We start from the raw sequence: 57,671 nt of genomic DNA, 5'->3' as shown, positions 1-57,671 counted from the left end.
GCGGCTTAACCGTAGGATAGTTGTCGCGAGAGGTAGCCCAATGACAATGCCGCCGCAAACAGCAAGACCACAAACAAGCACATCGCCATTATCGGGGTAAGCAAGTCCAAAAGCGGGGCGTAGCTGAAAGGCAGCGCCCCGATCATAAAGCAGATGCAATACAGCGCAATGTAGCTGTTGTTCAAATCGACTTTGCTGGGAACTGCATTCGCCACCACGGAGGATGTTAGATACAGCCAAATTCCAAACCGCACCGGTTCAACAGCAGCGTAATCGTAAAGCGCTGACCAATCAGTGAGTGTAGGCGCCTGACACAGCCAATTCAGTAAGCACACAACGAATAAACCACCGAATAGCGGCGCAATACCAACGAAGAGGCGCAGTAAAGGGCTGATAATAGAAGGTCGATACTTGTACTGCACAAAACCGAGGGTGCCGTCCGGCTGGGGGGAAAAGAATGAGATGTGGGTGATGTTAAATCCGACCAAAATGGCGGTCAGCGCATGACTGAGTTCATGGATAAATACACCAGGAGCCGCATAGACGCGAAATAGCCATCCTCGACCAAGTAAGGAAAAGAACCTGTCCCGCATCAGTGACAACAGTGTCAGAGTTACCCCTAAGCTGAGTACAACTAACCAACCTTCAACCATTAACGCTATCCAACGCTATTAGCAATTTCCAACTCTCGAATACAGTAAGCCGTGGCGATGTCGGCGCGTTCAACGGCGTTTTTCGCATCGGCTTCAAGGCGCTCAACCATCAGTTCTAATGTTTCCATTTGCTTGGCACGGCGTAAGCGCAATACATAGGTTTTCACTGTGTCACTAGCACTATTGAAGTTGAACATCTCACGTAACATTGTTTCGTCCCGAGCAAAAGATTTCCAAATGTAATTATGGGGAAGACATTAACACCAAATGATAATTCCCAATATAACCGATGCCAAAATAATTCAATTTAGACCATCATGCTAACTAGGGGGAAGGAATAAGCAAGAGCACGGAGTACACCTGATAATTCCGTTAAACTCTGACGCGCTTATTCTGGCGTTTCCTTGGATATAACTTTTTTAACTCGCTTCACCGTCGAGGTGCTATTGAGTGTTAATCTGGCGATTTTCTCTTGAGTGAGATTGCCTGCCTCCAACAGATCAATCACATATTGATACTGCTTGCGCCATTCCTCGCCACCGACTTTGATGGTTCCCTTGGGGCGCCCAAAACTGCTGCCGCTTTGAATCGTCTGGCGAATCCCTTTACGCACAGCATCTAATCGCTTGGGTTCGTAACGCCAACGCCCTGTGGCAATAAAGCGCTCGTCCTTATCGAAGGGGGCTAAGTCATTGGCTACGCGTGTGAATGCGGCCTTAAGCTGCTTCAATGCTGACGCATCGAGGCTCAGATATTCTTGATGTTTTCCTATCTCTCTCTTTGATAGCCGGTATCGATACAATACATACTGCTCCAGATAACCGCCGTAAGGGATTAACCGCAATACTTTGGTGGAGATGTCCTGGTTAAAGTGGGCTTTCATCTCTGACATGACTTCAGCTAACCTTACGTTCACTTCACGACGTGTCCGGCCCACCTTATAAATGACTTCACCACTGTCTAGGGTTAACTCAAATAAATAGGTGGTAGCCATCATCAGCTGCTGTTGGCGCCAAGCCTCAATCTCAAAGTGTGCTCGATGTAGTTCGTTGTTAGCCACTAACTGCGATTTTCTATGTATCCGGGCTGTGAGTTGGCGGCGAAACCAGTTGCTGAATTTACTCAGCGATAGTTGGCCGGTGATGATTAACGCGGCATCGGTCAGTCGATATTTACCCGTGTAACTGTCGGTCTCAATAAGATTGTGCTTTAACAGATCACGAACATGCTTAGGTTCATACCAAAATACTTCCCCAGGATGGGCTTCGGCGTAATTCTGTAAGACATTAACAAGGAAATCAGGCGCGCAAAGGCGAAAGTGATCCCAGCCTGGTATTTGTGGCAGCTGTTGCAGTGACTCATGGCAGGTTTCGCCGTCATGTCGAAAGTGATGAATATTGACTAGCCCCTTTGCGGCGATCAACGGCACGGCACAAAAGGGGCAGGAGAGGTCGGTTTTACCACTATTTACCACATCGATAGCGATTAACTCTCCGTCTGTGGCTTTTCCGAGTGTTAAAAAGGCATTGGAAGTCATACTTAATTGACCCTGTTAAATGTCGAATAAATGTAGCTCAAATAAGTATGGGGAAGAACGTAAGTTATATCAACCGGTCAGGTCATCAGGTCATCAGGTCATCAGGGCGGCTAGGGTATTCTAATCTCAATTCAATGGCTAAAGTCGATTATTTGCAAAATCTGCCATAATCTTGTCGTCACTAAGATTATCTAAATTTCTCTTCCACTTTCTCAAATATGGCCATCGCCACTTTATTGAGCACTATTAATTATCTATCCAGATACTCAAGAGGTAGGGGTGTACACCTATCTTTGTTAGCCCACATCATTGCATGATGGTCTAAATAAGGTTACAGTAAGACAACAACAAAAATACTTTAAGGTGATAGCTTTGTGTATCATATCGGATAGCTATGAAGTGATCCAATCCTCATTGCGGGAGCTCAATCACCTGCTTGATTCGAATACCCCTATCCGTGCCAGCGTGACACCTGTACCGCCCGTCATAAAATCGGCTGAGAAAGTGCGCGAGCCGGTGACGGTGATTTCGGTACGCGAAACACTGGGTCTTGCAGCAGTAACGAAAGCCAAACTCGCTTACGGTGATTTACACATTCATCCTGATTACTCGCAGCGCTCAGCTCGTAGAACGCCTGGGGTGCTTTGGTACTCCACATCGCCGTTAGTCACTCACAAAGTTATGGATGTCATTGCCCGGATTAACTTGGCTAAAGCGGCCATCGAGAAGGAAATCACCACCAAGTACAGCGCCCGTGCAGACAGATTTGAGAAACTACGAGAGGTTTGCCCTGGTGTCATGGCGTTACATCTCTATCGCCAAATCCGATGCTTTGACGAACCCATGACCTCGGCGCGGCTCAGCTGGTTATGCAAGGATGTGGTGTCGAAGGTCGATAAAGACAAATTGCTACAGCAACTGAACGCGGATATTAAGCGCCTTGGCGATGAATGCCCAAGTCAGCTATTGCTGTTAAAGCAGAACATCTTGAACACCCCCGAAGCGATGATTCGGGCGCGTCGGGATATTCAGCCGCAGCCCGTGGCCAATCTCATGATTAACGGGAAGGTGAAAACGGTTACCGCTACGATGCCGCTTATTGTATTGCAAAGTGAGCCGTTAGAGATCAAGCCACTCACTACGTTTGACGCTTCAGTTAAGCGCGGTACTCGTGCCGATAAGCAAGCAGCTACGCCACTGGGCTCCTTTAATGGCTCCAGCTATGAAGCAAGGAATTAAAGACCGCAAACGGAGAGTAATTAGGTCAATTTTTGCGTAATTCCCATGACGTAATACAGTGCGTAAAGCAATGTAATTTGAAGGCTTATGAATGAACAGTTACGAAGAGCAGCTTAAATCCGTCTTTCACACATCGCAGATGCACTTGTATATGACTTGTGCTGAGTCAGACCGATTTGTGCCAATGCAACGCCGCAATGAGATCCTGATAAAAAGGTTAAAGCCTTTTGTGGATGACAAGTCATACCGTGAAATCAAGAGTCATATTAAGCGTGTTATCCAGCTTGGTCGCAAAGGGCAGGATATGGAGGCCTGCATCAATCAAATGCTATCAGTAATCAATAGCTCCAGCGTGAAATACGATAGGATGATGGCGTTGGCTGAATGGTTAGTTACTACGATTGAGGTTATCGAAACGCCGATTCAATTCCGAACCAGCGAGCAACCAGTAACAGTGGACCACAATGTCTGTGAGATCCGCTTTAATCGCTTAGAGATTGAAAATTGCTTTAATGAAGACGGCCAACAAATTGCTCCGATGATAATTAGAGGTCCGGCCGGTAAAAGCGTTGGAATTAGCCACTTTGCAAATAAGACATTGATTCATTTAGCTTTTCTGACAAAGGCTGGATAAAATCCTTACCGAGATAGCGAATCCTGAAGCTGCTTAAACTGTCCCTGAATCACCGCTTTTTCCTGAAGAATCAACCTGTTCTCATCGGACAGAGCTTCCACTCTATTCTGAGAGACTATCAGATCCGTTTTAGTGGCCTCCAATGCTTGGGATAGTACGGCCACTTGCTTATCGGCATCTGCTTTCTGGCTGGTAAGTGCGGCAATATTATCCGCCAGTTGTTCACTTTTATGTTGCTGCTCCCGGCTTTTTGCCGAGGCGTCGTTAAGTCGATGCTCCAAGTTCTCGATATCGACCACTTGTCTATCCAAGGTGCTTTTGTTCATCGCATTGGCCTGTTCGAGCTCATGCGTTTGTCGTTGTAAGTGCGCATTAGTGTCTATCAGTTCGGACGCGCTTGACTCGGCTTGGATGAGCCGGTGTTGCAGGTCTTGAATCAGGTCTTTCAGGCCCTGGTTAACCACGTGGAATTGCTCGCGTTCCTGCTGCCGATCTTCGGCGGTGCGTTGCTGGTAGTGTTCAAAGTGATCACGAATATCCTTATTTTCCTGCTTGAGTTCTGCAACGCTTTCCTTTAATTCAGCAGTTCGTGAAAGGGCTTCGTCGCGTTGAGCCTCTGCCGTTGCTAGCTTAATGCGTACATCTTCCAGGGACTTGCTTTGCAGGGCTTTTGCTTCGGTAATTTGCGATAGCTGGGCGTTCAGATCCTGTTGGCGGTCGGTAAGCTGCGCGATGCTGTTACGGGCCTCAGTCAATTCTTTCCGGAGTTGATCATTCGATGCCTTGAATTCGTCGCGGGATTGCGCGATGCGCTGGTCGGCCATCTGCTGAACCCGTTCATGTAAGGCTTTTACTACCTCGACGAGATCATTCGGCAACCCGCTCACATCGACCACCTCCCCATTATCTGACCGCCAGCGCTTGAGTAGTGGTGCAATGGTGCTTTTGCTGCCGGTTCCCAAATGCTCGCGGACACGATCTACGGTAGGCTCCTGGTTCTGGATTTTGATAGCCTCTGCGGCTTTCGAGACATCGTAGTAAGTGATTCCGGCGCGAGCCATGACAGTTTCCCTCGGTGATTATTTAGTAACGTATTACATAGCACGTAATATAACATAATATATTGACTTTTATGCAGCCAATAAAAATTAAATAGTAACCTTCGATAATGAATGTTATCGTGGGTTATGAGTGAGAAATGAAAAATTGATGTTTGTAACACCAGTACATTGGTGCCTTCCAGCGACCCACAGAAAAGGGATAACCATGGATAACTACACACCCAAACTCACATCGGATTCGCCATTACGTAGTGAGCAATCAGTTTTGCCGTCGCTGGCAGAATCCGACTCACTGCGCCACTATCTGCAAGCGGCGACCTCCAATAACACGCGAACAGCCTACCGTTCAGCGATTCGGCAGTTCGAAAAATGGGGCGGGCGGTTGCCCACGGATCGGGATACCCTGGTGCGTTACCTGGTGGCCAAGGCCGATGTGCTGAATAGCCGGACTCTCGCCCTTCACCTCACGGCCGTTAGCCAATGGCACCACTACCAAGGGTTGACTGACCCGGTTCGTGATCCGCTGGTATGTAAAACCATGGAGGGCATTCGCCGCACCCATGGACAGCCCAAGCGCAAGGCCAAGGCGTTGCGCTTGGAGCACATCGCCCAACTAGTAAATTACTTGCGGCACTTACCGGACAACAAAAAGAAATACCGGGATATTGCCTTGGTACTCACCGGGTTCTTCGGCGCCTTGCGTCGCAGTGAGCTGGTTGCTCTTCAGGTCAATGATCTGGTTTGGGAGCCGGAGGGGCTGCTCATCCGGTTGCCGCGCTCCAAGACCGACCAGCAAGGCATGGGTTTAATGCGAGCTTTACCTTACGGAAAGGCCGCTTGTTGTCCGGCTACCGCCGTGAAAACTTGGTTAGATGCAGCGGGCATCACCAGCGGTCCGGTGTTTCGTCCCACCAACCGCTGGGATCACATTCAGGAAAAAGCGCTGGCTCCAGGTGCGGTCAATGCTTTGCTCAAAACGCTGGGGCAAGCCTGTGAGTTTGATTTTGTGCCTGAACTCAGTAGCCACAGTTTCCGTAGAGGGTTATCCACATCGGCAGCGCGTGAGCGAGTGGATTTTGAGTTGATCAAGAAACAAGGCGGCTGGAAGAGCGATGCCACCGTCTGGGAGTATATCGAGGAAGGCCAGCAGCTCAGCAATAATGCGTCAATTATCTTAATGGAGAAGATGGCAACCCTGATGGATGCTGAATGATTCGGTCAACATTCGGGGCAGAATCAATGTATCGGGCCAAACCCAAATACCAAAGCTGGTAATGTTACCGCCACGATCATGGATCATTCTGGCCGCTGTACACCATCGATAAAATATTGTAGACTTTCCTACCTTTGTGTAACTAAATCTACAATATATGAAATGGGTATTACTGATCTTATCCCTGCCCACCCAAAACGCGACAGTGCGTATGCGGGTATGGCGAACCCTCAAGTCCTCCGGTGCAGCAGTATTGCGTGACGGCGTTTATCTGCTTCCCCATCGACCAGAACATCAGCAATTGTTCGATGGCTTGCTGCAAGAAGTAGAGGCAAGTGAAGGCTCAGCCTATGTGCTCCTGGTCGATACCGAAGATGCTGGCCAATTCAGCGGCCTGTTTGATCGTCAGGATGATTACGCCCATCTTTTACACGAGCTGCCCCCAATAAAAGAATTGGCCAGTAGTTCCCTGCAAGAAGCAACCAGACAGCTGCGTAAACTGCGCAAAAACTTCACCGCTATCGCCGCAACGGATTTTTTCCCCGGTGAAGCGCAGGCACAAACCCAGCAGGCGCTGCAACAGCTTGAACTTCAGCTCAATCGCCAGTTATCGCCCAACGAACCCCATGAGCACACCGGTGAAATCCCACGGTTGGATATCAGCCTCTATCGCGGGCGGTTATGGGCAACCCGTCAACGTCCCTGGGTGGATCGCCTTGCCTGTGCCTGGCTAATCCGCCGTTTTATCGATCCGGAGGCTCGCTTTGTGTGGTTGCAAGCACCGAAGGATTGTCCCGCCGATGCGCTGGGCTTTGATTTTGACGGAGCCAGTTTCACTCACCTGAATGGCAAGGTCACTTTTGAGGTTCTGCTTGACAGTTTTAGGCTCGATCACCCCGGCTTAACGCGCTTGGGGGCCTTGGTGCATTTTCTGGACGTAGGGGGTATCCAGCCCAGTGAAGCCAGTGGGCTGGAGCAAATCCTGTGGGGATTGCGCAACAGTATTCATGACGACGATCAACTCATCGCCACGGCTAATGGTGTCTTCGATGCCTTACTGGCTGCTTTTACAAATAAGGAAACACACCATGAGTAACACCACCGAATTAATAGCTCACCAGCCGGTTGAAGCGCCTGCGCCGGTCAGTTTTTGGGAAGCCTTCCGTTTCTGGTTAAAGCTCGGGTTTGTCAGCTTTGGTGGCCCGGCAGGCCAAATAGCCATCATGCACCAGGAGCTGGTGGAGCGCCGGCGCTGGATCAGCGAAAAACGGTTTTTGCATGCGCTCAATTACTGCATGGTGTTGCCTGGTCCGGAGGCGCAACAACTTGCCACTTACATTGGCTGGTTAATGCATCGTACCTGGGGCGGTATAGTGGCGGGTGTGCTGTTTTTGTTGCCATCACTCTTCATTTTGATTGGACTCTCGTGGGTATATATCGCTTACGGCGACGTAAGTTGGGTAGCCGGTTTGTTCTACGGTATCAAACCGGCGGTGACTGCCATCGTCGTGCATGCCGCCCATCGCATTGGTTCACGCGCGTTGAAAAATAATGTGATGTGGGCGATTGCTGCCGCCGCGTTTGTGGCCATTTTTGCACTCAATATCCCATTCCCTTACATCGTGATTGCAGCGGCACTGATTGGTTATTTGGGTGGGCGGTTTCTACCTGACTACTTCAACAGCGGCGGTGGCCATGGCAAGGCTGATAAATCCTTCGGCACCGCGTTATTCGATGATCACACACCCACGCCCGCGCACGCCATGTTCCGCTGGTCGCGTTTCAGCATGATCTTGATCTCCGGTGCATTACTCTGGGCTGTTCCGCTGTTTGCACTTTGGAGTTATTTCGGTTGGGATCACACACTGACACAAATGGCCTGGTTCTTTACCAAAGCGGCACTACTCACTTTCGGTGGTGCCTATGCGGTATTGCCCTATGTTTATCAGGGTGCGGTCGGCCACTATGGTTGGCTCACGCCCACGCAAATGATCGATGGCCTCGCGCTCGGTGAAACCACACCAGGGCCGCTGATTATGGTGGTGGCCTTTGTCGGTTTTATTGGGGGATATGTACAAGCCGTATTTGGCACCGACATGGTATTTCTCGCGGGCGCAGTAGCCGCCACCATTGTCACCTGGTTTACCTTCTTGCCCTCGTTTATTTTTATTTTTGCGGGTGCCCCCTTTATTGAAACGACGCACAATGATTTGAAATTCACTGCGCCACTCACGGCCATCACGGCGGCGGTGGTAGGTGTGATCTTGAATCTCGCCCTGTTTTTCTGTTACCACATTTTGTGGCCAGAAGGCTTTGATGGGCGGTTTGAATGGATATCAGCGGTAATTGCTGTTGCAGCGGGTATCGCATTATTTCGTTACAAAATGAATGTGATGAAGGTGATTGGCATGTCGGCGCTTGTTGGGCTTGCGGTGTCGTTAATGGGGATTAATTAAGTCATCTTTCGATCTGCTCGAACTCATTGCTTACACTTAACGGAGGAAAACCAATGAATGATTTTAACCAAAACAAACGTGATTTCCTGGCTACCAGTGCGACCGCTGCCGCAGGGTTGCTTATTGCATCGGCATCAAATGTTAGCGCAGCTGAATCGTCGTCTCAGGCAGCACCTAAAGGAGCAAATTGGATGATCACCGAAATAAAACCAAAACCTTTATCCTTCAATGCCGCAAAATTAAAAGGCCTTTCTGCCAATTTGATCGAGTCGCATTGGACTAACAATTACAGCGGTTCGGTAAAAACATTGAATGCGGTGAATGATCAGTTGAGTCAGGCACTCGCAAACCCCGACACGCCAGCGTTTCTCTACAATGATCTCAAGCGGGAGCATTTGATTCGCACAGGCTCGGTCATTTTGCACGAATTATATTTTGATAACCTGGGCGGTAATGGCAAAGCCGATGGTGAATTACGCTCAGCTTTCGCCAAACAATTTGGTACTTTTGATCGCTGGGAAACCGAATTCCGCAAAATCGCTCAAGGCTTGGGCGGTGGTTCCGGGTGGGTTGTTCTGGGGTATAACACGCATTTCAATAAGCTGGAAAATTATTGGATGGGTGATCACGCACATTTCCCGGTAGGCACAGTTCCGTTGTTGGTCATGGATATGTATGAACATTCTTATCACATGGACTTTGGCGCGGCTGCCGGTAAATATATTGATGCTTTTTTCAATAATATTAATTGGGATGAGGTTGCTCATCGGCTCCAAGCCACTCACACGAAGACAACATCCTAAAAACGCTATTGGTATGCCTTCTCTTAGGGGGCATACCATTCGCTTCGGCGCAACCAATCAAGGACACGGACGTTATTGATCCGGCGCTGAGTGACGTGTGACTAAATTAAGAGAAAACCAAATGGCGACCAGAAACCTGCAACTAGCCCACCTGCGAAAACTGTCCCAACTGAAACTGCCATTAACAAAGTAGCGGATCGATGGCGGCCATTTACCAGACAGCCTATCCGCGGATCAAGTCAGATATCACGCATGTCGAGTTAGGGGATGTCTACACACCGACACCGGAAGAGCAGCAGTTTGCTGTGAAACATTGCAAACGGGCGAGCACTTCCTTTCTGGGATTACTAATCCAGTTAAAGACGACCCAACGATTAGGCAGATTTGTCACATTGGGTGAAATTCCAAACGTCATCATCGCACACATCAAAAGCCAGTGTCGTTCAAGAGCATCATTCAAGGATCTTCAAACCTATTACGTGTCAGGGGCAAAGGATCGTCATGTAAAACTGATTCGACGTTATCTCGATATAAAACCCTACGATGCAGCCAAGACCTCCGGATTAACAAAGAGTTGGGCGCAAGAGGCGGCAACAACTAAAGAAGCCCTGCCGGATATCATCAATGTCACGTTGGAATACTTGGTCAAGGAGCGATACGAGTTGCCAGCGTTCAGCGTGCTTGAGCGAATCTGCCAAACAGCCAGAGCGGAAGTCAACACCCGGTATTACGGTCAACTGTGTGAATTTTTGACGGCTGAAAGTCGCCAGTGCATCACGGATATTCTCCGTTCCAGCACCGGGCCGAATGGTTTTGGCTGGAGCACGCTGAAAAATGAACCGAAACGCCCAACTCCTCGCAATATCCATGCGTACATCCACTACCTGGAATGGCTGACCTCCCTGCAAACACTACTGCCTGCGGATTTGGGGTTGCCACCGGTGAAACACCAGCAGTTTATCGACGAGGCCAAGGCCCTGGATTACGCCGAATTGATGAAGCTAAAGCTGAACAAGCGACTCGCTCTGGTCATCGTTTTAATCCGACACCAATACGCACGAACTCTGGATAATGCCGCCGATATTTTTATCAAACTGCTGTTAAAAATGGATCGCTCGGCGCAGAAACTGTTGGAGAAATACCTTGCAGACCATCAAAAGCAAACTGATCATTTGATTTCTGTGCTGACTGGAACGGTCAAGGTTTATTTGGATAAACCCGAATCGGTGTCAGCTTTTGATCCTGTCCTAGGAAAGAACAGCGATCAGTTGCTGCAAATGTGTGAACACTACATGGCGTTCGCGGGTAACAACTACTTGCCGTTCATGGTTCAACTCTACAAAAAGCAGCGATCAACGTTGTTTCGCACGATTGAAATACTCAATCTGGCTTCGTCCACGGAAGACAAGGATCTGCTGAATGCATTTCAATTTATTTTGAAATACAAACAACGGCGCGCCGAGTTCCTGTCCATTCAAAGTGATCCAAACGATCCATCCTCCAAAAATGTCATCAACATTCGCTGGATTCGCGAAAGCTGGTGGAAACTGGTCACAGGAAAATCGACTAAATCAGCGCAAGTCACCGAGGTCAATAAAACCTGTTTTGAGCTGTGTGTGTTTGAACGGATCGCCGAAGAACTGAGTACCGGTGACTTGTTCATTCCCTACAGTGAAACCTTCGATGATTACCGGGAGCAAATGATCACCTGGGAAGAATACGAGGCGCAGCTGCCTACCTATTGCGAGGAGGTAGGACTTATCGCCGGTGATACTGAATTTGCAAGAACACTGAAGGAGTCCATGGAGGCGAGCTGCCAGAAAGCTGATAGCCAATTTCCAGAGGATGAACTGGTCCGTATAGAAAACGGGAACCTGATTATCGGTAAACCAAAACCGGATCAACCTTCGCCAGAGGTCGAAGAAATTGGAGCGCTCTTGCGCGATCGCTTGGACAAGATCAACCTGCTCGATGTAATCATTAATGTCGAAAAATGGTTGAACTTGAACAAACATTTTGGCCCGTTGTCGGGTTTCGAGTCACGTATCAGCGACCCGGTGTTACGTTTTGTTCTGACGGTGTTTTGTTACGGCACCAATATTGGCCCTACCGAAACCGTGCGATCCGTGCAGGGTGTGTCGCGCAAGCAAGTTGCATGGCTTAACTTAAAGCGCACTACGGAAGCCCGTCTCGATAAAGCGATTGCTAAGATCAACAGCGAGTACAAGAAATACCGGCTCATTGAGTGTTGGGGTTCGGGCAACAGTGTGTCCGCTGATGGCAAGCTCTGGGATCTCTACGAAGATAATTTACTATCGGAATACCATATTCGTTACGGCAGCTATGGCGGCATTGCCTATTACCACGTCTCAGATACCTACATTGCGTTGTTCAGCCGGTTTATCCCCTGTGGTGTCTACGAGGCGATTTATATCCTGGACGGTCTGCTCAACGACGAATCAGATTTTAATCCAGACACCGTTCACGGGGATACGCAGGCGCAATCAACACCGGTATTTGGCCTGGCGTACCTACTGGGCATCAAGCTCATGCCGCGTATCCGAAATATCAAAGATCTCAGCTTCTACAAGCCTGACCGCGCTATGGTGCTTAAGCATATTCAGTCCTTGTTCAAAGAGCCTATCAAGTGGGACCTTATTGAAAAGCACTATGCGGATATGATGCGAACAGCTATGTCCGTTAAAGCAGGAAAAATTACCGCCTCGACAATCCTGCGCCGGTTCGGCACCAAGAACCGGAAAAACAAGCTGTATTTTGCGTTCCGCGAACTCGGGCGAGTGGTCAGAACTATGTTCCTTTTGGAATACATCACCGATGTTGATCTACGCAAAACGATCCAGGCAGCGACCTGTAAGAGTGAGGAGTTCAACGAGTTTGCACGTTGGTTGTTTTTTGCGAATGCCGGAAAAATTCCCGCTAACCTAAAGCATGAGCAAAGCAAAATCGTGAAATACAATCATTTGCTGGCGAACTTCACAATCCTATACAACGTGAACGCGATGACGGAAGTGTTTAACCAGTTGAAGTCGGAGGGCCACAATATCACCCGCGACCTCATGGCCGCATTCTCGCCGTACCATACCGAGCACTTGGGCAGATTGGGAAGCTTTGAGCTGGATTTGACCAAGCAGGTTAAACCAATGTCATTTGAGTTGCTGGTTGATTAAATCTTTATTATTCAGTTAGTTATACTCGAAGTGGCTAATTCCAACACTTTTACCGGCCGGACCTCAATTAACTATCGCTACACTTCAGAGGACAATTTAATTGCACTTAAGAAGGTGTTTAACTCAGATTATCAATTGATTGAATGTATGGTGTTAACAAACAACACTGCCAACTTATTTATCATCGATAGCGCTCATTGGTTGGATGCTCAATAGTGCTCAAATAGCTGAAAGGAACTCTCGGTATGATTCAATTACCCTCTCTCACCTTACATGATGTTGTACGCAACTTATCCGGCTTAGGCTTCTTTTGGGCGTTGTGGATGATATTCCCTTATCGACATAATCACGCAATACCCCTACTTCGGTCTGGTGCCGCTATCGCTTTGATGGCGGCTGGGTTGTATAGGCTAAGTGATACAGGGCTTGTTGAGTTTAACACCCCTGCATTTCTGGCGCTGGCCACATTACTGGTCACTACTAAAATGGATAATACCAATACATTTCCGGCGATGGTTATTCAGAACGTGTTTCTTGGTAGCACGTTAATTTCGTTATTTATTTATGGCATTGGAACCGTAGTTATCACCTGCACTTCGGCTGCGATTTTCTTGTATATCCTCAACAAAGCAATGCCGGAAGACATTCACAATTAATATAGCGAGTGATATTGTCCATCCGTGTACTGCATTGGACGTAACTCTATGAATCCTTTTATCCTGCCAAACAGAGCCCTTAACGCGAGCGAGCTGTTTAATCAACGAGTCCTGAACGACCCCTCTACGTCGAAATGGGTTAGGGAACAGTGGGGGAACCTGTCGAAGCGTGATGTTGTTGATGCGCTGAATGACTTGGAAATTCTACAGTTGATGCTGACCAAAAAATTGCATGGACTAAGCCAATGATTATCGCGAATAAAATTGGCTGACTCATACCCGCAGAGCTCAACGTTGAGACTCCGAAATACTGGGATGTTAAGCCTTATGATGAACCAAACACCCGTAGAATATGGAAAACCTATAGAAATGTCAGGTATTTACAGACGTAAAAGCCGCGGAAGCATTGGTGCTTTCCTTCCTGAACCACTTTAATCGCTGGCAATACCTGCAAGGAAATGAAAATTGAAGATAAATCTCAGAGAGCTTAATGCTCTTCAACCCGCCCCTCTCAGCGATGCGGTTTTAGTAAACCTAACTGAATTAGCATTGGCAAGAGGCTGGGTTATCGATAAGGGCCACATTACCTATGAAACGGTGCCATACGACCTTATTGTTGGACACGAACAAGGGATGATTCCTTCGGTTTCCTGGGGAAACCTGTTAAATGGCCACCATACTTCTATGGGGCATTATTTGGGGATTTTAGAAGATAGCCCAAATTTTTTTACAGACCAATTTTGGCCCAAAGTAGGCGTTACACTCGCAAAGCTGGAAGGTAAGTATTACTTGGTTGGTGGTAAACACCGAGTCACTATCAATTACTTCCTCCGCCATTTCAACCCCGAGACATTCAACCATTCAATCGTGATCCCGAATGTCAAAGTCCAGCATTACACACTTAAATAAAATGAGGCAGCAACATGCAAATCGGCCAAAAATATATAGCGGTGTCTCCAGCTACATCCTTCGATGACGTTGATGGCAGTTTAGTGGAATTTCCCGAGAAACGGCTCCAATTAGAGGTACTTCCAAAGCCAGAGAAAGTGCTGGTGGATGACGGTGAAATCTCCACGATTGAGTCCCTACCAGCACACCTAAAGTCGGAAGATTGGTATTTTGTTCGCAATTTAGACACGGGCCGTAGGCATTGGTTTACACCGCTTGACTATAAGTTGACGTTACTTGAATAAATCATAGAGTCATCGATACCGATACTTGCCTTTAGGTGGATGTGGAGCTTGAGCCGCAATCTCCGATTTTCTTTTCACACTTAGATGGTCATTACACTTAGGGCAGTAGTTGAGTAACGCACTGCCTTCAAAGTCCAACTGACAAAAAACGCAGCGATATATAGCGACTACGTTCAACCTGTCCATTTTGGCAATCTGCTCTTTAATCCGATCACGGGTAGTCTTGGTTTGTTCCAGAACTTGTTGCTGTTCCTGAACAGCTGGAGCTTTAGTCTGTTGATGCTCAAACCACGCATTGCGCCTTGGATTGTAAATCCAAGGCTTGCCCTTAATGGACGTTTCAAGCCATTCGCGCAGTAGTGTTTGAGCTGATTTTAGTTTGTAAAACTCATTAAATATCTTTGAGAAAGGAATCAAATCAAGTCCTAGTACCGCCGTGTGCTGATCTCTTGAGAGGTTGTTATATATCGGCGCAGGGCGACCAGGATGGCTAATGTATAGGCATAGCTTGCGACCTGAGACTGTAAAGATTAAGTCAAACATAATATCCTGCTCATAAATATCAAGCGTTATGTTCTTGGGTTCCACCGTGATTAGAAAACTTTTGGTAATGACGTGCTTTTGGCCGTGATGGTCAATCTCGAGAGGTGGCAACATTAACAAGCCTGTCCCCTGTAGCAGCTGCTTCAGCATGTAGCGTACTGAGACATAAAACGAGTATTTGCAGGCCTCTATCTCTTCCTTACTCGCACCTTTGGAGTCATGGGCAAAGTGGGACGCATTAACGTCACCCTGCCGTGCGATTAAGGCAATACCGCATGATGGGCAAGTACAATCACAGGACTTACCCCGCGTTGCGTCATCTGCATCTATATACACGCCATCATTACGAAGGCCGAAGGGGATTAGATTCATAAGGTAAGCTACTTACAAAGTTTTAAGCCTTCTTGAAGGATCGGTCCGATATTAACGCGGGATACACCCATTTCATCCTGAACTTGTCGAAGAGTTTTATTTTCCTTTTTAGCTATTGCCTTTTGGTATTCCAATAAAGAACTATCCTCTTTCCAAATTGGCTCAATAGCATCATAACCCTTGCTTTGGGCAACACCGTTTACCGCATATTCTTTATCATTTGCGATAAAAAACACGGCCTGTTCGTAGCAGCCAAGTTCTCCGCTTTCGACAGTAAACGGCCAACTTTCCCCATAACTACTTTGATGAATTTCTTTAGCGTTTAAAGTTGGGCTCAATGCAAGTAGTGAGATAATAATCGCTTTCTTCACAGTTCACTTCCCTGTTTTAAATTGTTTAACTTACTGATATTAAGTCAATAATTGTCAGGTTCATATAGAAATGCAGGTAGAATCAGACTACCGTCTTTCTGCCAACATCTTGGCCATCGCACTTTCCTTTGCCTTAATGTCTTTGCCGTACCGCAATACCATCATTGGGCTTTTCCAACGGCCGTTCTCTTGGATTTGGGCTATCGAATAGCCTGCGGCAAGTAAGTCCTGTGCGGCGCCAATCCTGGCACTATGCCCAGACCAAGCAGAATGAAGGTCGATTGCTAAGCTCTCGAATGCCCACAGAAATACTCGGTCCACTGTACGGGTGTTCATCGGCTTGGCTTGAACCGAGACTTTATTGCTCCGGCCAATCGGCTGAAACAAGTAGTCTTCCTTAGTCAGCCCAGCACCTTGGATGTACCGCTGAATCAATTTGAAGCCTAGCGGCGTAATGTTCACAACCTCTTCTTCACCCGAGTCATTGGTTTTGGTGTAAGGCACTGACAACACATAATCGCCTTCAAAGGTGGACTTGAGATGGCCCACTTTGATCCGAAGCAGCTCGGATTCACGAAGCAACGATTCATAGGCGATGTTCAGCAACGCCAAATTGCGCTTGTCTAATAACCTCTCACTTTCGCCATACGATTCTATGAGCATCTGCAGGTGATGAAGTCTAAAAGGCGTTGCCTGCTCTTGCGCTAAGCCGCCTGACTCGAGCTTTACTATTCTGATTTCATTCTGCTTGTCTTGCACGGTCTTACTGCTCACAGGGGACAGCAAACCACACTCCACATGGAAACTGTTAATCGCCCAAGCATATTGAGATAAGGTAGTGTATGACGACGCCTGGTGGTACTCAATAAATGTGGCCACTACCTCGGGGCTCGCAGGCAACGGGGTAAGGTTATTTGTAAGACACCAACTTTCAAACTTAGCCCACCGGCTCATTAGTGCTCGCCATGTATTAGCCCTGCGGGTACGGTGGCCATTCTCAAGAAAGTGCTTGAGTTTTGCCTGAGTAATCTCCCGAATGCGGAGCTTGTCTGCATCGGTTAAGTGAGCCAGAGGCTTTGACAATAGCGACTGTAGCTCGTCAGTAGAGCGCTGATAGCTGTCTTTTAACGAATCGTTAAGCGTTGACGGAGGTTCGCCGTAGGACAGTGCAACGCTGTGATTATTCGTGGTTAACAAGCTCACCTAATGCCTCCCTGTCTGCTGAAAAAGCGGGGTGTTCGTCCTTGTAAAAACTCAGTAATTCATCAATCGCAGCATCCACGGATTTGGCGCCAATCGTATCCTTGAAAAGAACTAGCTTGTCGTATTGGGTCTTGCTGATCACAGGTCGAGTCGTTTTTTGAAGCCGCTCGATTTGAGAGATGCGCCGACGTACCAGCTTCCAACCTGAATCCGAGAAAATGGAATTAAGACAGACATTCAATGAATGCAGCGCGGTTTCCTGTGGTAACGGCTTGGATTTGGTGGGTTCGGTTTCTCGCATTAACTGACGGAATGTCACAGTGAGGGTCGGAGTGCCATTTAAGAACTGCGAAGTAAACCACTCGGTTTTCTCTATCTGGTTGTAAGTGTTACCGATCATGCGCGAGAGTAAATCACGTACTTGTGGGCTTGCAGCTTCACTTGCCGCTAACAGTCTTAATGTGCGTCCCTTGGGTCGCGAACTGACGTCAGAGGGGAGGGCGTGATACGTCCAAGCTGGGCCTAATGAGTCAGATTTGAGTGGGGAGGTAGTGTCATTCATTTTAGTATGGCGTCTCTACACTAATAATTATGTTTTTAGTATAAAGACACACACTAACTAAATCAAACAAGTTTAGTTAGATTTCTGAGCTGCCTACCCATTGAGGTAATACACCGTAAAGTAGATACGCATTCCATGCTTGACCACCTGCCAATGCATCACAGTCCAGCGCTTCAAGGCTGTCATGAGTCCATCCTCCTTGCGGCGCAGGTACTATAGTTATTTGTGTGCCATCTAAGTCCTGAATTTGGAGATCACATTCAACAAGTGCCCCTGTCAAAAAATCTGGTTCATTCGGGCTTGATGGGCGGGTGATGATGCCAGAGACGATTTTTGATAGCTGTTGGCTCACCACCTTCCAGACCAGTGGATTGCTTTGCAAGGCACTAACAATCTTATTCAGCATAGGGATGGCCCCTTGAAGAAGAGCTAATTCAACCGAGTTAATCGGTTCGAAGTCGCCAGACTTGATAGCCTCGATGTCCTCGACGTAGAAATTGGCACCATCCTCAATACCGTTACCTTGGCCAAGGTTAATGCCGTAGGTGAACACGATGGGGGCATGGTCGCTATCGGTCAGCACCTCGGCATTGACCATGACTGCGAGTTCCAGTTTAACCAGCGGGTTAGGCGTATCGACGTAAAAGCTGTATTCTTGATAGTAGCTATCCGCGTCGCCGTTGTCCTCTAGGAACGGCAGGGGAGCTAACAAACTGGTCGCTTGGTCAAGGTAAATACTTGGGCTAATTTGCATCTTATTTCTCTCAGTTATTAATGTAAGATCATCATTGCATAGGTTCAATTTCTGGCAAATTTTGAGTAAATTCTACAGGATTTTAATATTACAAACTTGCTTCAATCATGCCGTAACGGGCATTGCTTCACCGCTAAGGCCAAACCGTTTAATCCCCGCGCTAATGCTATACCTGCTCCATTGCTTGCCGTTTGTATCCCAGAAAGCGACGCAGCCGGAGGGTGAGCACTCTATAAACGCAATCTCGCATAGCTCGGCAAATGTGGCATCCTGACACGCACCAGCAAGTCAAGGGCGCACCCAACCCCCAACGCTAACGACATGATGCAGTTCTTGCATTGGGGGAGAATCGGTAAACGTCCTCACAACCGTTTGGAGCAATCTTGAGCGCTGCCTAGCTAAATCAATTTCATTTGCGAGAAGCCTCTTTAACTGGCCACGCTGACTTAATATCCCGCCTGTAGCTGGGACGATTTGGCTAAATCTGCCAGTTGCTTGATCAGCTAACTCAGAAAAGGCCTTTTGATACCGTTTTGGTAGCATGAGGTATAGAGGGCATCGTAGTTCATGGATTGGATATGGCGCTGGGCTTTGCTAACCAGAACTTTGTTAGCGCCTAACGTCGATACCCGTTCATCAGTCATTACCTGTTCGTAGGGCTCAATCAGCTCCGATGCGTGGATTAACCCATGCTTGGCGCTAAGGAAAAATAGGTTAAAAACCTGCGATAACTCTACTTGTGACCATTGCTTCACGATACTCAGATACCCCGTGCCTTGGTAAAAATCAAAGGCGAGGGCGTGGTGGGGCAGCTTCTTCTCACTACAGAGCAAAATTAGCGTCGGCTTCAACGAAACCAGCTCTTGCTGTAACGCATAGAATTGGCCTGCAACCGCTTGAGTAGTCCACAATAATTCTATTAAAAATCACTCCCCAAATGATTCATACCAAAGTCATGATCAAAGTCGTGACCGCTATCGATGCCTGAATGAGTCAAGTCAGCTCCTAAAGGATTACCTGCCACATCCAAAGCGCCGTTCAGCGTAAGCAACCCTGTAGCTGGATTGATAAGATAATCATGGTAAGCGCCCGTTCTACGATTAAAACCAGCCTAATCATCACATCCATATTGGTATTGATTAGCCACACATGGGATCGTACTTGGGATGATATTAAGCGGTGCTGCACGAGGAATTGCCGCAGGTAATGGGTTACCTTTGTTGAGCAAAACAATTAGGCCCGCGACGAACCCAAACACACCTATAACCAAATATGCAGCAAACATAGTCACCTCTAACAACTGAATTTCTTATCTGAGTAAAGGATCTCACAAATGCAAAACGGCGCAAAAATTGTACTTTGCGCCGTCTGAATAGGAGGGATTAAGCCGCCATCAAAAGGTTTTGATAGTTATGCGTTAACGATAACGAATGGCCAAACATTTCAGTAACTTCCACGACCTGAGATGCTGGAACCTCCATTTCATCCGCCGCTTCTTCTGCGCTACGAACCCAGCCAAACAACTTACCAGCCACTACATTTAACTTTAGCGCCAACTTAGGGTTCATCTTAATATGTAGGTTACCGTTAAGGTACGCACGAACTGAGAACAGTACCTCGCTAGAGCCGTTAGATTGTATGTATCTAAAATCGTGGGCTTTGTTGCTGGCCCATTTGAACTCATAAGCCTTTGGTGTGCCGCGTGTATCGAAACCAAGATTACCAGCGATGGTGACCAAATCAGTGATAAATTCGATTGCACGACAAGACAGACCGCATTGGTTGTAATAGCTGTTATAGTCGTAACCATTAACGATGCCGCCTACATTTTCCATTACACAGCGGTAGTCCAATTTGAAATGGGAGATGTGACCATTCTTGACCAGCTCACGATATCGCCAGCCGTCGTATTTGAAGGTGCGTTGGTTCGAAACATAATTCACCACGTTTGCCGCTTGGCACATAGATAGGTAGAAATCCTTGAACTGATCATCTTGAAGAGCATCAGCATGTTTTATTGCCCATTGAGCTATCGCATAGGCGTTTTCGGCAGTGAAATCGACGCTTACATGACGCTCCAATAGCTCTAGTAACGCTTTGCGATTAGATGATGTCAGGCGAGAAGTCAGCGCATCAAATTTAGAGAATAATTCCTTCCAAAACAGACTCTTGAGGCTCTTGATTTTGAGCTTGAGACTTTCCAGAACCGAAGATTTAGATACTTCCAGTTCTCTCAGTAAATCAGGGTCAATTTCAGCGAGTGCGGAATAAGTACCCATTAGCTTGGCCATCTGGTGATCGTAAAGCGATTGCATAGCCTTAACCATGTCACCACCTGGCACCAATTCATTGAGCTTTTGTTGAGTAGAATCGGATGGCCCTCTGAATTTTGCAGAATAATCACTTTCAGCCAAATCTAGGTCAAAGTTAGCGTCAAAGAACGCTTTGAAGGGGTCTACCTTGCATTGACGATGGTTTTTATACCCTAAATTCACCCGAATAATGTCAACCGGCACTGAATGACGGGTTTCGCGATCACAATCATTTTGGAAATCGAATGTGCCAATGACCTCAGCTTCGGCTTCACGTACTTTAATCGCGTTTTCAATATCTCGACTGCCAGACCAACGCTGTGGCAATACCAGATAGCACACCTCGGCATTAGCCTCAGTGATGACGCGGGTTGCCCATTGCTCAAAGGCAGAATAAGGAGGGTTACAGAAAATGACGCCAACTGGCTTATCAACAAGGGTTTGTTGATTAAAGTCAGTGCCAATAACCAGCACTTTTTTATCGAGCTGGCTGCAATGGACTAGGCTCTTTTCAATGGCGTACAGGTTGTAAAATGGTGGGCTCATTTCGCCGCGACGATCTTCAAGTGGCATGTTAAGGGCGCTTAAAACTCGGCCATCTCCGGCGCCAATATCAAGCAAGGATGACTCTCTGTTGTAAGACTCTAAGAACTTAGACTCAACCAAGTCGCGTCGAACTACATCAATGATATGCTCAGACGAAGGATACCACTCAAAATCCTGCTCTTCCGCCTTCAAGTGCCTTACACGTTGTGCGGTTGAAAAGTTTAACTCACCTTGTTCGGCTAACATGACGGAATGAGACATTTGGAACACCCTCTTAAGTTTCGATGTTCAAACTATCTCACGCTTTAAAAATCACGCAAATTTTGACATTAACATAGTGTCACCATACTAAATATTTATGGTTTAGTGTGTCCCACGCACTAATCAATCATGAAAAATCACGGTTAACGCCTGACAAACATACAAGGTCCGAGTCAAATGGGGTTATACTCGGCAAAGCGAGCGCAAAATCATCCATCCCACCCAGTTTAATATAGTGACACCACACTAATGCATCATGGCACCAACGCCACGCAAACCCTTCAGTATTGTTTAGTATAATGACATCACACTAATATGGTTTTCGGCTGGTGGGTACTCGTGTCCGATAACTGTAATTATCGGACACGAATAAAAAACAGACGGGCAGGGGCAAGCATTGACTCCGCGGGTGTACTGGAATCGATTGCTGAGCTTCAGATCCCACATCATGAAACAGAGAGCGCTTATTGTCTTTTAGCTGTATTGAAAAGACGAATCTAATAAAAAAGTAATAAATCAGTGACGGAACAGAAAAATGCCTAATTATAAGGAACATCGTCAAGAACTATTGACCTTAACTATTTATTTTGGCATCTTAGCACTGGGATTCAGCAACCATTTCCATGCCACGCGGACAAAAGCTGTAGTGTTAAATAACGTCTAATCATGCATACATGCATTGACTGACGTGAGTGGCGCGTCAGTTAAATCCAATTATTATGGAGTATGTATTCATGCATCAAAATATATTAAAAGTACGCAGAAAATTTCTTTCTCAAGCAATTAATTATACTGTCGGAGAAAAAATTGTTAGCGGCAGGGTTGCTGCTGATATTTACGCACAAATTCTTGGGTTTGATAATAATAACACCCTAAATTATTTGCTTGGTCAGAACGATTTTAGAGCTAGAATGCTGGTTGAAAATGATTGGAATTATAACAATCAAAGAGCATTCAAAGTTATATCACAGCATATTCCAAATTTAACTTCTAGCATGTTATACGCCATAGAACAAATGTCGAAGCCTTGGTATACAAATGATTTAGAATGGCGCCCTACGCTTATTTCACTATTGAAAGGCGTAGAACATGTTGAGTATTTACGCTTTCGAAATAAATATGACTTATGTGACGGTTTATCATATCTTTTCATTTATCTAGCAAGCGACCAAGCCTATAATAATAAAGCGAAAAATAGAATTTACATGATTTGCTGCCTGCTTAGTGATCTTATTGAGTCTGGGAGAATATCAGCGATACGATGGTCTGATATTGCTGCTCTATATATTGAAGAACATTTCGATTTAATGGTTGAGTGGGTATTACACTCACGCGAAAAACGTATTCGAGATATAGAGTTGTTAGAGCGATTTGAAAATTATGCGTTCAAAGATTTTTCGAATTTCAGCACAAATAGTATCGGAGTAGAACCGTTCCAAAATCTTTTCCGTGAATTAGGTGTTGATATTGATAATTTATGCTTACCACATTATTTAGAGATAGATTGGGTTTGAGTCGAAATTCGTATCACCTTGGCAAAGTATGACAGCAATGTATATTAATGGAGATGGGGATGATTTTGATGACCGATTTAAATTTCTAGTCCCAAATAAGGAGGATCTTGATTTTTCTGGACAACATTCATAGAGAATTGTAAACGTTTAGGGTTTGCATTTGTTTGAAGCGTCAATAGTGCAATTTAACCAACTGCAAAATTGGTTGAAAATTATCATACGAAGCTGAGTACGAGAAAAATTATGAAAAAATTTATAGAAGATACACTTTTGATGTTGCTAGGTGCTCTTATCACGATGCTGATCATAGGGCTAGGTGAGCTACCTACATTAAGTTTTGAAACACTCATTCAGCTTTCGTTAGCAGTGGGTCTGGGATTCTTTATCCGCTTTGTGGTTAACAAAACACGTAAGCCAAAGCTTGTTCTGAATAAATTGGATATTTATTTTGAGCCGAGTGAGATGGTGAAATATGCTGTTAAGTTTGAAGATACAACAATTAACCCCGATAGAGGCAATAATGGAAAAACCTCATTAGGGTTGCCGATTGAGTTACTACCGCCAGAATTGGAAATATATGAAAAGCAATTTTTCGATAAATCATGCAAACATCTATCGGGAGTTCTTGTTGATTTTAATACTGCCCTTAAGTTGCGTTACATTGCTGGAATGAATGGAACTAACGCAATGATCCGTGACTGCAAAGAAAGTTATTGGCAGGATAAGATAACGTTAAGCGGTACGCTAGCCTATACGCCTTCAAGTGATTGTTAGGGAAAAAATATGTATCAAAGTAAATTGGTTCCTTGCGTCATTCGTTGTTCATAGATTGGTTTGCAACAAAGCAAATGGAAGCTAAGCAACGTGTATATGTCCCATACGAGACATTTATAATTTCGTTAGGCGCTTACAAACAAGTGCATATTAAACTGGATATTAGTACGAGTATCAGAATTGCAATTGACACACCGACAGAGGAATTGGCAGGTGATTTTGTTCACTATTTTAATGCCTGATATGAATAATTGACGTTAAGGGGCAAGCAGCCCCTTAAACAAAGAGTTTATCTAATATCCCTGTTATTGATTGCTGTATTTAAACGGTTAGTTGGTTAGCTTTAATCAGAAGTCTCAGTAATAGCCTTAATAATATTAATCGCCCCGACAATTATCATTATCATCGTTATTATGAGACCGAAAGGCGCCAATTCATGCTTTATCAAAATGAAAGCTATCGGCAAAACCATCCCTAGCAGTATTAAGGCTAAACCGTATTTAACCTTGGGGTGATTTTCTTTACCTTTAATGGAGTTTTTGAAAGTGTAAATCATACCCAATATCGCTAATGGGTACGCCATTGCCGACCAATTTAGATCCGCCATTGCATAAGCTGCTAGAACAATCATCAAAATAGACAGAGTGCCTAACGTCTTTTCTACCATTTCACCCCCTAAGCTGTTGTTAATCCAGCATAGCAAGTCCCTGAATTAATTGAATAGGGCTTTGAGGTTATTTTTAATTTTATCGGGTATTGGGCGACTGGTGCAGTCCAATAGCGCGTCTAAATCCAACGCCTGAGTAAAGCGTTTATTCGACCACGAATCGCCATACATTGATTCGGCCCAAGTGAGAGCCTGAGCCAGCGAGTGAAATTGGCGCCTTCCTGTGTAGCCTAAGCGGTGATCTACAGTCACGCCTACAAAGTGGATGCGGTAACTTGGAGGGATGCGGTTCGCTAGCCGGATAAAGGGCGTTTGCCACACTTGCGGCTTTACCGCCAACCGTGGATTGAGAGGGTCTTTGAAATCGAATCTGGGCATGGCAAGGCTCCTGTTTATTTAAATACAGGATCTCACCAAGTCCAAATCACGCAAATTTTGCCTTACGCTGCCTTCCTCTTCAATGCCGTCAAGCGTGCTCCCAGAGTCATCTTGTTAGCTGCCTGCGGCATCGCAAGGCGCTGTACTCGCTGTAACGATTGGTTAAGTGACTCAATAAAGCGTAAGTTCTCTTCCATCGTTTCTAACGCTTTCCCCAACAACAATTTGAAGTTGTCAGGGTTTGGCTTCCACCACTCCAAAATGGATTGGTCGTACACTTCGGCTGGCACCAGGGAGCCGACAGCGACCTTGTACTCTTCCCGCGTTAAGCCTTTACATAATTGCTGTTTAAGCGTTGATATAGCGCCGTTCCAATCATGGGCAGCTCGGTTTAATTCAGCGACAATCAAGTTCAACGACTTGGCCATGACTCTGCTGGCATTGAGGTAGTCGCTCGGATGCTCTTTGAGTTGAGCCAACTGAGCAGGCGATAACAGCTGTTTAAGTACATCATCAATCTGGGTCACGCCGCCGAACATCAGTGCCAGCCATAATTTAGACACTCCAGCTCTCTGGGTTACCCCTACGTCTGAGGTATCAAATCTAACATGGAGTAAATGGCTATTAAGACCATCTATCATTTCCCTTACTGCCCAACCTGCGCCCTGAATAACGCGCTCGATGTTAAATCCTAGGCGCTCTACTGTGTCATCGTGGGTTAGTGCGGTTTTAACCTCGCTGCGCTGGGCGTTTCGCTCCGTTCTAATAATCTTTAGGATTTCTGCCTTATCCCTTCGGTGGTGTGCCATATCGATTGCGCTGGGATGATTGGCCACATCGATGTAAGGCATAGACTGAAAGCTGAACATCCCGATCTGCTGAAATATTTGGGTGCGCTTCAGAATGGCTTGCAGCTGGCTCCAATAGCTCGTTTTAATGGTAATCACGCCTTCAGCTAGCAAAGTTTCAGCAACATGAGTGCCGCCGTAACGTCTCACATCGATAGGTTTGTAACCGTAGCTATGACGGTTACGCCAGAAGGAGGTCATAAAGTCATGGTGCAATTTCAGGGCTCGGCTTGGGCCATCAATGGCATACCATTTCTCAAGCGACAATTCGGATAGCTGAATGTTTTCTACCGTGGCAGCTGGGTCAAATGACAGGTCTTCGTGGGTCGCGATAGCCTGCTGAGTAAAGCCAGAGAAGTTAGGCACTAACAAAGAAGAAGTCTGTTGGTGTGCCTCATGTAATCTGCAGTCCAATTTTGGTTTGTAAAACACCATCCTAGAATTGCCCTTCTCAATACCCTGTTTGCTGATTTTAACGACACGGCGGGAGAACTGGTTTGCGCTTTCGGTCTTACGAGCTTCCGGCCTGTAGCCTGTCAGTAGACTAATGCTTTGCAGATACGGAATATTCAGCGATTGTCGTTGTTTTCCACCAAGCGCGCTAGATAATGAGTCCGTAAACGCCTTACAGAGATTTTCGCAGCCGGTGTGATGGTCTTCTGGGCCGTATTGCTCACACAACGTATTCAGCACACCACAAACTCTGCTATCTATCTGCTGCTGAATTGACGGTAGCAGCAATGCTTTGGCTACCTCGTTGACCGTCCGGCCATTCACCTTAACGCTTATCCCTTCGGCGCCATAGGCAAATCGGTATTGATTAAGGCCTGCCTTAGTCAATAACCAGCATTCTTTGACGTTGGACAAAGTGGTTTTCTGACCTTCCGGCACGAACTCAAAATTAATCGCATACTCCACCACGATATCGCCATTATGCTGAGCAAAGCGCGAGATGGTGCAGTTACGGTCTTCGTCGTAAACGTCTGACATATCATGCGGCCGCGTCCACAAATCCAACAGGTTAACCGGATGTTTTGCAAAATCCTCTGCAACCTCAGATTTGAGGATTGGCATCATTACCGCCTCGGGTAAGGTTTGATTTACCTGAGTGCTGGTATCGTCCATTTCAGAGTTGAGTTTGGGGTAAGGAATCCAGCCTTGGCCAGATTCTAATTGCTTGAAAATTGCGTAAGGACGGAATGGCGCGGCCCCGATACCGTCAATGCTCCAGCGAAAAGATAATAGCAGGCTTTGTGCTTCGTCAAATAGGTAATTCAAGCTCTTTGGGTCTTGAGCCCACTCGCGGTACATTTCCAAAAATAATCGCTTGGTCTTAGGTGGGATATTAGGGTCGTTGGCGATGTCGCGATACCCTTCATGCTCGATTTCTCGACCGTTAGCTACAAGCTCTGCGAACTCCTTAGCAATCCGAATGCTATCCAATGTCAGCTGGGCGGCGTAACGTACCATCTTCTCTAAATACTTCGGTTTTAGGGTGTTTGGCTGTAGGGCGACGCGATTGTATGTAACCGGATCGTAGGCGCGAGCATGAAGGGCTCTGGCATCCATATCATTGCTTAAACGCCAAAGGTAATCCCTCACTCGAAGTGCATTTTCACTGCCTAACGCATTCCAGCGGGGTAATTTTGAAAGTCCTGTGGCTGAATTATCTGTTTTACCTACTAGAGTGCAGGTCACGCAACCAAACCGTGCTTTCCCCCCGCAACCATTGTTTTTCTGCCCAACGATGATGTCGCACACCTCATTGGACCCATTACCGTAAAGCTCTAAAAGAAGACCAAAATTAGTCAGGTAACTATCGATGGCGATACCTGGGACTCGTTTAATGGGATTGCTACCAGCTATCCGAAGCAGGTCAAATACCTGTTCAGTTTCCCAGTGTTTAATCGGCGCCAGCTTATACATTTTGCAGCCAGCAGCTTCTACATGTGCCATATCATTCAGAATAGAATCTGCCGTAATCAAGCTAAGCCCCTGCTTCTTCATGTTGCCTGCACGGTGCTGACTTTCGCCAATGCGACTGCCTACACAGCTAACCAGCTTGTAGTTACATTCACTGTACTTTTTAATCGCTTGCTTAATGTAGCGCTCGGACGGGTCTACTTTGAGAATAATGCTGCAATCTTGGTGACGTGTTACAGAAGGCACCAGCTTTTGACCACCAGTGTACTTGATAAAATACTGGTCATTGATTGGCGGCTGAATAATGTCGTAGCAGAGATTAATCCCAATTTGCTTTCCAAACTCCAGTAATCGCTTACGGACATAATGGACGTACATTTTAAGCGCGATGGCTTCAGCCCCCGTATCCACGGTGACGACGAGTAATGGTCTCGATGGCTCGACTAAGCCAGCCTGAATGGATTGGCGATAGGCTTCAATAGCCATTAGCACCACGACTGAACTGTCTTTCCCTGAGAGCCCACAATGCAACACCACCGGCTCACTTTCAATGAGTGTGCGAAGCGCAGAAACACCTTGGTTGAATTGCTCATAGACTACTTTTAAATTTTCTTGGTCTTGTGCATCGAACTGGAAAATGTCTACGAGCTGTTGAGGGTTGTTCATTGTGAATGTCGCCTTGATCAGAGATGACTAGATGATCTCGCACATCGCAATTCACGCAAATTTCCGCTTTAAAGCCCCAGAAATAACCCATTCAATCAGCAAAATTTGCCAGATCTCGGGTTCGTGAAATCATGTCTCTATCAATTTCGATGGAGCTAAACCGATGGCCACAACAGAACATCAATCAACACTTTTGCCACTGACACTTTTCAAGGCTAAAGAAGGCCTAAGCAATAAAGCCGGAGTCACGATATACGAAGGCGTGATTACTTTCGAAGAGCTCGCCAAGCACTTTCCCGTAGAGGCCAACAGTGACGTTTTAAGCGAGCAACTGAAACGCCAGCGGGATGTGGACTCAGGTCGTGTTAACGCCCTAAAGCGGTACTGGCAGGAAACCGACGCGGCAGTATTCCCGAATATGACTTTCTTCTGTAATGAGTTGACCGTCTTAGAAGAAATGAAGATAGGTAATCGGTCCGTGGTCACTGCTGAACTTCCTGCAAAAGCTGACAGATTTATTGCTGACGGCCAAGGCCGAACCACTTTTATTAAATGGCTGTTAGCCCAATACAAAGATCATTTTAATGATTTCACCGTCAGCTTTAAGCTCATTCATATCGCTGACGAATCTCTTACCACTCCGTTTGCGACAAAGCTAATACGCCAATTATTCAGTGATTACCATGTATCACTAAAAAAACCAAATAAATCAATTAGTCACCACTTTAATAGCCGCACACCGTTTGCTGCGTTATGTCATGAATTGCTTGAAATGGAAATTAGCCAAGGCAAACGACTCAAAGACCGAATAGGGCTGCACGGTAAAATCAATTGTGGAACAATGTGGAAATTCGACCAATTCAAAGCGATGGTTCTGAAGTTCATAGGAGTCTCTGCTTCTACAGCTGACAAATCATTAGCTGACGCAGAGCACTTTGAAGTCACGCTAGGAATTTGCCGGGATTTTCTGAAGGAAGCAATCTCCAAATTCCCAGTAAACATGCTCGATGGCCAAGACTACAAATCTCAGCATGAGGCCGCCATGTTTACGAAAGTAGTGTTCACCAATGGCTTAGGTCTACTTGGTAGATCAATATTTGATGCAATTGTGGTGAACGGCACGGGGGATGACTCTTTCAGTGTGTTCCAAAATCTGAATCTACCCATTGCAGATAAAGCGGATAAATTCTGGATAAAGCACAGCGTAGTCACTCACGAAGACCACAAGATAGTTCGTGGTAGCGATAAACGAATTGGCGCTCTACTGTGTCAACACCTGAAGGTATTTCCTACGTTGGAGCTAATGGCATGATCGTCGACCTGAAAGATTATCGCTGTCCAAATGCGCAACTGGCACTAACAAGAGTGCTTGAAGCATTTGAAATCTGCAGCACCAACGAACTAACAATCATCACAATTGAGCCCTCTCTAGAGCGAGCACTGGTCCATAGGATTGAACACATGAGCTATTCGATGTTGATAACCCAGGCAACATCGCGAGATATCACAGATGAGATTGTGACCGCTTGGGGTGTGGATGTTGACGAAGATGATATTTCAGATGTTGATCAACAACATACACTTGTTGTTACTAAGCAAAGAACGGTTTAGATGTATTTTAGGGTATAAATTTTTTCAATTGGTTGCTAATCAATAATCAGCGCGGTATATATCCTTAATACGGCATTGTGTTTCTTTTATTTTTAGTCGAGGTATGGGATGGGTATTGGTTCGGATTTGATGGTCGAGTTCGGCGAGGAAGAGCACGAAGATAACATTAGACATGAGATTGCATACAGAGCTGCCGTCTATGTCTTGTTTAATGGCTCTGACAGATTAGCAGCTATTCAAGCTGCGACTGGGCATGTTCTAGCACAGCATGAAGCTATTGCTAATCAAGAATATGCAGAGGATGAAGATGTAATTACTTTTTATGATCCTCGCCTTAATGATAGCCCTGTGCCTTTTCAATATCAGGCGCAGATCTCAGCTATTCAAGCAGAATTGATTAATTTAATTTAAGTTGCCTCAAAGTAGTTAATTATCATAATAAGCGCCCTTCGGGGCGTTTTTTGTTTTCCGTGAAAGCCTTAGCTTTGCTGGCCGCGCCGCTTTAAAAGCGTGAATAATCCCGTTAGTGTTGTCTGTATTACTCAATGAATAACGAGAAATACAGACAATGGCACTACCACAACTAATTGAAAAGCCGCAGCGTGATTGGCTGTTTAAAGTCACTAAGTTGAACAGCAAACAGCCTGAACGAGATCAATGCTTGCTGGCGTTCTTCTTCGGTTCGGCATGTACCACGCTCGAAATCAACCGCATTCAACTTAAAGACGTACTGGCTAAGTCAGGCAAGCTAACCAAGTCATACACCGTCAGAGGTGCAGAACGCGAGTTTTATCTGTCTAGTCCTAAGCTTTGTGAGTTTCTAAATCAATATCTGGCATTCCGAGTTAAAAACAGAATTGGCCTAGGTGATAACCCTGATCAGTATCGAGGGCTTGATCCTGATAATGCGTTGTTTTATTCATACCAAAACAAACCATTCTCCATCGTCCGAAAACAAACACCAGCGGGGAGCGATAGCTATTCGTGTGATGCGCTAAACCGCCATATAAAGACGTTACTCAAGAATGCGGGGATTGAGTCGCCAAGTGTGTTATCTGGTCGTAGAACGTTTGCGGTAGAGCTTCACAGACAAGGTTATGATGTTGCTCACATACATTACATGCTAGGCAATCGCACACTCGAAACCACGCAGAAGCTGTTAACAACTGACCCCGTATCTATGGGCGCGATTGCCGCCAATGCCTTTTAATTGGTGGTACTAAAAAATAGTATCAAATTCGCTTGAAATGATACTAAAAGGTGGTACTATAAATTTAACGGATTATGAGGCTTTATGAACAAGAAACATTTAAGAACATTAGCGGCCATTTTTGCTAGACCCGTAAGCGGCTCTATCAAGTGGTCTGATATTGAAGCGTTGTTTATTGCTCTAGGGGCAGACATAGAAGAACGTGAGGGGTCTCGAATTGGTGTGGTGCTGTTTGGTGAAGTTCAGGTATATCACCGCCCACACCCACAGAAAGAAACCGACAAGGGCGCAGTGGTAAGCGTCAAGAAATGGCTAGAAAGAAACGGGGTAAAAGCATGAAAAATCTAATGATGATTAACGGGGTAAAAGCCGTTATTGATTATGACGCTGAGGCTGAAACATTCCGTGGTGAGTTCGTTGGCTTAAACGGCGGCGCGGATTTCTACGGTGAAAGCATTGCTCAATTAGAAACTGAGGGCGCGAAGTCATTAAGCGTTTTCTTAGAGATGTGTAAGGAACGAGGCATCGAGCCTTATAAGAACTTCTCTGGCAAATTCAACGTGCGGATCTCGCCAGAGGTTCACGCTCGACTGAATGAAATCGCGCTATCGCAAAGCATTAGTTTAAATGCCGCGGTAGAAAACGCGGTCAATGATTACATTCAACACTCAGCGTAGAGCGGAAATTCCACAAAATGTCAGGTGAGAAGCATAAAGTTTTTAAAGTTGAAGATGCAGAAGGTGCTGTTCACATTAAGACTACAAGGGGTGAATTTGACCCATTTGAGACATTTTGCGGAGAGCTTGAAAATTTTGATAATCCGATGAAAAGAACAAGTAAGTCTGTAACGTGTGTCGTGTGTAAAACAACATACGACATACTCAAGAATGGCATTATCTTAGAGCGAAATTGACTCGGTAAAATTAACGGAAACTCGATTACGGCCACAAACACTATATGTAGTAGCCGTTTTGGATCCAAATTACACAACATATAGGGGCTGATATGGAAGCTGCACAGCAAGACCAAGCTTTAGATACGCTAGTTAGTTTTGCCGATCATGTCATTGTGTCTAGTGATAGTTGCTATCGCGAACTGCCAGTTATCGTTGTTCTCAAAGACGGTCAAGTGACTAAGTTAGCGTGTGAGCTGTGGCATAAATACGATGATGCAGTTCAGTATGTTAAAACTGTGCGTGGAGAGACGCCTGAGCTAGATCCATCATGGGTTGCCAACAACATTAATTAATCACGGAATCTAGGCACACTAGGCTCAGGAGTAAATTATGCGCACATTCACTGATATAAGCTCAAGAACTAACTGGCGCGTTATCGAAGCTGACGGCCATGCAGAAAGCGTAACGCGAAACGGCGCAGCACATTACCTGCGTGTCGGGCGTAAGCTAGGACGCAAGTGGCAGCGAACTAACAACGGTTGGACTCTACTGTAGACGGCGGAAAATAGAGGTTATCAGGATGGCTAGACGACTAAGTTACGATATGACTGTACGCAAAGACGGTGACATTTGGACTATTTGGGGTTTAGGTGTTGAACGTGACGGTAAAGTTTTCTGCCACCTCGCATCTCAGACCAGATTTAGAAAGCAAAGAAACGGTGAAGTCCCAATCCAACAGAATGATTGGGTTAAAGGCACTAAAGATTAATCAACTTGAACGGAAACTTTGTATGGCTAATCCTGAGTGGGTATCTGATTGCTTTGGTATCGTCCCGCACTTCCGTGGTCGCTGGGTCGTTGTATACGGCGATAATGATTTGTGGGCTTATAACGGCATTTATCGCAACCGTAGGCGTGCCAAAAAAGAGATCACCCATTACATCAACAAAGGCTTGTTCAGAATGCGCCGCGGCGCACAGGCCAAAAAATAACGGAAAGTCTATATGAGTCAAAATTTGGCTGTCGTGCTAATTATCGTCATTGTCTTGGTTAGTGCTTGCATAGGCGGTTGGATTCTATTTATTAGTGATAGTGAGTATAAGTATTGGCATTTTTGTTTGTTCGCGGGATTGTCACTGATTGCTATCAAATGTCTACCGATTAAGAAGCACACTAAAAGTTAACGGAAACTAATTTATGTCACGCCCATTACTTGATGACGCTGTATTAAAGTTGATTGACGCAAAACTCGTGCTTAATGGACACGTTACCAGCCAAGATATTTACCGTCATTTGGGGCTAGGTCGTCAAAAAGTGAGTAAAGTCTTTCAAGACTATTTGGCCGCGAATCCAGACTCAATGATCTACGTGCCAGCTAAGAAAAAATACATCGCCACCGATTCTTTTAAGCCCTGTTTCATTGGTGATGTCAAAGCTGGTGAATTTGTAGATGCTTTGATCACTGTGTTTGGAACATTTAATAAATAACGGACAATTTATGCACAACAATATATTAGTTCCAGATTACAGTTTGCCTCCATCAGGTTATAAACCTTTGTATTTATACGATGAAATGGATTTGATTAACTACCTTGTATCCCAGCAAATCAGTCCAGAATTTCGCTCTGATGTAATTGATCAGCTGATTCAAAAAAAGGGCATTTTGACTCGACACTATGTTTTTTTTCTGCAAGAACAAACCAGACAATCAATATGTCCAACTGCTCCTTACGGTTATTTCGATGACCAATATAATTATATTCCATATGTATGCACTTTTAGTGTGGGTACACCGCAAACATATGACAGAGAACCGGAATGGACTTGGTAAAGGAAAATTATAGGATCTTAAATATGAAAAAACCTACTTTAAAAGGCTATTTGCATTCTGCGGAAGTCATGGTGATTTTTGTGAAACATCGGTGTTTTGGGTTCGCTGTACTAATGATAATTGTGGCGCTGAAACAACTAATGGTGAGGAAGGAACGATGGAAGAAGCGGCCAAGATCTGGAACCACAGGGCAAATGATTGAGCGGAAAGTCGTTGGGATCTAATTGGAATGTAACTGCGAGGAAAATAAAATCATGGTCGTACCGTTATGGGAGGCACAGAGAATGCTTCATAATGAAGGCGAACAAGCAATTAGATTCGCTGTCCACAAATACAATCCTTACAATAATGGGCGTAAAACCACGCTCGTAGAGGCGGTTCGATGCCTTGCTTTTCAGTCGCGTTTTGCTGGTACGCATTCATTTGTCGATAGCGAAACCAAAGAGCCGATGCACTTACAAATTGAAATAGCATCAAAAACAGATGTTCCAATGCTTGGCTTGTTTCTGTCAGTTTACTTCTCGGACGGAAAAGAAAAGTACCTGTCTCAATTTATTGTAAGCGAATCAGAGTCGCACTACTTCTTCCTAGATTTTAGCTTGGCAGCAGCTAAAGCCAAATCCATAGAAGTATAAAGTATGTCGGGTGATGTTGATTGCGGTTCGTTGAATGGACGCTTATTAACAATGGATAGAGAGCAATGATAGAACTCAGTGCTGAACAGCGGCAGCTAGCAAAAATAATCCATGAGTATGTATGCCCGTTTCCCCTAACAGAGCTTGGTGATGCTCAGGTACTGCAAAGCTGCTATGACTATATGGATGCCTTTAAAATGATTATTGACAGTTCCTCGGACGTTCAGATGCGCTCCATCTGCCAGCAATATTCAGGTTTTTTGAGATTTGCAAAATTGATGGAGCAACTGGCTCAGGGTATTGAGAATGGTGTAATTGAAGTACCCAAAGATCACTAATCAATCAGAGAGCGGAAAATCGGCATGGAACTCAAAGACTGGACGCCGCCAATCTGCCCTAAGTGTGGCGCCGATGAAATGGCTCATAAGCTGTTTAGTCACGTTCCCAGTACAAGGGCATTTCGTGAGAAAAATGGCTGGTATTGTGAAAAGTGTAAAGCGGGGCCATTTAAACTAGGAAATGTCACAGAATCGGACGCTGCACAGTTCTCTTTGAAAATTTTAAACAAATAACGGAAAGTATATGGCTAAAACACACTTGAAAATCATTGGTGTAGATCGTAGGAGCCAAGGGCAAAGCCAGTTTGAGCATGACCATCAAACCGCTTGTGGATTCGTTCGTGTGCAAGTGACCAGCAACATGGATCAAGTTGATTGCCTGTTTTGTCTACGCTCAAAAGAAATGTTGCACTACCACCAAATCAATAATTCATTAACTGACAGTCAAGGCTGTTACTAATAGCGGAAAATCTTATGAAAATTTCAGATAATGCAGAAAACACCATCGAACTTAGACCTAATGTATTTGAAAGTATGTCTGAGCGTAATATTGATCATAATGGTAAAAATGCGGTTTTTTTTCATAGTCTTGGCCGCGCAATTCAAGGTGAGAAAGTTGATAACGAATTTCTTAAGGCTAACCAGAATTAACATAGCGGAAAATCGTTATGTCAAAGCTCGCGCCCCGAAGAAAATCAGGGAGATTAAGGTTCGCAATTGTGCCAACTGCGCTTATAGGGGTGTAAATGATAGCGGCATGTATTGCCGCCGCGATCCAGACATTTCCCCTTGGGGCGATGAAATCGAAATGCACTACACAGTTTGCGATGGATTTAAACCAGTATCAAATTTTTAAAGGAATTTCTAATGCTAGAGAAATTATTCTACGCAAAATACTCAATACTTTTAACTGTACTGTCGCTACTGGCTGGCTACTTTTTAGTTAAGTTTCGCTCAGTGTTTGACGCTCTTACGTTTCCAATTCAACTTTGTTTAATTGTAGCAGCATTGGCGTTAGGTCTTCTATTCGTCGCCTTGGACATTAAAACTACTAGAACCAATTTTAAACGGAATTAAAAATGGCACCGATCATGAGTTTACCCAAAAGCACCAATGCTGAGTTGATGAAACATAGATGCCAGCACCAAGTGGATCTTTTGACGGAGGGATTTAGCAAACCTCTTTTGGCGATGAATGCAGGAGCTAATTCCTACGAAGAAAATTTTTGACGGAAACTCAATCATGAAAACTTTATTTTTAGCTCACGATAAAAACGAAACATCGGTGCTTGGCTGGTCTTTTGAGTCAGAAGAAGATGCTTACGATTGCGCTGAATCAAACGGATATACAGCAAATTCGATTAGTGAGATTGAGTGCGTTGACTCGTTAACGGAATCGGATTTCGATTCATGCGCTTATTTGAGTGAGTATGAGTGCGTTGCGGAAAATGCGCTAGAAGAATCTGAAGACTAATCACTGACGGGCGGCCACAGCCGCCCACCTACACGGAAAATATAAATAAACCATATCTTGTGAAATAATTTTAATTAACTTATTGAAAAGAAAGTAAAATAGAGTCATTAAGGAAGGGGTTTATGATTATTCGTCCTGCAAAACAAAGAACTAAATGTTTCTATTGTGAGGAAATTGGCACTTTTGCTGTTAGTCAAAAATCAGCATTTGACCCAACTCATGTGTGTCAGAAACACCACGATAGCATCCTATACCCAGCGAGGATTATTTACACTTCACGCGCTCATCGGAAAGACAATAAACCTATCTCCAATGTTAGATTTATAATGTTTTTCAGGCAGGTTGCTGTAATGACCGAAGGTGGATTAAAGGAACTTGGTTACTCTGGCAGAAGTCGATCCCATTGCACTATCGTACCAGACGAAAGAAGTGCTGTGGGTTTTCTTTTAGAAAATCCACCGATAAATGCAGATGGTAAATTGTTTCAAATCGCCAAAGGTAGAGAGGGCAAGAAGTTGTACGAAGCATGTAGTAATCCCCGTATTCTAAAAATATCAAACTCTTTGCAGAGTCCGAGCATAAGAACTATCTCTGCCGAGGGTGCATTTCAAAAGCTAACAAAATCAAAAAAGCAGAACATCCGATGGTTGGGCGGTAACACCATAGCAATATTTTAGCCTTTTGGTAGGCGCTTTTTGAAACAGCCGCATGTGTCGGTACGGAATGAAGGGGAAAAATTTGTGACTATATTTATGCTTTGCATCATCAGTATCCTGCTCATATGTATAATGCGTCTTTTAATGGTCATCAAAAGTCAAAATTACATAAAGATGCAAATGACCGTGGAAGAAAATGGCTGGTCAGAAGATAAGGCCAAAGAAATAGTCGAAATAGCTTTAGGTGGAAGCAAGTTTAGTTCAAGAGGGAAAACTTAACCGGTAGCTCAACTAAATCAAATTGAACCAACGGAAATTAGGGGCGAGGCCAATTGAAACTAAAAACGTACTACGTTTACCCAAATAAGGTTATTAACACTATGACGGGTGTTAGCCCTTCCTCACTCGGGTGGACGTTCCAGCCACCGAAGGGGGCTGTATTAATCAAGAAACTTTTGAGGGGCAAAACCCTGTCCGAGCTTTATGCTGCAATGGAAAGCCACGGTATTACTATTGACGAGCGCTGTGATGAATCAGAGTTCGTAAACCCGTGCCCGAGTAAGTTGTCAATCACCGCTGATGCCGTTAGTGTTCGAATCAACATAGTAGATGAACACGGTGTTAAGAGTATGCCTGTGCTAAGATTTGAGTTTACCGCTGATGGTATTCCCTCATTCACTGGTGCAGTAAAAAATGCACTAAAGGTCTTGGACGTTGAGCAGATGAACAATCGCTTAAACCAGCTAGTTAAATACCTAGGTGACCGACAGAATTAAAAGCCGATAGAATCAAAGTAAGAGAGCGGAAAATCTATGTTAAATGACAGAAATAATGTGACGGTCACACAACATCCAGTCACACAAAATTACGAAGAATTTAAGACTCTGTGTGGAAAAAACGCTGCTTATAAGGACTGGTTCAACAAGCAAAGACCAACTGATCAGCTTCCGCGTGGACGTTTTTTTAAGGGGAAAATGGCTGGTAGGCCACGATTTGTTTTTGATGAAGCAGCGCAGTTTTCAAGCAGAAATTAGAACAACGGAATCTCTTATGAAAATTTCAGATAATGCAGAAAACACCATCGAACTTAGACCTAATGTATTTGAAAGTATGTCTGAGAGTAATATTGCTCATAATGGTAAAAATGCGGGTTTTTTCCATAGTCTTGGCCGCGCAATTCAAGGTGAGAAAGTTGATAACGAATTTCTTAAGGCTAACCAGAATTAACATAGCGGAAAATACGATTAGATAGGTAACAGAACATGGCTATACCGTTTGTAGTGCTCCATGGCAAGTTAGATAGAGCCACTAGGGTACGATTGGCTGTATTAAGTGGTACCGCGTTTAACGACTCTGCTCGATTAATAACTATTGAGGATGTGCAGAATCAGTGGGAGTTTTTAAGTAATGCAGGCCTCTGTGTTAGTCAAATTGTTGAGTTAGCCAATGGTGATGGCTCTAACATCAGCGATGCTCAGTTTGAGAGAATCATGCGCTCGTTAAATAGTTATTTATAGCGTTAACCTTAAACGTGGATCGCCTCTCTATTAACGGTTAACTAAATATTAGATAATAAAGGTGAAAATTGATGCAACCAGGTATGTTATCTCTACTGTTAGGCGGTATTCTCATTGTACCGATTTGCTACTTTGGTTTAGGTATGATTGGGGTTGGGAGTGATCTATTGACCATGCTGTCCGGAGACACACTTTCTAAAGTAATTATTGGAGCTTTATCAGCAGTTTGTGCAGTGTTATTGACGAATGGGTACTTGACTCTTCGTGACGGCATTATTGCCTAAATGAATGAACCTTCCGTCTCAGATGTGAGCTGATCCTGTGATTAGTTCTGAAAAACCTCCATCCATGGAGGTTTTTTATCACTGACTAATCTTATTAGATACTGCTCTTCACTTCTAATATTTCAAATAAAAACTGCGCCTTTCCTTTTTGACCACTCACAGCGGGATACACCGAAAATTTAACCACTCCCGATGTGGCAACAGGGTTTAGCGTTACCGTTTGACCTGGCTTTACTACTTGACCAAGTACTTGAACACTTATTTCAGCATCAGTGCGTAACGTAAATAAAGCAGCTTGAGGTCCCGAAGCGAGCTGACTTTCTACTGTTCTCAGATCATTAATGACTACTTCACTGACAGGTTTGTCGGCAGAGCTAGCTAAATCCTTAGATACTGCAAGAGTGGTTAATGAGCCAACATTTACTATGTTAGGCGGCTGGTAAGTAAAACTCTTGCTACTAACGCCTTGGTTTCCAAATACGTCGGTTGCCCTCACTGTTAACGTATAAATCTCTCCGGATGAAAGTGACGGGAACAACCTAGGATATTGCAATGTATACTCGTTATTACCTTTGCTTACAGTGGCCAAGTATACTGTGTCATTAGCGGAACCACCGGCGATAATAACACTGTCGATGGTGTAGCTTGATTCATCGACAATGCTAACGACAAGGTCTTCTAGCCCGACAATATCATTAAACACTGAACTTCCAGAGTTGGTAATAGTGATTGTTGGTGCTGCGTTTTCTACTTTGAATGATTGAAGCGGAGTAACAGTTGTCGGTCCGTGGTTCTCTTTCATCTCTAATTCAAGAGCATGGTTTCCGGTAGGCAAAGAATTTAAGTTAAAGTCGTATTCCCAATTTCCACCATTACGAATTGTTCTACTAGGGTTTAAGTATTGTGCTCCATATTTAATTCGAGCGGATTTCATGACTAACCGCTCAAACCAGCTACCGGCACCTGGCAAAAAAACAAAAGCAGTAAGGGTGTTAGTTGACGAGTCAACTTTAAAACTCGTCAGTTGAGGGTATTGAGCATCATTGTAGGTTGACTCTCCGTAGCTGTAGTTCGCGTATAACGTACCCATAGGTAGGCCCACTGACACAACAGAAATGGCATCGTGCAAATAACCATAGCCCCCTTTTGTCATCTCATATGTTAAACCCGTTAGGCTACAAATCGACTCGCCAGCTGGGATGTCACATGATTGTCCACGAAAACTTGCTCGTTGTACGTAATCCCGCGGCTGTACCTGAAGCTCAAAATTCGTCATCGTAGCCGGTAAAATCACATTTTGATGCATGATCCCAGCCGTAAGGGACAATCTAACATCGTTTAAAAGAAATGTAGCTGAAGTTAGCACTGGGGTTTTTGTGGCTGATTCAGATAATTTCAAATCATACAGAATAGTTCCAGCAATCCATCGACCAAAATCTACCCACTTAATTTGGTTTGCGTTGTAATAACCAAAAGGCGCTGTAATATCAAAATACCCATATTCACTATCAACTGTCACATTTGTAGAGCCCACTGAGTTCGCAAATGCCAGTCCCCCTTTCACTCCAGCGTCTCGAACGTTATCAACTGGTACTCGATACAGCAATCTTACTGGGTTCGTCTTTACTGTCATGCCTGGTTTATAGACAACAAAACCTATAAAGGCCCCAGATACACTATCTTCTGCACTTGCATCCGGGTCGAAGACTGCATAAGGAGCTGATGGAGCACCACTATAGTTGTCGTAATAGAAGGTTTTGACTGGAGAACGAGTAATGTTACCTGCTGCATCATATAGCTGCGCCTGCATTGAATATGGCTCTGTAGCGTTGTTCGACGGCAATCGACTTGATAAATCAGTTTGTGCATTTATCACTGCTTTAAATGCAGCTTGGTCTATGATCATGGGTCTAGTTAGTACGACAGAATCTGAATTTAGTTTTTTAACAATGATGTTACCTGAAACAGCGCCCTTTACATCTGTTACCCAAATCTTTGCGTCTTCTCCCGAGTTTTGAGTATTTAGCCACCAAATCTCACTAGAACCAGTTTCCGCGCCATAACTACCCGTTCCATTTCCATACCAGTCTCCGACGTTCGGCCCCTCTGTATCAACTACAATCTCTTTAGTGTATTCGTCAATTGTTTTACCAGCACTGTTGATCGTTTCGATATGAAGGCTATAGATACCATCCGCTAATTTTGGTATGGATATTGATTTGCCGTAAAAATCGCGCCCAGAAAAGTTTATCCGGTCGGAAACACGGACAAAATCTGTAGTATTGCTAAACACAGTGACTCCACTGGTGTTAATAACTGACAACGTAAGTTTGTTATCTAGCCCTCCAGACAGGTAAACCATCGAATCTGCTTGTGGATTAATGACCGACGCCTCTGAGTATTTGGCCGATAGATTTGTGTCTGTAAACGAAAAGCCTTCAACCGCTGCGTTTGCCGTTCCAGAGCAGACAACACACCCCAGAATTAGATGAATTAGTTTATTAATTTGCATTTTCATCCCTTAATTATTTGAAGTGATCTGCGGAATATCAATCATGAAACTCGCTTGCCCAATCACTCCAGGGGAAGCGCTATAAACTGGAATTTCTACTTCTCCCGAAATATCGGGGGTAATCGTAACTTGCTGAGTTTCCCCCGGTTGAAGTACGTTACCAAGTATGCTGACGTTGATTTTGGCGTCACTGCGTAACGTGATAAATGCCGTTTGAGCACCGGCTGCGAGTTGCCCTTCTGCCGTTCTGAGCACGCCAGTTTTAATTGATGTAATCGGTTTGTTTTGAGTGTTCTGCAGCTGTTTATTAACAGCCAAAGTCGTCATTTGTCCTACTTGCAAAAGGTTGGCAGGTAAGTACATAAAGCTCGATGTTAGGGTAGATGAATTGCCAACGACGTCTGTTGCGGTAATTTTAATAGTGTAGGTTTCGTTCGCTTCAAGGCTTGGAAACAATCGAGGATAGTTAAGATCATATAATCCATTGCCAAGAGAGTTTGTTGAAACGTAAACACTATCTGAAGCAGCACCGCCAGCAAGCACAACTGATGTGATAGAAGCATCACTATCATCCGTCATACTTATCCGTAAATTTTCTAAACCGTTGATAGTGCTTCCGCTTGAAATCAGCGCGCCGGTGGGAGATTGAAGCTGTAATGTAGGAGGTAATGTGTCGTTAAGATAATTAGATAGAACCAACTGGGTGACTCGGTTTCCATAGCTGTCTTCGGCATAAAATGAGATATTCTGGCGACCATTAGGCAATTTATTTAATTTGAATGTCACACGATGCTTACCCGTCCCTGTTTCAACCCAACTGTCCTGAGATAACTCTGCTCCTAAACTAGATTGCAGCCTAAAAACATTGGTTTTCCACATTGAAAACCGCCAATCACTGGCAGTGTTAGTATCAAAAACATTAACAATTACGCTATCATTTGAAGTTTCTATTGATTCTATAGTTGGTGGAATGAAATCCCAATATGTATACCAATATGAGAATTGGGAGCTGAATCGGTTATCTGAAACACCATTTACACTGGAGTACACCCAATATGTATAAGGCGTATATCCATATCCTGAAGAGAAAACCTTATCTATAGGGAACTCACAATTGGTACTGCCAGAGGGGATCACACACGACCCTACCCCGCTCAAAACTGCCAATTGTTCGTAAGGCATTGACTCGCTATTCAAGCGAATTTTTACAACTTTTCGGTACTGCCCAGACGTAATTGTTGGCCCACCAAAATTACCAGAATCGTCGAACCACTCAACAGTCTTTGGTTGCTGAACCGGCGTTCTTTCTACTCCATCAGCAAGAGTGACTTTTACACCACTTAAATAAGTGTAAACATAATAACCACTTGGTGTTACTGCGGCCCAATATGTAGAACCGGAGTGCGGATAAGAAATTGTTTTTTCATCATAAATGTAATCACCTTCACGATATCCATAACTAGACCAGCCCCAGTCGGTATTAAATTCTTTGGTTTGGCTATACAATCTTTTATAACGAACTTTAAACGGATTTTTATGAACAACCATGCCTGCGGTGTATGGTATCCATGTCTTAGATTCTTCATCATAAACATCACTAATGGTCGGATTTGAGTATAAGGGAAAATCGATGAATGACTTAGTAGTGATATCAGTGTAATTTCCAGCATCATCAAACACTCTAAAACCTGCTTGATACCAAGTACGACCTTCAGTAAATAGTGATTGTGGTATATCTGATATATAAGCAGAGAATGATGCAGTATCGTACTGAGCTGGCCTTGAGCCAATAACGTTTCCAGTAGTTATTGACTTAACAATATAATCAGCTCTTTTTAAACCAGAACCACTATCCGTCAATTCCGCTAGTTTTAAAGATCCGAAATTACCAGGATAGTAAGTTTGAACGGAACCTCCGGTTGCGTTCATTGCATATGAGATGTTAGATGAACTCCCGGAAGGGGCAGTAGTATCAATGACAACAGGTACAGACCAACCGCCGACTCTAGTTCCATCTGCAGATAGCAAATCAGCTTGCAATATAAAACTCCCATCCGTAGATGGCGCCTTAATCGAAATGCTTTTCCCGTAGAAATCTTTCCCCGAAAACGTTAATCGATCTGAAACGCTAACAATTCCAGTTGTAACTTCGTTAAGCTTGACCCCACTAGAAAGCCAATATAGTTTTAGCTTTCGGTCAAGACCAGCAGACACATACACATTCATTGACTGTGCAAGAACAGGGTTGATGGCCATAGCCGAAGCAGCAGTCAAAGTCGTCTGTTCTTGCATGACAGACGTAAAGGTCATACCTTCAATTTCCGCAAATGCAAAATGTGGCAAGGCTAATAACGCAGCCGCTAAAAGTTTGTAGCGATGCTGACTGAAATTCATAAGTGGCTCCTTCATCAAGAGCGATCATTTTAACACAGATAATTAAGTTTGCATGTTATTTAATCTAAGTTAAAATCTAACATAAACCATAGTTATAGGTAGGAAATTCATGAAACTTATCAGACTGATTAAAGCCGTATCCATTTGTGCGATTGCGTCAGCTACGCTAAATGTCTATGCCAAAGATGATGATAAGAAACGGCCAACCCTAAACGATGTGATGGCTGAAAATGCTTACATCGAACTTGCTGAACGTAATGAGCTCAGCAAGCCAGTTGTCTCTTCGTGGGAACAAAAAACGATGAAATCAGAGGGTGGGAAAACCACGGAGGTTGTTGAGTCTTGGAAAGTCGAGACTCGTATATACAGTAAGCCTAAGAGTGACAAACCTTAATCAGTTTTGCTAACTGCACATGAACCTGCTCAGCTAATCCCCGCGAATTGGTAAGCACGATACTTTTGTCACTGAGAACCACGCGATAAGCGTTCATTGTACTTTCAATTTTAAGTTCATCATTGGCTAAGTCGAATTCTCGACTCCAAATGCGCCACCCCCACAGTGTCAACTCGAGCAGGCAATCAGACTCGTAAAGATAAGACATATAGACCTTTTTCTTTAATCCAAGCGCCACCAACGCTCCCCCCCCAAGTACAACCATCCCAGCCCAAGGAGTTAATGCGTTATGGAGGTTGACGATCACAGACAACGTGCTAAAACCCACAATTGAGATCAACGAATAAAAAACTGCGCGAGGGTAAGGTCTGAATGAAGTACCAAACCATACTCGGTTTTTAGCGTTGTTGTGACAAATTCTTATCGCATTCACAAAATTACATCTCCATATTTGAATTAGAATGGATTATAGTAGTGTTAGCAACACAAATCTATAATGCTAAGGCATATGTAAATTGTTTATTTCATATTCAGAATTAGTGGACGAATGCGGTAAACTACTAGAGTCAGAAATGCCAGTAGTGCTAATTCAAATTATTCATGCCCGAGGTCACAGCGCGGCCTACCATTTAAAACTGGGAGTTATCCCAGAATCAAATGACAAGATCATTGTTAAGTACCAACTTCCAAGCATGACCGATAATCCATCGGTTGCGCAGACGTGGATAGAGACTCTTCTGTCGCATTATCCTCGGCTGGCTATCCACACCTACGGCGCTTTCAAAACTCATTCCTTGCCGATTGAAAACGCCTAGCACTACTGCTGGACAGGATAGTACGGTAGCTGTGTAAAGGTCTGAACGGTATTTAACAGGCAATGCGAGTCAATGTTAGGGTAATTTCGTGCAAAGACATCCAATGCGTAGACCCCGAGTAAGTAAGCATCATCAAAGCTCACAGGAACAGCTTTTGGCTTCTTGCCACCCTCATTGATTGAGAAGAAAAACCTATTCTGTTGTCGCTTGACCGAGATGCTTTTGTTTTTCTTTGGGCCATGTGACTTGAACTCAATGAATGGAATGAATCCGAATAGCACGGCTAGCAAATGCCGATATTCAGCCGCGGTGATTTGAATGATGGTCTTATCCTGCCAATCAAACTTTTTAGTGCCATCCCCCATTCCGTTTGCGCCTTCAATGTTCAAGGTGTGAAAACCTTTCTTAGTGACAGATGCGACGATGGTCAGCGCTGCGGCCGTACCGTGGATTTTTACCGATTTTTCAAATTCAGGAGCAGCTGCAGGCTGAACATTTTGAGCGCCTTGTGCTGATTGCTCTTCAAATCCGCGGCGATTGTCATGCTGGGATTGGTACTGCTGATATTCATCATAAATTGCGGCCTCCTGGTGACGCCCCATATTCGTAGGGTTACCTTGGCGCGGTTGAGAAAAATGCGTCTGCTGTTGCATTGGAGCAGATTGGGATTGGGCTTGCGGGGTTGCGTTGTAAGCGGGTTGGCTGTAATAGCTGGTATTCATTTTTAAATCTCCACTAATCATCATGACTATGATTAGACCAGACATTTCAAATGATGCAAAAATTGGCCTTTCGACTCAATAATACAACTCGACTTTACGCCACAACTTCAAATTGTCAGCATGACCGCTCATAAGTGGTGGCGAATAGGAAGCCCCATAGCTAACGACGCTAATCAGTTCACTAGGCACCCCTTTGGTGATCAATTCGTTTTTTACTCGCTCCGCACGTTTGCGTCCAAGAGCAAGATTGTAATCAGCTGAGCCACTAATATCAGCATAACCAACAACCAGCACTCTACCGTGGGTTTTTAAAAGATAATCACGATGCTTAGCCAAAACATGTTGAGCCTCGGTAATATCGGAATAGCCGACAGCATCATACTCAAAATAAAGCGTTCTATCGGTAGGTTGGTGAATAATGATTTGAGCATCAGCATTGAATTGTTGCAGATCACGCTTTTCATCATTTGCAGATGGCGCTTGCGTTGGCAGATAGCTATCACTGTAAGCAGATGAAACTGCAGCACGATAAACGTCACGATAGTACTTCATCATGGAGCTACGGCCATCATTAACAGCCGCATCTCTCGCCTTTTCCAATTCGAAAGCGAGATCGCCTATTTTCCTCCCAGAATCAGCTGAAAGGTTCCGAACGTCGTTTCTTTGTTGATGCCTTACATTGATATTTTGATCATAAATTGTTTTACTACAGCAATCAGAAATTTCAGATTTTTCAGTTGATACTGATACAGCGCACGCTGAAACCATCATGGCGAACACTGATACTGTTGCTAGTTTGTGGATTTTCATCATATGACCTACACAGTTTTCTAAGCGCAAAGTATTTAATATATAATAACATTTTTTTAGAAGAGTTCTAAGTTTTAAAATGAATCAGAAGAAAGAGAATTTGGGAATTTTACGAGGTAGACGGTGACTAACGCCGAATTCGACATTAACTCTTTTGATGTTTTGTACAACAAACTGACTCTTGAATTAATTGAACTAGCCAGTCATCTTCCTGATGCAGCTTGCAATCAGACATTTTTTTATAAAATAACTCCTTCACCCCAAACATTTGATAAATTCAAAGTAGAACTATTTTCTGACATCAAAGCGCGAGGGTGGATAGCATCTTCCTTAACTCAAATGACGCTTTCTGAAGATTCAATCGGCAGAACCAGAATAACACCAGGTATTATCATTTTCCCTCTTTCAGAATATATCCATATAAATCAACTGGTTGAAAAAATAAATATTACGAAAGATAACATTCAAGCGTTACTTTCAACGCATGACCTACACAAGTTAAGAGCTACGTTAGCCCGGCAAAATGCTTTGTGCTCACTCGTTATGCTCACAAGAAAAATCCACGTTTTAAAATGCGAAGAAAAATCTACCATTTCAGTCTCGTGGTACATGAGAAGTGGAATGCGCGTTTTGAAAGAAAAGGATTTTTCAACAAGAATACAAAAAGCAGTGCAAAACAACATTCTGGATTTTTCAAAAGGAAATGAATATTTAGAAATTTTTCAAAAAAACCAAAAAACACATAGTTTTCGAATAAAAAGAAACATAATACCAACAACGATTTACAACATTTGGAAAGCTGGTAGTAGTAAAGAAAAACAGCAATACAACGGCCAAACACCTCTTTTCATATTCTCCGATTGCGACATAAATGTCAAACACTTAGAAAGCAATTACGGTGCTAAGCCACGTTCAAAACGCAATGATGCAACGCCTGACACGGATCTTCTCATTCCAGAATTACACATTTACATGTCAAAGATTAACAAGGAATAATTAACCTATAGAATATTTGAATTGTGTTTGTGAGAGATTTCGCACATACTCATAGATGATAATCGTACTGAGTAGACAACTACCCTCTCAGGAATTTTACGAGCCTAGCCAGCGCGAAGCCGTCAAAAAAATCGAGAAAACATCATGAATAGCAACAACGTACTTAAATTTCCGGTTACTGCACCACTAACGCACGTACCCAAGGATAACATCAAAAAACCAGAGCAAGTTGCTTCGGAGAAGATGATAACCTCACGGAAAGGGGTGCAGTTTTTATCTTATGAAGATTGGGTGGAGTATATAAAAGATCTCGGAGTTACCAGTCGTGCGGAATGGCTTAGATACGTTGAGGCGAATGAAATCCCTCCATATCTACCAGTGTCGCCATCATTATTCTATGGCCGCAGAGGATTATGGCAAGGTTGGGGGGTGTTAAACCCTAACGCACCTGTAATACCGCAATCGGAAGAAGATGATATTCATAGTCGCGGCGGCGTATTTGCTAGTTATGAGACATCTTCCGAATATGCCAAAGCAGCTGGCATTAAAACAATGGCCGAATGGGTGGAGTATCACCAGAAGAATGAAAAACCTAAAAACATTCCTTCTGATCCTCGTTCTTTCTATACAAGAAAAGGTATGTGGCAATCTTGGAACCATTTCCTTGGAAATGAAGAACCTTATGATTACCACCAAAAAGGTACTCTTGAGAAAGTGAAAAGATGGTTTAAAGAAAACAACATCACCACTTCAACTCAATTTTTAGAAATGGCTGCAAATAAACAACTGCCTGACTTTGTGCCAGCAGCACCGACCATGTTATTCGGTGTCAAGTTCAAAGACCTTCTTGCTAAAAGACAAAAGTACGTCACTTTTAACCAAGCTAGTAAAGAAGTTAAGAAGTGGAATTGCAGCAGTATGTTGGAATTTAGAGCTAAACATCGCGAATTGAAAGCCAGTGGCAACAAACTAGCGACTCAAATACCGTCTGCACCAGATCGCGTTTATAAAGACCTTTGGAAAGGCTGGACAAACTTCCTTCAAGGTTAATTTGCTAAAAAAAAGCTGGGACATTCCCAGCTTTTTTATATCTTAATTTCAAAAATCTTCGAAAAGCAATTTTGAAAATGTCTGCATATCAAGAACTTGAAAGTGTGTGTTCAAGATAAATCCCCAGCTTATCAAGCGCCTCAAAGCTCATAAAGATCCTTGACATCTCTCCCGCATTTTTATGATTCATCGCTTTAGAATACTGTTCAAAAGCCTTTTGAAATTCCTGATTTTGCTCCAACCTCAAAACATTTTTATAAGCACGATCAATCACATCACCTCTCACTGTAATTGATTTGCTCGCAACAATTCTAAATATCGGCTCCGACTGACCTTCTATCACTCCTTGTTCAAAGGCTAAATCGCTCCCGGTAACTTCATACGGGGACAAATTCAAAACCATCACCACTTCCCATGGCTTTTCAATCTTGCGGCCTGACTGCATCAAAGCATCGTAAAGCGCATATTGAATCGATTTGATACTTCCTGTGTGCGCAAGAGAATCGGCGTCGTCGAATCCATGAACAATTAACCTGGACACACCATTACCACGATAATCATACTCACCCGCAATGACATCTGTGTTAGTTAACAACATAGTAATTATTAGCAGCGCGGCACTAATTTTTTGCATATAAACTCCTTCCCTACTTCGACGGCAACGCTTGAATCGTAGCGTTCATACCGATGGGTACTTGCGTATTTTTCAAATTGTTGACTGATACGACCTTTTTACCGACTGAGATAAAAGCGCCATCCATCCTTTTAATCATCTGTTGGTCAGGATATTTAATCTGCTGTTGAGGTTTATGTGACAGAACGGCTTCAAATACCATATCAGGCCTTGAGCTAACATCATCTACCGTGCCTAAAGTGGGTCCCTTTACCCCACGGCGCCCGTAAGCGTCAGCGAGCATGACTTTGTAGCGCATAACCCAATATTCCAAAAAGGTTTCAGTAGACACAAACTGATAGTCGGATGGCATCGTGTTCTCATGATTGCCGGTGATCACAAACAAACTATTAGGAGTGCCATAAATTCTATCTTCTTTTTCTTTCAAATAGCGTCCATCAATCGGTGTCCAGTGGCGCCGATTCTGCGAAGATAGATGCACATCCGTTTCCAACTGTTTTAATAACACGGACTCGTCGTAAGGACGAATGCTAACGGTTATATCTGCTTTAATCTCAATACCTGCAGACAACACGTTATAGCTAAATTCAACAAGATTTACAGAATACATATAGGAACTAGCAGTAACGACCTCATGTAATATCGATTCGTCATTAGATGATGACCTGATCAATACGCCCTGTTGTGCTGTAGGGTTCAATTTGGAATAAATTGCTTTTCTCGCCGCTCGGTCAATTAGTTCTGCCTTGAAATTGTTGAGTGACATTTTGCGGCCCACTGGTTTACCACTTAAATAACTCACACCCCATAAATCGGTTGCGGACTCTGTAACAGTCAGTTCTTCAGCATTGACAATACTGGCCGAGCTAAACCAAGCTGCCACTAATAGGCTAATTATCTTCAAAATTTTTCCCTTACCATTACATTTCCATCCATGCTACACCACTAATCAAATCCAGCAAATTTCCCCAAAAAAATCGGCGGTTGAAACCGCCGAATTTCAAACCAAAATCTATCAACGCTTCATCGTTGGTACGTTGCTATTGGAAGTGTCCATAGAAGGGCCACCGCTGCTATTGGAACCTGCGACAGAGTGACCGCTGGCCGCACCACCACCCACTAAATCAACACTGTTATAACTCACGTTTGAGGGTTGGACGTTGTTCCCGAATCCGCCCATTACAGAGAAATTGAATCCAGCTTGATTACCATCGAATGCGTAAGGATTGTTCTCTACAACGGTACTTCCCGATTGCGTAGAATTTTCGGCCGGAGTTTCAACATAACGAACCTCTGGCTCACTTCTTTCAGGACTTGCGGTGTTTACCGCATCACCTTGAATCGTGGCTGCTGGGGCTGCGCCTTGTTGGCTCACCGTGTCACCCTGAGCCATGGTTGCTGGGGCTGCGCCTTGTTGGCTCACCGTGTCACCCTGAGCCATGGTTGCTGGGGCTGCGCCTTGCTGGCTCACAGTGTCACCCTGAGCCGTGGCCGCTGGGTCTGCGCCTTGCTGGCTCACAGTCTCACCCTGAGCCGTGGCCGCTGGGTCTGCGCCTTGCTGGCTCACAGTCTCACCTTGAGCCGTGGCCGCAGGGGTTGCGCCTTGCTGGCTCACCGCATCACCTTGAGCCGTAGAGGCTGGGGCTGCGCCATGTTGGCTCACCGCATCACCTTGAGCCGTGGTTGCGGGGGCTGCGCCTTGTTGGCTCACCGCATCACCCTGAGCCGTGGTTGCGGGGGCTGCGCCTTGTTGGCTCACCGTGTCACCCTGAGCCATGGTTGCTGGGGCTGCGCCTTGCTGGCTCACAGTGTCACCCTGAGCCGTGGCCGCTGGGTCTGCGCCTTGCTGGCTCACAGTCTCACCCTGAGCCGTGGCCGCTGGGTCTGCGCCTTGCTGGCTCACAGTCTCACCTTGAGCCGTGGCCGCAGGGGTTGCGCCTTGCTGGCTCACCGCATCACCTTGAGCCGTAGAGGCTGGGGCTGCGCCATGTTGGCTCACCGCATCACCTTGAGCCGTGGTTGCGGGGGCTGCGCCTTGTTGGCTCACCGCATCACCCTGAGCCGTGGTTGCGGGGGCTGCGCCTTGTTGGCTCACCGTGTCACCCTGAGCCATGGTTGCTGGGGCTGCGCCTTGTTGGCTCACCGTGTCACCCTGAGCCATGGTTGCTGGGGCTGCGCCTTGCTGGCTCACAGTGTCACCCTGAGCCGTGGCCGCTGGGTCTGCGCCTTGCTGGCTCACAGTCTCACCTTGAGCCGTGGCCGCAGGGGTTGCGCCTTGCTGGCTCACCGCATCACCTTGAGCCGTAGAGGCTGGGGCTGCGCCATGTTGGCTCACCGCATCACCTTGAGCCGTGGTTGCGGGGGCTGCGCCTTGTTGGCTCACCGCATCACCCTGAGCCGTGGTTGCGGGGGCTGCGCCATGTAGGCTCACCGCATCACCTTGAGCCGTGGTTGCGGGGGCTGCGCCTTGTTGGCTCACCGCATCACCTTGAGCCGTGGTTGCGGGGGCTGCGCCTTGTTGGCTCACCGCATCACCTTGAGCCGTGGTTGCGGGGGCTGCGCCTTGTTGGCTCACCGCATCACCTTGAGCCGTGGTTGCGGGGGCTGCGCCATGTTGGCTCACTGCATCACCTTGAGCCGTAGAGGCTGGGGCTGCGCCATGTTGGCTCACCGCATCACCTTGAGCCGTGGTTGCGGGGGCTGCGCCTTGTTGGCTCACCGCATCACCCTGAGCCGTGGTTGCGGGGGCTGCGCCTTGTTGGCTCACCGCATCACCTTGAGCCGTAGTTGCGGGGGCTGCGCCATGTAGGCTCACCGTGTCACCTTGAGCCGTAGAGGCTGGGGCTGCGCCTTGTTGGCTCACCGCATCACCCTGAGCCGTGGTTGCGGGGGCTGCGCCTTGTTGGCTCACCGCATCACCTTGAGCCGTAGTTGCGGGGGCTGCGCCATGTTGGCTCACTGCATCACCTTGAGCCGTAGAGGCGGGGGCTGCGCCTTGTTGGCTCACCGCATCACCCTGAGCCGTAGTTGCTGGAACTGCGCCTTGCTGGCTCACCGCATCACCTTGAGCCGTGGTTGCGGGGGCTGCGCCATGTTGGCTCAACGCATCACCTTGAGCCGTAGAGGCGGGGGCTGCGCCATGTTGGCTCACCGCATCACCTTGAGCTGATGCCACTGGGCTTGATGGGAATTGTGTCTCACCTATGGGCAATTTTTCACTTGATGGCGATGAGTTGCTTGCAGTTAATTCCATGCCACGCTCTACATTCGACCTAACCGAATCTGGAAGAGATCCTAAAATTGCGGCTTTATCTTCTGGCGACATCTTATTGGCAATGGACTCAAGTTGCATGTTCGCACCTTGACCGTTAAATAGGGTGTTCTCCATCCTAGATTGAGTTGAACCTTCCCCCACTCCTATCCGGTTGAAACCATCCATCGCTCGAATCCTTTCGCTTGAGCTTAGACCACTCATGGCCGGGCTATTTTTAGTTGCATCGTCATAAGCTGTTGCATGATCATAACCTGTGCTATTTCTTGCATGTGCGTCAGAGTTGAGTGATGCCCCTAATTTCTGATTAAAATCCTGCAATCCTTGTAGGGTTTCGGCCAACCTTTGTTTTACAGGTTCAGATAATCCATCTTGTCCCATTGCCTGTGTCACGATGCCTTGAGCACGATCCGTGACTAACCTCATACCTATCACGTCTTCCTTAGACGGGTTGTTTTCCTTGTAGTACCGACTAAATTCCGCGTTTGGCAGTGGATTCGCACTTGTCCCTTCCGCTGCAATAGTCGAAGCCAGAGCCACGGCCTGTTGAGTTTGAGGATCTTTACTAGAACCTAAAGATGAAATAACTTGTGCTGCAGCATTGCCCGCACTTGACGATCTATCCGAAATTACTTTAGCAGAATAGGCATCATTCAAACCACTAAAGGCCTGTTGAGCATTCTGGAAGTAAGGTTTCTCACTCGGGCTTAATTGATCGCTGTTGATGGTCTTACTTAATAAACCATCAACAGTGTTGGCCATTGCGGAGATAACTGGGGCGACTTGAGCTGCATGATCGCCACTGAAATAATTAGATTTTGCATCTGTAAAATCATTCAGCATCCGACCTAACTCTGCGGGTGAGTTATTGGCGTTTTTCATCACTTCAGCTACTCTGTCAATAACTTGTGGTGATACTGCCCCATAAGTCCCTGACTTCAATTCTTGCGCTACAGTGTCGATGATTCGGTTTACCCCTGCTGGCCCACTCACAGCCTCACTTTGCTGCATTTGTTTCCAAAGGTCATCAACACTCTTGTCCAACTTATCAAGTTTATGCTGCTGATCAGGCGTCCATTTAGCTGGAGGCTGAAGATTTTGGTTGACGTAGTCCTCTTTAGAAGCTTTATTGTCCTTCACTCTTTGAGCCGCCTCTTGTTCCAATTTGGCGCCCTCTGAGCTGATACGTTGACCCGCTGCATTAATGCCATTCTGTGTATCAGATTTGAATGCCTGTTGGTCAGGAGTTAACGCTGGCTTATCGTAGTCTTTAATCTGCGCCTGACCAACAGCGGTAAATTGAGCGCCAACAATTCTAGCGGTCTCATTACCATTGGCAGTTCCTTTTAACGCAGCATATTCAATAGCGGCACCTGTAGCAAGGTTGCGAACCGCGTCAGCCTTAATCGGGTCTGATTGAGTTCGAGCCATCGTATCCGACAACTTGGCTACGGCACGGTCAGCGATCGAACCTATATCTTGAATGGGGATAGGCCTACCATCAGCTGACATCATCGTCTGCGAATCATTCACAATACTCTGTAACGCCTGCTTGTCTCGTGCCACGTCATATAATGACTGATTAGCGGCATAGTCCTGTTTCATCGCATTAAACTTGGCTTCATCTGCTGTACCAGCCCCAGCCCCAGCGGCTTTAGCATCTAAAACACTCATTGTGCTTTTGAAATCGAGCGTATCCACGCCGTTAGTAGCGGCATCCCAATCACTTCCATATTTGCCACGCATTGCGCCATCTGCCGCATTCTGTGCAATCTTGCCCAAGTTGCTCGCTGTTGTCAGCAAATCACGATTGCTAGAAGAAATAATCTCACCAAACTTGATGTTTGCACTGCTACCCGCCGCTCCCGATGATGTTACACCGTCACGAACTTCACGAGACCGAGACTCTGCTTCCTGTAATTGCTGTTGGATAGTTTGCTGTCTGGTAGATGCTTCATCTCGAGCCTTAGCTGCTTGATAAGTTGCTGACGAAGTATCAGTTGAAGTATCGCTATAGGATTTACGATTAGTGGCCGAATCGCTTTCTCTATACGCCCTTGCTACGTCTTCTTGCTGGCTTGTACTTAGAGTTGACGTTTTGTTGGCTCCTTCTGACTCTAGCAGCGTTTTCATGCTCGTTTGCGTCTGCGACCAAGATGCACCGGCTTCTGCGTTAACACCCAAGGATTTCATTAATGCTGTGAGCGGATTAGTTGAAACTCCAGTACCAGCCCCCACATTAAACCCAGCTTTAATAGCAAATTGATTTGCTTCTTGCTCAGTCATTTGTGATAAGGTTTGAATTATCTGCTGACGGGCCTGTTGACCACTAACACCCATCTTCGTACCGAGTTGCTGACTTACATCAAACCCGCGAGCTTCTTCAAACCCCAAACCTGCTTGACCAGCATTTTGATAGAGGTTACCAGTACCAATAGCGGTCTGTAATCTCTCATTCGCGGCAGCGAGATCTTGTTGCGCTGCGGTTTTAGATGAAGTTAGAGATGAAACACCTGATTCCGCTTGGGCCACGGCTGAAGTACCAACATGTTGAGCATTGTAGGTTGAACCACCGGTGCTAATGGAAGACATATTACCTGCACCCTGACGGCTTTCCATCCACTCACCATTCGATGTCATTGTCTGACTATAACCACCTGACGAAACGGTTTTACCATCGCTATTGACCGTCTGTGGTGATACGCCCTTGGCATCCATGTTAGCGCCCATTTGGGCTTTTTGTGTTGCCCCCATCATAGTATGCACACCGCCGAAGACAATCATCATAGCCAGCGCTGGCACCATCGTTTGAATGATTGCCGCTTGAGATACAAAAGTCTCAAGTGTGGTGTAGGCGCTATCCATTCCCCCCAGAGAATCGATACTCCAATTTCTCATGCTAGGCGCAATCATGCAGTTCTGAACCGAGCTCGAATCATTCCCTGGCAGAGAACACATCAGCTTATTGAAATAGTGGTTGGTATACATGTTGACGCCGACTTGGATAATCGGCCAAAAGTTCACAGCCAGTAGAAATGAATAGAGCTTTCCGGCCATCATGATCCCTTTGGAGCCGAAGGTCAGGAAAACCGGAAGCAGCGGAGCAATGAGGAAAATAAAACACTCGAACCAAGTGATAAGTGCAGGGGCAGTTTCCAAGAAAAATGAAGACTGAGCTGCTTGGCTTAAGTGACGCTGTTGAATCGCATCAAATTCTTGCTGAAACGCCAATCGTTCAGAGGGGTCTAACTCTACATAGCTAGCCCCAACTTTGGCCATCATTGCTTTTACAAAGTTGGCTCGATACAAATTTATGAGGTTAGCAGTATCCCCTGTTAAGGACTCGAAGACTTTCTCAACTTGAGACTCTTCTGCCATGTTATACATTATGGCGGCTCTCCCCTTCATTTCTTCGGCCCAAGGACTGCTGTCAGAGAGATCATTGCCTAACTTGGCATAAGCATCGGTACAGGTAATTTTGGTGTATGACTTGGTGTTAACATCATAGTAAGGCGTATACCAGCTTCCCGAGGTGACTTTTAATTTAGTGAAGTCAAACGCCCCAGTGACACTCTCGTCGTGATTTACCTCCTGTACCGCCTGTCCCGTCGGATTTTTACCGTTCCGAATGTCTTCGAAATAACAGTTTTTAATGTACGCACCCAAATTTTCACCGACAGAACGATAACTCGCATCTGCCTCAGAAGTGCCGACAAATCGGGCTTTAAGTAACGCTTTTAGAGGGTCTATGTTGGTGCCGGGCTCGGTGTCATAATCAGGTGTTATACTGGCATATGCTTCTGACATCCCTTGAGCAAAACCACCACCAATCATGGTAGCTAATGCAGCTGGCGCCACAATCCCAAAGGGCAAAGTAAATGACTGAGACACTTCGCCCGTTCTGACTGACTCAACGTAAAAATCCACCTTCGGGGTGAACAAAAACATGTAAGTGAACAAGGCGATGAAAAACTCCTTTACATGAAATTTATCAGGGGCAAAAATTTGCTTGAAAGCAGACACTAGCAGGGTAATACCCAATCCAATCGCAATAAGATTGCTATTTGCAATGCCGCCATCACTGAATGCCAATTCCGCCGATTGCGCCATCTTTATCAATAAATCGAGGTCACCGAGAGAGTAGATAGTTAACATGAATTACTTACCTCTCATACTTGCACTAAAGTTGATCTGACTTAATAGTTCCTGCTCCATTTCACGTCTTCTGTTGGCCATTTCTTCCCTTTCGAGGCTCAGCGCGTCGATTTTCTCTAACAACTTTGATGAAAACGCGCCGCGCTGACCTTTATCAGTCGAAGCCATCTTACTCGCGGCAATTCGTAGTCCGTCAAGCAACTGCTGGGTTGCATCTATGGCCATCGCTTCGGAGATAAACTTACAATTACCTGTATTGATGACATTGACTGTTGAGGCTCGTTTAATAATGTCTTCAAATTCACTTCGCATATTGGCCATGATCTGTGCTTGAGAATCACTATAATTTCCTTTCTGAGCATAGATGGCCATGATGCTCGAACCGACTAAGTTAGAATCGACTAAGCCACAAATTGCATCACCATAAAATCGATAGAACGAATCCAAATAGCGTGGATCGCTAATTGGTACAGTCGCGACCTTAGCCGATAGACACTTGCTATCGGCAGATTGGGCCTGCTCACAGACCACCATTTGTTTAGCTACAGCCATTGATGTAGTAGCTTGAGGCTGATACAAGTCTTTCAATGAAACTTGTGGGCTAAATGACTGACTGACCGCATCGCTTCCTGCTGAAGCCGATGCAGTTAATGTGCTGTCGAATTTATAAATTTCAGTCCCTAAAATAGTCATTAACATTTGAGCGACGACATGGCGGTCTGAGGATAGGGTTGGGACGGTAGTTTCAGACTGCATGAAGGTTTCATACACCGAGTTGAACTGCATCTCGTCGCCAGCCTGAGTCAACTGTGCGGCTTTCGAGTGGGAGTCTATTGAACTGCGCTCAACCGTCGATGAAGCGAATGAATCAAACCAAGCACCCGCCGAATCATTGTAGGCTTTCCACATTTTACGGTCACTTTGTACCTGAAGTGATGGCCACTGTTGCTCGGCCAGATCAGCCCATTCCTCGCAATCTTTGCTGATAAAATCATTTAACGCATTGAGGCGTTTCGCTAGGTCTGCGAGAATTGCATTGCAGTCCGGGCATAACATTCCCATTGCTAATTGGAATGCGTACATCGGGGCTGCGGCGGCGATAGATCTTGCCATCTGAACAAGCTCTTCACGTTTTATAATG

The 57,671-nt window shown here is 45.2% G+C and carries 65 protein-coding genes (1 of these 65 cut by a window edge); 42 read left to right on the top strand and 23 right to left on the bottom strand.

Features of this window, described 5'->3' with window-relative positions:
• Positions 1-5 precede the first annotated feature (5 nt).
• The 3 genes from N7386_RS22585 to N7386_RS22575 form a co-directional block, all read right to left on the bottom strand.
• Positions 6-653, bottom strand: coding sequence for a M50 family metallopeptidase (locus N7386_RS22585; RefSeq protein WP_208660721.1), 648 nt, complete (start codon positions 651-653; stop codon positions 6-8).
• A gap of 5 nt (positions 654-658) precedes the next feature.
• On the bottom strand, positions 659-862 hold the full coding sequence (locus tag N7386_RS22580; protein ID WP_208660719.1) for a hypothetical protein: 204 nt from the start codon (positions 860-862) through the stop codon (positions 659-661).
• A 179-nt stretch (positions 863-1,041) separates the two neighbouring features.
• Entirely contained in the window at positions 1,042-2,190 is a 1,149-nt protein-coding gene (locus N7386_RS22575; protein ID WP_279771347.1) for a GIY-YIG nuclease family protein, read from the bottom strand.
• 363 nt (positions 2,191-2,553) lie between these two features.
• On the opposite strand from N7386_RS22575, the gene N7386_RS22570 reads away from it, so the two are divergent.
• Both N7386_RS22570 and N7386_RS22565 read left to right on the top strand, forming a co-directional pair.
• Positions 2,554-3,429 (top strand): DNA replication terminus site-binding protein, encoded by an 876-nt coding sequence (locus N7386_RS22570; RefSeq protein WP_263149230.1) that lies wholly within the window; start codon positions 2,554-2,556, stop codon positions 3,427-3,429.
• 91 nt (positions 3,430-3,520) lie between these two features.
• Complete coding sequence (locus N7386_RS22565; RefSeq protein ID WP_279771346.1) at positions 3,521-4,063, top strand: DUF2913 family protein; 543 nt, start codon at positions 3,521-3,523, stop codon at positions 4,061-4,063.
• A 5-nt stretch (positions 4,064-4,068) separates the two neighbouring features.
• On the opposite strand, the gene N7386_RS22560 is transcribed toward N7386_RS22565, so the two are convergent.
• Positions 4,069-5,124, bottom strand: coding sequence for a DNA-binding protein (locus N7386_RS22560; RefSeq protein WP_011711680.1), 1,056 nt, complete (start codon positions 5,122-5,124; stop codon positions 4,069-4,071).
• 205 nt (positions 5,125-5,329) lie between these two features.
• On the opposite strand from N7386_RS22560, the gene N7386_RS22555 reads away from it, so the two are divergent.
• The 8 genes from N7386_RS22555 to N7386_RS22520 all read left to right on the top strand — a co-directional run bounded on the left by N7386_RS22555 (position 5,330) and on the right by N7386_RS22520 (position 14,633).
• On the top strand, positions 5,330-6,337 hold the full coding sequence (locus N7386_RS22555; protein ID WP_011711679.1) for a tyrosine-type recombinase/integrase: 1,008 nt from the start codon (positions 5,330-5,332) through the stop codon (positions 6,335-6,337).
• A gap of 157 nt (positions 6,338-6,494) precedes the next feature.
• Complete coding sequence (locus tag N7386_RS22550) at positions 6,495-7,433, top strand: chromate resistance protein ChrB domain-containing protein (protein ID WP_011711678.1); 939 nt, start codon at positions 6,495-6,497, stop codon at positions 7,431-7,433.
• Positions 7,426-8,793, top strand: a complete 1,368-nt coding sequence (gene chrA, locus N7386_RS22545; protein ID WP_007645338.1) for a chromate efflux transporter — start codon at positions 7,426-7,428, stop codon at positions 8,791-8,793. Before N7386_RS22550 ends, chrA begins: the two co-directional genes overlap by 8 nt.
• A gap of 53 nt (positions 8,794-8,846) precedes the next feature.
• Positions 8,847-9,596 (top strand): Fe-Mn family superoxide dismutase, encoded by a 750-nt coding sequence (locus tag N7386_RS22540; protein ID WP_007645336.1) that lies wholly within the window; start codon positions 8,847-8,849, stop codon positions 9,594-9,596.
• A gap of 200 nt (positions 9,597-9,796) precedes the next feature.
• Complete coding sequence (locus N7386_RS22535; protein WP_011711676.1) at positions 9,797-12,784, top strand: Tn3 family transposase; 2,988 nt, start codon at positions 9,797-9,799, stop codon at positions 12,782-12,784.
• Between the two features lie 245 nt (positions 12,785-13,029).
• Entirely contained in the window at positions 13,030-13,440 is a 411-nt protein-coding gene (locus tag N7386_RS22530) for a hypothetical protein (protein ID WP_263149226.1), read from the top strand.
• A gap of 465 nt (positions 13,441-13,905) precedes the next feature.
• Positions 13,906-14,349, top strand: a complete 444-nt coding sequence (locus N7386_RS22525; RefSeq protein WP_263170084.1) for a hypothetical protein — start codon at positions 13,906-13,908, stop codon at positions 14,347-14,349.
• Between the two features lie 41 nt (positions 14,350-14,390).
• Positions 14,391-14,633, top strand: a complete 243-nt coding sequence (locus N7386_RS22520; RefSeq protein WP_279771333.1) for a hypothetical protein — start codon at positions 14,391-14,393, stop codon at positions 14,631-14,633.
• Between the two features lie 9 nt (positions 14,634-14,642).
• Here N7386_RS22520 and N7386_RS22515 read toward each other — a convergent pair whose 3' ends face one another.
• From N7386_RS22515 to N7386_RS22485, 7 genes are all read right to left on the bottom strand, one after another.
• A complete protein-coding gene (locus N7386_RS22515) occupies positions 14,643-15,548 on the bottom strand; it encodes a hypothetical protein (protein ID WP_263170080.1) in 906 nt (301 codons plus the stop codon).
• Between the two features lie 8 nt (positions 15,549-15,556).
• Entirely contained in the window at positions 15,557-15,919 is a 363-nt protein-coding gene (locus N7386_RS22510; RefSeq protein ID WP_011918395.1) for a DUF2511 domain-containing protein, read from the bottom strand.
• An 87-nt stretch (positions 15,920-16,006) separates the two neighbouring features.
• Positions 16,007-17,122 carry a tyrosine-type recombinase/integrase gene (locus N7386_RS22505; protein WP_279771329.1) on the bottom strand — a complete coding sequence of 372 codons (1,116 nt, stop codon included), beginning with the start codon at positions 17,120-17,122 and terminating at the stop codon, positions 16,007-16,009.
• Positions 17,100-17,684, bottom strand: coding sequence for a hypothetical protein (locus N7386_RS22500; RefSeq protein WP_259484411.1), 585 nt, complete (start codon positions 17,682-17,684; stop codon positions 17,100-17,102). Before N7386_RS22500 ends, N7386_RS22505 begins: the two co-directional genes overlap by 23 nt.
• A 76-nt stretch (positions 17,685-17,760) precedes the next feature.
• Positions 17,761-18,438: a hypothetical protein gene (locus N7386_RS22495; RefSeq protein WP_259560947.1), complete on the bottom strand. Its 678-nt coding sequence runs from the start codon at positions 18,436-18,438 to the stop codon at positions 17,761-17,763.
• Positions 18,439-18,941: 503 nt separating this feature from the next.
• A complete protein-coding gene (locus N7386_RS22490; RefSeq protein ID WP_259560945.1) occupies positions 18,942-19,349 on the bottom strand; it encodes a DUF6884 domain-containing protein in 408 nt (135 codons plus the stop codon).
• Positions 19,350-19,820: 471 nt separating this feature from the next.
• Positions 19,821-21,542 carry a DUF4942 domain-containing protein gene (locus N7386_RS22485; protein ID WP_279771323.1) on the bottom strand — a complete coding sequence of 574 codons (1,722 nt, stop codon included), beginning with the start codon at positions 21,540-21,542 and terminating at the stop codon, positions 19,821-19,823.
• Between the two features lie 749 nt (positions 21,543-22,291).
• Here N7386_RS22485 and N7386_RS22480 point away from each other — a divergent pair.
• Both N7386_RS22480 and N7386_RS22475 read left to right on the top strand, forming a co-directional pair.
• Positions 22,292-23,071: a hypothetical protein gene (locus N7386_RS22480; protein WP_279771321.1), complete on the top strand. Its 780-nt coding sequence runs from the start codon at positions 22,292-22,294 to the stop codon at positions 23,069-23,071.
• A gap of 243 nt (positions 23,072-23,314) precedes the next feature.
• Complete coding sequence (locus tag N7386_RS22475; protein ID WP_279771318.1) at positions 23,315-23,845, top strand: hypothetical protein; 531 nt, start codon at positions 23,315-23,317, stop codon at positions 23,843-23,845.
• 343 nt (positions 23,846-24,188) lie between these two features.
• Here N7386_RS22475 and N7386_RS22470 read toward each other — a convergent pair whose 3' ends face one another.
• The 3 genes from N7386_RS22470 to N7386_RS22460 form a co-directional block, all read right to left on the bottom strand.
• Positions 24,189-24,512: a hypothetical protein gene (locus tag N7386_RS22470; protein ID WP_279771317.1), complete on the bottom strand. Its 324-nt coding sequence runs from the start codon at positions 24,510-24,512 to the stop codon at positions 24,189-24,191.
• Positions 24,513-24,557: 45 nt separating this feature from the next.
• A complete protein-coding gene (locus tag N7386_RS22465) occupies positions 24,558-24,890 on the bottom strand; it encodes a hypothetical protein (RefSeq protein ID WP_279771315.1) in 333 nt (110 codons plus the stop codon).
• A gap of 62 nt (positions 24,891-24,952) precedes the next feature.
• A complete protein-coding gene (locus N7386_RS22460; RefSeq protein WP_279771313.1) occupies positions 24,953-28,327 on the bottom strand; it encodes a phosphoadenosine phosphosulfate reductase family protein in 3,375 nt (1,124 codons plus the stop codon).
• Positions 28,328-28,490: 163 nt separating this feature from the next.
• Between N7386_RS22460 and N7386_RS22455 the strand changes: the two genes are divergently transcribed.
• The 26 genes from N7386_RS22455 to N7386_RS22330 all read left to right on the top strand — a co-directional run bounded on the left by N7386_RS22455 (position 28,491) and on the right by N7386_RS22330 (position 38,777).
• Positions 28,491-29,639 (top strand): DGQHR domain-containing protein, encoded by a 1,149-nt coding sequence (locus N7386_RS22455; RefSeq protein ID WP_279771311.1) that lies wholly within the window; start codon positions 28,491-28,493, stop codon positions 29,637-29,639.
• On the top strand, positions 29,636-29,938 hold the full coding sequence (locus tag N7386_RS22450; protein WP_279771309.1) for a hypothetical protein: 303 nt from the start codon (positions 29,636-29,638) through the stop codon (positions 29,936-29,938). The genes N7386_RS22455 and N7386_RS22450 overlap by 4 nt, the downstream gene beginning before the upstream one ends.
• A gap of 108 nt (positions 29,939-30,046) precedes the next feature.
• Complete coding sequence (locus N7386_RS22445) at positions 30,047-30,349, top strand: hypothetical protein (RefSeq protein ID WP_011711673.1); 303 nt, start codon at positions 30,047-30,049, stop codon at positions 30,347-30,349.
• Positions 30,350-30,506: 157 nt separating this feature from the next.
• A complete protein-coding gene (locus N7386_RS22440; RefSeq protein WP_279771306.1) occupies positions 30,507-31,148 on the top strand; it encodes a site-specific integrase in 642 nt (213 codons plus the stop codon).
• 84 nt (positions 31,149-31,232) lie between these two features.
• Positions 31,233-31,487 (top strand): type II toxin-antitoxin system HicA family toxin, encoded by a 255-nt coding sequence (locus N7386_RS22435; protein ID WP_115407250.1) that lies wholly within the window; start codon positions 31,233-31,235, stop codon positions 31,485-31,487.
• Positions 31,484-31,825: a type II toxin-antitoxin system HicB family antitoxin gene (locus tag N7386_RS22430; protein WP_279771305.1), complete on the top strand. Its 342-nt coding sequence runs from the start codon at positions 31,484-31,486 to the stop codon at positions 31,823-31,825. The genes N7386_RS22435 and N7386_RS22430 overlap by 4 nt, the downstream gene beginning before the upstream one ends.
• A gap of 328 nt (positions 31,826-32,153) precedes the next feature.
• Positions 32,154-32,396 carry a hypothetical protein gene (locus N7386_RS22425; protein WP_279771303.1) on the top strand — a complete coding sequence of 81 codons (243 nt, stop codon included), beginning with the start codon at positions 32,154-32,156 and terminating at the stop codon, positions 32,394-32,396.
• Positions 32,397-32,433: 37 nt separating this feature from the next.
• Positions 32,434-32,598: a hypothetical protein gene (locus N7386_RS22420; RefSeq protein WP_176400019.1), complete on the top strand. Its 165-nt coding sequence runs from the start codon at positions 32,434-32,436 to the stop codon at positions 32,596-32,598.
• A gap of 25 nt (positions 32,599-32,623) precedes the next feature.
• Complete coding sequence (locus N7386_RS22415; protein WP_088212943.1) at positions 32,624-32,812, top strand: hypothetical protein; 189 nt, start codon at positions 32,624-32,626, stop codon at positions 32,810-32,812.
• 22 nt (positions 32,813-32,834) lie between these two features.
• Positions 32,835-33,035 carry a hypothetical protein gene (locus N7386_RS22410; RefSeq protein WP_088212942.1) on the top strand — a complete coding sequence of 67 codons (201 nt, stop codon included), beginning with the start codon at positions 32,835-32,837 and terminating at the stop codon, positions 33,033-33,035.
• A 205-nt stretch (positions 33,036-33,240) separates the two neighbouring features.
• Positions 33,241-33,531, top strand: coding sequence for a hypothetical protein (locus N7386_RS22405; protein WP_014611686.1), 291 nt, complete (start codon positions 33,241-33,243; stop codon positions 33,529-33,531).
• A 10-nt stretch (positions 33,532-33,541) separates the two neighbouring features.
• Positions 33,542-33,874, top strand: coding sequence for a hypothetical protein (locus N7386_RS22400; RefSeq protein ID WP_014611687.1), 333 nt, complete (start codon positions 33,542-33,544; stop codon positions 33,872-33,874).
• A 23-nt stretch (positions 33,875-33,897) separates the two neighbouring features.
• Entirely contained in the window at positions 33,898-34,098 is a 201-nt protein-coding gene (locus N7386_RS22395; protein ID WP_279771298.1) for a hypothetical protein, read from the top strand.
• 60 nt (positions 34,099-34,158) lie between these two features.
• Positions 34,159-34,509: a hypothetical protein gene (locus tag N7386_RS22390; protein WP_195742682.1), complete on the top strand. Its 351-nt coding sequence runs from the start codon at positions 34,159-34,161 to the stop codon at positions 34,507-34,509.
• Positions 34,510-34,574: 65 nt separating this feature from the next.
• A complete protein-coding gene (locus N7386_RS22385; protein ID WP_014611562.1) occupies positions 34,575-34,847 on the top strand; it encodes a hypothetical protein in 273 nt (90 codons plus the stop codon).
• A gap of 24 nt (positions 34,848-34,871) precedes the next feature.
• Positions 34,872-35,081 (top strand): hypothetical protein, encoded by a 210-nt coding sequence (locus tag N7386_RS22380; RefSeq protein WP_279771293.1) that lies wholly within the window; start codon positions 34,872-34,874, stop codon positions 35,079-35,081.
• A gap of 10 nt (positions 35,082-35,091) precedes the next feature.
• Entirely contained in the window at positions 35,092-35,307 is a 216-nt protein-coding gene (locus N7386_RS22375; protein WP_279771290.1) for a hypothetical protein, read from the top strand.
• Positions 35,308-35,321: 14 nt separating this feature from the next.
• A complete protein-coding gene (locus N7386_RS22370; RefSeq protein WP_279771288.1) occupies positions 35,322-35,498 on the top strand; it encodes a hypothetical protein in 177 nt (58 codons plus the stop codon).
• A gap of 428 nt (positions 35,499-35,926) precedes the next feature.
• Positions 35,927-36,076 (top strand): hypothetical protein, encoded by a 150-nt coding sequence (locus N7386_RS22365; protein ID WP_279771286.1) that lies wholly within the window; start codon positions 35,927-35,929, stop codon positions 36,074-36,076.
• Positions 36,077-36,089: 13 nt separating this feature from the next.
• Positions 36,090-36,320, top strand: a complete 231-nt coding sequence (locus N7386_RS22360) for a hypothetical protein (RefSeq protein WP_279771285.1) — start codon at positions 36,090-36,092, stop codon at positions 36,318-36,320.
• A gap of 122 nt (positions 36,321-36,442) precedes the next feature.
• On the top strand, positions 36,443-36,997 hold the full coding sequence (locus tag N7386_RS22355) for a hypothetical protein (protein WP_279771283.1): 555 nt from the start codon (positions 36,443-36,445) through the stop codon (positions 36,995-36,997).
• An 18-nt stretch (positions 36,998-37,015) separates the two neighbouring features.
• Positions 37,016-37,255: a hypothetical protein gene (locus N7386_RS22350; protein WP_279771281.1), complete on the top strand. Its 240-nt coding sequence runs from the start codon at positions 37,016-37,018 to the stop codon at positions 37,253-37,255.
• A 53-nt stretch (positions 37,256-37,308) separates the two neighbouring features.
• Complete coding sequence (locus tag N7386_RS22345) at positions 37,309-37,752, top strand: hypothetical protein (protein WP_279771280.1); 444 nt, start codon at positions 37,309-37,311, stop codon at positions 37,750-37,752.
• Positions 37,753-37,864: 112 nt separating this feature from the next.
• The gene (locus N7386_RS22340; RefSeq protein ID WP_279771278.1) at positions 37,865-38,203 is read left to right on the top strand and encodes a hypothetical protein; all 339 of its coding nucleotides are present in this window, start codon (positions 37,865-37,867) and stop codon (positions 38,201-38,203) included.
• Positions 38,204-38,238: 35 nt separating this feature from the next.
• On the top strand, positions 38,239-38,493 hold the full coding sequence (locus N7386_RS22335) for a hypothetical protein (RefSeq protein WP_279771276.1): 255 nt from the start codon (positions 38,239-38,241) through the stop codon (positions 38,491-38,493).
• A gap of 71 nt (positions 38,494-38,564) precedes the next feature.
• Positions 38,565-38,777 carry a hypothetical protein gene (locus N7386_RS22330; protein WP_279771274.1) on the top strand — a complete coding sequence of 71 codons (213 nt, stop codon included), beginning with the start codon at positions 38,565-38,567 and terminating at the stop codon, positions 38,775-38,777.
• Positions 38,778-38,871: 94 nt separating this feature from the next.
• Here N7386_RS22330 and N7386_RS22325 read toward each other — a convergent pair whose 3' ends face one another.
• Positions 38,872-41,289 carry an Ig-like domain-containing protein gene (locus N7386_RS22325; RefSeq protein WP_279771272.1) on the bottom strand — a complete coding sequence of 806 codons (2,418 nt, stop codon included), beginning with the start codon at positions 41,287-41,289 and terminating at the stop codon, positions 38,872-38,874.
• Between the two features lie 9 nt (positions 41,290-41,298).
• Positions 41,299-43,683, bottom strand: a complete 2,385-nt coding sequence (locus tag N7386_RS22320) for an Ig-like domain-containing protein (protein WP_279771270.1) — start codon at positions 43,681-43,683, stop codon at positions 41,299-41,301.
• 109 nt (positions 43,684-43,792) lie between these two features.
• Between N7386_RS22320 and N7386_RS22315 the strand changes: the two genes are divergently transcribed.
• Positions 43,793-44,077: a hypothetical protein gene (locus N7386_RS22315; RefSeq protein WP_140906538.1), complete on the top strand. Its 285-nt coding sequence runs from the start codon at positions 43,793-43,795 to the stop codon at positions 44,075-44,077.
• On the opposite strand, the gene N7386_RS22310 is transcribed toward N7386_RS22315, so the two are convergent.
• Complete coding sequence (locus N7386_RS22310) at positions 44,058-44,510, bottom strand: hypothetical protein (protein ID WP_140906539.1); 453 nt, start codon at positions 44,508-44,510, stop codon at positions 44,058-44,060. The genes N7386_RS22315 and N7386_RS22310 overlap by 20 nt on opposite strands.
• A 139-nt stretch (positions 44,511-44,649) precedes the next feature.
• On the opposite strand from N7386_RS22310, the gene N7386_RS22305 reads away from it, so the two are divergent.
• Positions 44,650-44,892, top strand: a complete 243-nt coding sequence (locus tag N7386_RS22305) for a hypothetical protein (RefSeq protein ID WP_279771268.1) — start codon at positions 44,650-44,652, stop codon at positions 44,890-44,892.
• Positions 44,893-44,894: 2 nt separating this feature from the next.
• Here the strand turns inward: N7386_RS22305 and N7386_RS22300 are convergent, their stop codons facing one another.
• A complete protein-coding gene (locus tag N7386_RS22300; protein ID WP_279771267.1) occupies positions 44,895-45,614 on the bottom strand; it encodes a hypothetical protein in 720 nt (239 codons plus the stop codon).
• A gap of 75 nt (positions 45,615-45,689) precedes the next feature.
• The gene (locus N7386_RS22295; RefSeq protein ID WP_279771266.1) at positions 45,690-46,424 is read right to left on the bottom strand and encodes an OmpA family protein; all 735 of its coding nucleotides are present in this window, start codon (positions 46,422-46,424) and stop codon (positions 45,690-45,692) included.
• 123 nt (positions 46,425-46,547) lie between these two features.
• On the opposite strand from N7386_RS22295, the gene N7386_RS22290 reads away from it, so the two are divergent.
• Together N7386_RS22290 and N7386_RS22285 are read left to right on the top strand one after the other, a co-directional pair.
• Positions 46,548-47,420 (top strand): DNA replication terminus site-binding protein, encoded by an 873-nt coding sequence (locus N7386_RS22290; protein WP_279771265.1) that lies wholly within the window; start codon positions 46,548-46,550, stop codon positions 47,418-47,420.
• Between the two features lie 144 nt (positions 47,421-47,564).
• Positions 47,565-48,470, top strand: a complete 906-nt coding sequence (locus N7386_RS22285) for a hypothetical protein (protein ID WP_140906544.1) — start codon at positions 47,565-47,567, stop codon at positions 48,468-48,470.
• An 88-nt stretch (positions 48,471-48,558) separates the two neighbouring features.
• Here the strand turns inward: N7386_RS22285 and N7386_RS22280 are convergent, their stop codons facing one another.
• The 4 genes from N7386_RS22280 to N7386_RS22265 all read right to left on the bottom strand — a co-directional run.
• A complete protein-coding gene (locus tag N7386_RS22280) occupies positions 48,559-49,104 on the bottom strand; it encodes a hypothetical protein (RefSeq protein ID WP_279771262.1) in 546 nt (181 codons plus the stop codon).
• Between the two features lie 13 nt (positions 49,105-49,117).
• Positions 49,118-50,008: a hypothetical protein gene (locus N7386_RS22275; protein ID WP_279771260.1), complete on the bottom strand. Its 891-nt coding sequence runs from the start codon at positions 50,006-50,008 to the stop codon at positions 49,118-49,120.
• 111 nt (positions 50,009-50,119) lie between these two features.
• The gene (locus N7386_RS22270) at positions 50,120-56,530 is read right to left on the bottom strand and encodes a conjugal transfer protein TraG N-terminal domain-containing protein (protein WP_279771259.1); all 6,411 of its coding nucleotides are present in this window, start codon (positions 56,528-56,530) and stop codon (positions 50,120-50,122) included.
• 3 nt (positions 56,531-56,533) lie between these two features.
• On the bottom strand, positions 56,534-57,671 hold the 3' portion of the coding sequence (locus tag N7386_RS22265; protein WP_037426927.1) for a conjugal transfer protein TraH. 257 nt of this gene lie beyond the right edge of the window; the window shows 1,138 of its 1,395 coding nt (coding positions 258-1,395); its start codon lies off the right edge, out of view — the gene reads right to left on this strand; its stop codon occupies positions 56,534-56,536.

This window comes from Shewanella sp. GD04112, from assembly GCF_029835735.1.
Lineage (GTDB): Bacteria > Pseudomonadota > Gammaproteobacteria > Enterobacterales > Shewanellaceae > Shewanella.
The sequence above is the reverse complement of the archived record's forward strand: the minus strand, read 5'-3'. Positions and strand labels throughout refer to the sequence as shown.

Coding starts and splice junctions, on each gene's coding strand:
- N7386_RS22580 (WP_208660719.1), bottom strand. CDS start 862: ATGTTACGTGAGATGTTCAACTTCAATAGTGCTAGTGACACAGTGAAA.
- N7386_RS22425 (WP_279771303.1), top strand. CDS start 32,154: ATGGAAGCTGCACAGCAAGACCAAGCTTTAGATACGCTAGTTAGTTTT.
- N7386_RS22420 (WP_176400019.1), top strand. CDS start 32,434: ATGCGCACATTCACTGATATAAGCTCAAGAACTAACTGGCGCGTTATC.
- N7386_RS22435 (WP_115407250.1), top strand. CDS start 31,233: ATGAACAAGAAACATTTAAGAACATTAGCGGCCATTTTTGCTAGACCC.
- N7386_RS22530 (WP_263149226.1), top strand. CDS start 13,030: ATGATTCAATTACCCTCTCTCACCTTACATGATGTTGTACGCAACTTA.
- N7386_RS22415 (WP_088212943.1), top strand. CDS start 32,624: ATGGCTAGACGACTAAGTTACGATATGACTGTACGCAAAGACGGTGAC.
- N7386_RS22285 (WP_140906544.1), top strand. CDS start 47,565: ATGAATAGCAACAACGTACTTAAATTTCCGGTTACTGCACCACTAACG.
- N7386_RS22325 (WP_279771272.1), bottom strand. CDS start 41,289: ATGCAAATTAATAAACTAATTCATCTAATTCTGGGGTGTGTTGTCTGC.
- N7386_RS22410 (WP_088212942.1), top strand. CDS start 32,835: ATGGCTAATCCTGAGTGGGTATCTGATTGCTTTGGTATCGTCCCGCAC.
- N7386_RS22395 (WP_279771298.1), top strand. CDS start 33,898: ATGAAAAAACCTACTTTAAAAGGCTATTTGCATTCTGCGGAAGTCATG.
- N7386_RS22555 (WP_011711679.1), top strand. CDS start 5,330: ATGGATAACTACACACCCAAACTCACATCGGATTCGCCATTACGTAGT.
- N7386_RS22455 (WP_279771311.1), top strand. CDS start 28,491: ATGGCCACAACAGAACATCAATCAACACTTTTGCCACTGACACTTTTC.
- N7386_RS22560 (WP_011711680.1), bottom strand. CDS start 5,124: ATGGCTCGCGCCGGAATCACTTACTACGATGTCTCGAAAGCCGCAGAG.
- N7386_RS22475 (WP_279771318.1), top strand. CDS start 23,315: ATGAAAAAATTTATAGAAGATACACTTTTGATGTTGCTAGGTGCTCTT.
- N7386_RS22355 (WP_279771283.1), top strand. CDS start 36,443: ATGATTATTCGTCCTGCAAAACAAAGAACTAAATGTTTCTATTGTGAG.
- N7386_RS22485 (WP_279771323.1), bottom strand. CDS start 21,542: ATGTTAGCCGAACAAGGTGAGTTAAACTTTTCAACCGCACAACGTGTA.
- N7386_RS22480 (WP_279771321.1), top strand. CDS start 22,292: ATGCATCAAAATATATTAAAAGTACGCAGAAAATTTCTTTCTCAAGCA.
- N7386_RS22515 (WP_263170080.1), bottom strand. CDS start 15,548: ATGAATCTAATCCCCTTCGGCCTTCGTAATGATGGCGTGTATATAGAT.
- N7386_RS22400 (WP_014611687.1), top strand. CDS start 33,542: ATGCACAACAATATATTAGTTCCAGATTACAGTTTGCCTCCATCAGGT.
- N7386_RS22295 (WP_279771266.1), bottom strand. CDS start 46,424: ATGAAAATCCACAAACTAGCAACAGTATCAGTGTTCGCCATGATGGTT.
- N7386_RS22535 (WP_011711676.1), top strand. CDS start 9,797: ATGGCGGCCATTTACCAGACAGCCTATCCGCGGATCAAGTCAGATATC.
- N7386_RS22270 (WP_279771259.1), bottom strand. CDS start 56,530: ATGTTAACTATCTACTCTCTCGGTGACCTCGATTTATTGATAAAGATG.
- N7386_RS22550 (WP_011711678.1), top strand. CDS start 6,495: ATGAAATGGGTATTACTGATCTTATCCCTGCCCACCCAAAACGCGACA.
- N7386_RS22360 (WP_279771285.1), top strand. CDS start 36,090: ATGAAAACTTTATTTTTAGCTCACGATAAAAACGAAACATCGGTGCTT.
- N7386_RS22385 (WP_014611562.1), top strand. CDS start 34,575: ATGATAGAACTCAGTGCTGAACAGCGGCAGCTAGCAAAAATAATCCAT.
- N7386_RS22390 (WP_195742682.1), top strand. CDS start 34,159: ATGCTTCATAATGAAGGCGAACAAGCAATTAGATTCGCTGTCCACAAA.
- N7386_RS22460 (WP_279771313.1), bottom strand. CDS start 28,327: ATGAACAACCCTCAACAGCTCGTAGACATTTTCCAGTTCGATGCACAA.
- N7386_RS22380 (WP_279771293.1), top strand. CDS start 34,872: ATGGAACTCAAAGACTGGACGCCGCCAATCTGCCCTAAGTGTGGCGCC.
- N7386_RS22540 (WP_007645336.1), top strand. CDS start 8,847: ATGAATGATTTTAACCAAAACAAACGTGATTTCCTGGCTACCAGTGCG.
- N7386_RS22470 (WP_279771317.1), bottom strand. CDS start 24,512: ATGGTAGAAAAGACGTTAGGCACTCTGTCTATTTTGATGATTGTTCTA.
- N7386_RS22450 (WP_279771309.1), top strand. CDS start 29,636: ATGATCGTCGACCTGAAAGATTATCGCTGTCCAAATGCGCAACTGGCA.
- N7386_RS22440 (WP_279771306.1), top strand. CDS start 30,507: ATGGCACTACCACAACTAATTGAAAAGCCGCAGCGTGATTGGCTGTTT.
- N7386_RS22280 (WP_279771262.1), bottom strand. CDS start 49,104: ATGCAAAAAATTAGTGCCGCGCTGCTAATAATTACTATGTTGTTAACT.
- N7386_RS22430 (WP_279771305.1), top strand. CDS start 31,484: ATGAAAAATCTAATGATGATTAACGGGGTAAAAGCCGTTATTGATTAT.
- N7386_RS22330 (WP_279771274.1), top strand. CDS start 38,565: ATGCAACCAGGTATGTTATCTCTACTGTTAGGCGGTATTCTCATTGTA.
- N7386_RS22375 (WP_279771290.1), top strand. CDS start 35,092: ATGGCTAAAACACACTTGAAAATCATTGGTGTAGATCGTAGGAGCCAA.
- N7386_RS22320 (WP_279771270.1), bottom strand. CDS start 43,683: ATGAATTTCAGTCAGCATCGCTACAAACTTTTAGCGGCTGCGTTATTA.
- N7386_RS22335 (WP_279771276.1), top strand. CDS start 38,239: ATGGCTATACCGTTTGTAGTGCTCCATGGCAAGTTAGATAGAGCCACT.
- N7386_RS22305 (WP_279771268.1), top strand. CDS start 44,650: ATGCCAGTAGTGCTAATTCAAATTATTCATGCCCGAGGTCACAGCGCG.
- chrA (WP_007645338.1), top strand. CDS start 7,426: ATGAGTAACACCACCGAATTAATAGCTCACCAGCCGGTTGAAGCGCCT.
- N7386_RS22575 (WP_279771347.1), bottom strand. CDS start 2,190: ATGACTTCCAATGCCTTTTTAACACTCGGAAAAGCCACAGACGGAGAG.
- N7386_RS22585 (WP_208660721.1), bottom strand. CDS start 653: ATGGTTGAAGGTTGGTTAGTTGTACTCAGCTTAGGGGTAACTCTGACA.
- N7386_RS22445 (WP_011711673.1), top strand. CDS start 30,047: ATGGGTATTGGTTCGGATTTGATGGTCGAGTTCGGCGAGGAAGAGCAC.
- N7386_RS22300 (WP_279771267.1), bottom strand. CDS start 45,614: ATGAATACCAGCTATTACAGCCAACCCGCTTACAACGCAACCCCGCAA.
- N7386_RS22315 (WP_140906538.1), top strand. CDS start 43,793: ATGAAACTTATCAGACTGATTAAAGCCGTATCCATTTGTGCGATTGCG.
- N7386_RS22465 (WP_279771315.1), bottom strand. CDS start 24,890: ATGCCCAGATTCGATTTCAAAGACCCTCTCAATCCACGGTTGGCGGTA.
- N7386_RS22405 (WP_014611686.1), top strand. CDS start 33,241: ATGTCACGCCCATTACTTGATGACGCTGTATTAAAGTTGATTGACGCA.
- N7386_RS22365 (WP_279771286.1), top strand. CDS start 35,927: ATGGCACCGATCATGAGTTTACCCAAAAGCACCAATGCTGAGTTGATG.
- N7386_RS22565 (WP_279771346.1), top strand. CDS start 3,521: ATGAACAGTTACGAAGAGCAGCTTAAATCCGTCTTTCACACATCGCAG.
- N7386_RS22370 (WP_279771288.1), top strand. CDS start 35,322: ATGAAAATTTCAGATAATGCAGAAAACACCATCGAACTTAGACCTAAT.
- N7386_RS22495 (WP_259560947.1), bottom strand. CDS start 18,438: ATGCAAATTAGCCCAAGTATTTACCTTGACCAAGCGACCAGTTTGTTA.
- N7386_RS22500 (WP_259484411.1), bottom strand. CDS start 17,684: ATGAATGACACTACCTCCCCACTCAAATCTGACTCATTAGGCCCAGCT.